The sequence below is a fragment of the Methylomonas rivi genome, assembly GCF_024505165.1.
Classification (GTDB): domain Bacteria; phylum Pseudomonadota; class Gammaproteobacteria; order Methylococcales; family Methylomonadaceae; genus Methylomonas; species Methylomonas rivi.
On record NZ_JANIBK010000014.1, the window covers coordinates 1 to 51,659 of the forward strand.

The following is a 51,659-nucleotide window of genomic DNA, read 5'->3' on the forward strand; positions in this document are numbered from 1 at the left end:
AGTCAAGGTCATCAAAAAATACCATGCACCGCAAACGCCTTACCAACGAGTTCTCGATCATCCTGATATTCCAGAAGCCACCAACAGGCTCTCCGCGAACACCACGCCAAGCTCAATCCATTTGCTCTCAAAGCCGCTATTGAGCAACAATTGAAACCGATCTTTTCACGCATCCAGGTTACCTCTAATGCGAGGCAACGACGCTGACGTTTCGGTTACCTTTCCTATGAGGCAATACGCATGTGGCGGTCGATTCAGCCGTCTTGCAGCGGCTTGAGATGGATATAAAGCGGTCGGTACAGCGCGCTTGCCCAGTGTTCGAAATCCGCGGTTTCGCTGTGATACAAACTGGCGAAGCTGGGGAAAAACCGTTCCAGATAAGCGTCGAAATCGACTTCGCCGGGGTTCCAGTCGTCGCCGTCGTATTGCGCTTGCGCGGTTTCCAGGGCTTTATCTTCCGGGGCATTCAGCCAGGCGAACGCCGTGCGGCAGGCTACCGGCAGCGGGGCCCGCATGCCTTGCCGCCAGGCTTCCAGCAGGGTTTGCAGATGGTCCAACGCTTCGGCTTGCGGCAGCGGTTGAAGGGTGATGATGCCGTCGGCGGCGGCGATAAAACTTTGCGCCGGCAGGCCGTCGGCACAGGCGGCCAGATGTTGCAGCCAGGGCAGGATCAGCTTGTGGTATTGAATCCGGTCTTTTTTAAGCAGAGTTTGCGCCGTCAGGCTCAATACCGCGCAGCTGTCGCCGGCGCCGGAATGGCGACAATGCGTCAAGTCGGCGCTGAGTTGCAGGCTAACGCCGTCGGCGCAGCCGAAGTTCAATTCGATATGCCGGGCTTGCATCTCCCGCGGCCATTGCTCGAGCAATATTTGATATTGGCGCCAGGCCTGGCCGGCCGGCACGGCGATGCCGGCGAAAGCGGTTTCGGCAAAGCCGCCCAAGGGCAGCGCGCCTTTGCCGCTTAAAGCGGTCATTTGCTGTTGAAAAAAACCGTCGAGATCGGCCGGTTGCCGGCTTTGCAAAGCTTCCAGCAGTTCCTTGCCATGGATGTGGGCCTGCAAGCGGTCGAAACCGAAGGGTTCGTTATCTTCGCTGCTGACGTCTTCGCCGTCGAAGCTGAATTTCAGGCTGTGCTGGCAATAGGTTTTCACCGGCGCCCCGAGGAAACGCGCTAGCGCTTCCAGATTCAGACTATAGGATTTTTCCTCGCTGTCGCCGGCATTGGCGGCGCTCATCGCGTCGCCGGGCGATGGCTGGAACCATTCCCGGGCATAGGTGAACAGGCGCGGGTCGCGGCCGGTTTTAATATAGTCCGGGCTGAAGGGCTGCAACGGGTGCTCCAGCGTCAGCGTTTCCAGCAAATTTTGCCCGTGCGGCAAACAAAAACTCTGTTGCAGAAAATCGCGTAATTGGGCGATCAACACCGACGGCGGCCGTTCGCTGTTGTCGCGGATGCTGCGGCCTATCCAGCCGAGGTAAAGCTGCTGTTTGGCGGATAGTAGCGCTTCCAGAAACAGGTATTGATCGTCCTGCCGCCGCGAGCGGTCGCCGGGCCGGTATTGGCCGCGCTGACTCATCAAGTCGAAGCCGTGCGGGTATTGGCCGCGCGGGTAGTCGCCGTCGTTCATGCCCAGCAAGCAAATCAAGCGAAACGGGATCGCCCGCATCGGCATCAGGGTGCAGAAATTCACCCGGCCGCCAAGGAAACGCTGCTGCAGGTTCGGTTCGTCCACCGCCGCCAGCCAGGCTTCCCGCACCACGTTTAACGGCAGCGGATCGTTCGCGCCGCAGCCGCCTTGCAAGCAGGCCTGGTGCCAATTGCTCAAGGCGAGATGCAGCGTATCCAGGGTTTTGCGGTCGCGCTCGTTGTCGGCGGCAAAAAAATCGGCCAGCAGTTCGGTCAGCGCTTGCAGCCAGGCATCGGCATTTTTTTCATGCTCGAGACTGCCGGCGTAACGTTCCAGCGTATCCGATATATGGCATAAATGGCCCAGCCATTGCGCGTCCAAGCCGCCGATTTCCGGATAGGGTTCGATGCCGTTGAAGGCTGCCCCGGCGCCCACCGCGTAACCCAGCAGCATGCGGCGCAAGCCGAATTGCCAGGTGTTGGCGGCCAAATCGGCCGGCATCTCCACCGCGCGGGCGCGTTGTTCGGCATTCAGGCCCCAGCGGATACCGGCTTGTTCCAGCCATTGGTGGATTTTGGGGATGGCGGTTTCGTCCAGGCCGAAGCGCAGCCGCAAGGCAGGCACTTCCAGCAGACCCAGAAATTCGCTGACGGTGAAGCGCGATTCCGGCAGATTCAGCAGCGTTTCCACGGCGACCAGCAGCGGATTTTCGCCGCGTTGCTGCTGATCGGCCAGACTGAACGGAATATGGCGCGGGTCGCCGGCTTGTACCTGGCCGAACACGGCGCGGATATGCGGCGCGTATAGATTGATGTCCGGCACCATGACGATGATGTCGCGCGGATAGAGTGTATCGCCGGCCTGCTCGGCCGCATTGAAACGGGCCAACAGTTGGTCGTGCAATATTTCCACTTCCCGCTGCGGACTATGGGCGATATGAAAGGCCAGTGACTCATCGGCTTGGTCCAGCAATTCGGGTTGTTGCGGCACCGGTTCCAGGTCCAGGATGCTTTGCTGCAGCCGTTGCAGCAGGCTGCGGCGGCCGTCGCAGCCGTAATCCCGGAACAAATCGATTTTGTGGTCCGGCCAGTGCCAATCGGCATAGGCCTGGGTTTCGTCGAAATGGTCCAGCAAGCGGATATAGTCGCGGCCCTGTTTGCCCCAGGCCGCCAACAGCGGGTTGGCATGCAGATGCAATTCCTCCGGGTTCAAGCCGGCGGCCATGCCGGCTTTGTAGGTTTGCCGCTTGCGCTGGGCTTTTAACAGTTCCTTGTCTTCGATGATGTCCGCCCAGTAATGCCGGCAGGGGTTATGTACGAACAACACAATCTGGCAAAACTTGCCCAGTTTGGCCAGCGCTTCCAAGGATTGTTGCGGCAGCGACGACAAACCGAATAACACCACGCGGCGCGGAATGCCGGGCGGACGTTGATCCAGATCGCCGATGCCGGCCATGAATTGGGCATGCACCGAGGCTCGGCTGGCAAATAGGCTATGATTTGTCCCGAGATCGTCCAATACGGCCCGCCAAAGTTGCGCCTGCCAGCTTTGCCGGTCGGGCAGGGGGCGGGCTTCGCCGTGCGCATCGCGCAGTATGTCCCGGCCGCCGGCCCAATCGGCTATCCAGTCCGAACGGTACACCTGGTATTGATCGAACAGGTCGGCCAGTTGCTCGGCCAGTTGGAAGCGCTTGCGAGCGTTGAGGTCGTGCCGGAGGAAATGCGCCAGGCTTTCGAAGCCGGGTTGCCGGATCAATGCCGGCAACAAGCGGTACAGGCGCCAGGTCAGCGGCGCTTTGGCCAGCGGTTGCTGCTGGGGAATTTGTGAACCCAACACTGCCCGGTAGACGCCCCAGATAAACAGCGACGGCAATTGAATTTGCATCGCGGCGGCAATGCCCAAGGCGCTGTTTTGCGCCAGGCTTTGCTTCAACCACTGGCCCATGCCGTTGCTTTGCACCAGCAATATTTCGTTTTCCAGCGGCGCCAGCGGGTGTTGGCGCAGCCAGTATTCCAGCACGTCCCGCAAGGCTTCCAGTTGGTTGGAGTGGATAACGGCGATGCCGCTGTCCAGGCTATGGCTCATGGCGGCGGTTTCCGGCATCGGTTTAAGGCAGGATTTCCGTTAGCAGGGTTTCCAGGTTTCGGATTTTATGATCGCAATCTTCGATGCTGGATTGCACTTCGCGTTTAAAAAACAAGCCCATGGACTCGCCGGACATTTCATGTTCGGCATATTCGTTTAACAGATGGCAGGCATCGTTCATGTCCTGCTCGGCGGTTTCCAGCTTCTCGTTGTCGTCCAGGGCGTCGCTGTCGTTGAGCATCATCAAACGGCTGATCAGCACATTCTGGTGCCGAAATACCGACTCCGCATAGTCGGAGAAGTTATCGTAGGCTTTTGCCGCGGGCGGTAGGGTGGTGCAGGCTGTCGATCCCAACAACGTTACTATCAGAAATTTTTTAAATCCGGATAAAGCCATCATTCATCTCTTTTATACCAGGAAGCCAAGCAGGGTTTCGGTTGTCCGCTTAATTTAAAGCGTGTTGGAAAATTAAGAATGGAGTTTATGTGTTAACAGCATTTCTAACATTAATTCGGCCCCTCGCGGGGAGGCATGCAAACAATACGGTTATTTTAACCGTTCGGCCGGTATTCGGCACATATAAGCGCGCCGAATTTCGGCCCATGGGCTCAGGAAGACGAGGGTATGCGCCAAGCGGTAAACCGGTTGGCTTTGATGGTCTTGGACCAATAGGTAAGCGGAAGTCCCGCCTTGCGTTTTAGATGCTGCAGAAACTGCATGGGGCTAGGCAGGTTTTGCCAATGGGACGGCAGGAAGGAGGCATGGTGGGAGCCGTCTTGCAACACCAATCCGTCGATATGCGGCCTTAATTGGCCGATGAGGTCAAGTTCCGAACTGAAACTCAGCGGTTCCAGCGCGGATAGCAGATCGATATGAATGTCCAGTTCGTCAAGTTCCGCGGCAGTGACGGCAGGAAAGTGCCGGTCGTAAAAGGCGGCGGCAAAGGCATTTTCCGAGACGTCTTCCGCCAACGGGCGAATCGGATCCAGATTGCCGACACAGCCGCGCGGTTGCCGACGATACTCCAATATCACAAAGGTTGCGCCGTTGCGCGCCAGATCAACCGGATATTTTGCGCAATCGATACTCAGCGGCTTGCCGGTTTTCAGGCCATGGGCGATGGATTGCCAAGCCAGGCTCAATAATACGCTCTGTTGGGGTTGGGTCAATGGCTGAGACACGGTATTTTCCTGGTACGAAAGGGCGATTAATGGGTTTTATCCCCATTGGGATCTATGCACATTATAGCGGCGGCCCTTGATTTTCCCGTTTCTTAAACAGGCCAGGGCCTTGTCGGCATTCGGCCGCGTTATGGCGACATAGGCGTGTTTGTCGAACACATCGATTTTGCCGACTTCGCCGGCGGCGATGCCGGCCGTACCCGTCAACGCGCCTAGAATATCGCCGGGGCGCACTTTTTGTTTACGGCCGCCGTCTATCCACAGCGTCACCATGGGCGGTTGAAAGCGTTGTTCGTAACTCAGTTTAAACGGCGCTATCTCGTCCCAAGCAGCCGAAATGCTCAGATAATCTTCGATGGCCTTGACTCTGTCCAGCTCGGTATCGGCGCACAAACTCAACGCCAAGCCTTTGTTACCGGCCCGGCCGGAGCGGCCGATGCGGTGTAGATACACTTCCGGATCCCGGGGCAATTCATAATTGATTACGGCTTGCATGTCCTTGATATCCAAACCCCTGGCGGCCACGTCGGTGGCCACCAATACCGAACAACTCTTGTTTGCGAATCTTACCAGTACCTGGTCGCGGTCCTTTTGTTCCAAATCGCCGTGCAGGGCCTGCACGGAAAAGCCGCAATCGGCCAGACTGCCGGCTACATCCTGGCATTCGCGTTTGGTGTTGCAAAATACCAGCGTGGATTCGGGCCGGTGGTAAGCCAACAAATAGCCCAGCGCATGCACTCTTTTGCCGGAATCGACCCGATGGAAATGTTGTTCCAGCTGGTTATGATGGTGGCTGGTGTCTATGCTGACCGAAACCGGTTTGAACTGAAAAGACTGGCTCAATTTACGGATCGGGTCGCTGTACGTGGCCGAAAACAGCAAGGTTTGCCGGTGGCTGGGGGCGTGGGAAACCACGTCGGTAATGACGTCCGCAAAGCCCATGTCCAGCATGCGGTCGGCCTCATCCAGCACCAAGACTTTTAAATGCTCCAGATGCAGGCTGTGTTTTTGCAGATGTTCCTGCAAGCGGCCCGGCGTACCCACCACTACATGCGCGCCGTGCAACAGCGAATCCCGCTGCGGTGCAACCGGCACGCCGCCGCACAAAGCCAATACTTTGATATTTTGGGTGAAACGGGCCAGTTGGCGAATTTCCTTGCAGACTTGATCGGCCAATTCGCGGCTGGGGCATATCACCATGGCTTGTACTTTAAAGCTGCCGATGTCCAGCCGGGATAGCAGGCCGATGCCGAATGCGGCGGTTTTGCCGCTGCCGGTTTTGGCTTGGGCGATCACATCCTTACCTTCCAGGATATGCGGCAGGCTTTCGGCTTGTATCGGGGTTAGATGGGTATAACCCAGCGATGCAATGTTTTCAAGCAGGGCGGGTTTTAACGCTAGGGAGGAAAATTCAGGGCTGTTCACAGAGACTCTGTTATTTAATGACGCGGCCGAGTGCCTGCATCCGGCCGAGCATGATAACAGGCTTGGCTTATAACGACGCCAGCGTGATCAATTTTTTCATCAGTTCGGCCTGGCTGTGCGCATTCATTTTTTGCATGGTGTGCTTGATATGGTTGCGCACCGTTTCTTGCGAGCGGTAGGTATGGTTTGCGATGTCGGCTATGGACGGGTTCCTCATGAAGTGCAGGGCGCAAATGGCTTCGCAGCGGGACAGACTGTGAAGGCGCATCAAACGCTCCAGGGCCGGATTTTTATCTTTTTCATGGGTAAACGACAGAATGAAGCCATCCATATAGCATTCCCATTGGTACAGATTTTTTAAAGCGGCGATGGGAATCAGGGAAATTTGGCAGGACTGGCATTGGTTATGGATGGAACTGCTTTCCTGGTTGTGCCGCATCAGGGACAGCAGTTTTTGTTCGATGGCCTGGTTTTTCATGCCGAAGCGGTTTTCCGAAATTTGCACGCAATCCAGCTGGCTGATGATGGCCGTATAGATCGGGTCGGAAAACAGAATATTCAGCTCATGATCGACGATGATATAGCCGTCGAAATGATCGCCCAGATGGTGAAGCAACTGGGTATTGATTTTATGGCGTTGCTCCTTATGGATGGCGTCTTGCAGCTTCGGCAGCGTATTTTCCAATAGCCGGCCGATATGCTGTTGCTCCGTGTCCGTGAATTCGGTTTTGCGATTGAGCAGCAGGCTGAGGGCATGGTTTTGCGCGCAGGCCAAGGCGACGCCGAAGCGAAAATGTTGTTGGCCGGGCGGGTAAAAAACGCTTTTATGCTCGCCGGGGAGTTCGTTGCGCAGATTTTGGTTGCAGACTACCCGCCGCGGATTTTGGCAGATGTAGCGGTTGAAGTGGTCTTGCCGGTTGAGTTTGTCTTCGTACTGTTCTTGGTACTGTTTCGGGATATGGGCGCTGAACAGAAAACGGGTCTTGCCGTAATCGTTCAGGTCGGTCACCAGTAAGGCGCTGGAGTCGCAGGACAGTTGCCGGGCCAGTTCGAGCAGAAAGCGGTTCCAGATTAAAGGATAGCCGGGGGCGTTGGCCAGTATGGTATGCAGATATAGGTCGTCGGATAATTGCCTCATTGAGTGCCACCCTTGTTTTTATTATTAGTGTTTTCATCAATCAATAAGCGTTAATTCTGAAAGCGGGGTGCAACCGTATTTTCGGCGCATTACCCCGCCTAAAATTTTGCCTCCTGCCGCCCGTTGTTCCGAATGGCGACCCGCCGCTATCGGCGCGCCATTCGGGGTGTGCAAAAAACTTCCGTATCGACGTTTTAAATCGAATTAAAAACGTAGCGGTTCCGCGACGAAACAGCTGCGCTTAGCATAACCCTTAAATGCTTGATTTGCCATTAAATTGACCCATTTGGGTCATGGCGGCGGCTGAACACTTAAGTTAAGCTGGCCTTGGGTCGCATAGCGGGCTGCCGCTATTCACGGGATATGGGAGGGCAAGACGATGAAAACAACTATAAGGGTGCCGGTTCTGTTTGTAACGTCATGGTTTATGGCGACCGTTTGTAACGGGGAAGCCATTTCAACCTTGGAAAGAATCAAGGCCGACAAGGCTTGCGCGGCAATGGCCGCCAAGGGTTTCCGGCCGCTTGCCCAGCAGCAAACCGAACGTTTTCTAGGCAAGGTCAGCGAGGACACCGCGGAATGCCGAGGCGGCAAAAAAGCCTTGGCGGGCCGCAGCGTGGTGTGGGTGGATTGGCCCAATTATTGGGGTACCGGAGACGCCAGCAGCAAGGCTGAAGGTTGGGAGTCCATCACCAAGCTGGGCAAGCATCTCAATCCCAACGGCAGGGGCGTGGACGGCGCGTTGATGGATCTGGAATATCAGCGCATGGAATTACTGCGCTTCAATCTCTACGACAACAAGACCTACGAAACCTATATCAAAGGCGTCGGCAGCACGCCCGGACCGGTGGTGAAAGTATGGGCGGAAATGCGTTTGCCGCACACTCACCCACTATATGAGCAAGTGACCGGCAAGGACGGCACCCAGCTCTGTAACGGCGATTTGATCCGCCATCGCACCATCGACGGGATCTGCAACGACATTTTCAATCCGGCCATGGGCTCGACCAACCAGTTGTTCGCCCGCAATGTCAGCTTCGATTCGACCTTTCCGGATTTGGGAGCCAACGAACTGGTCCGCAACCGCCACGGCGACCGCCTGAGTTTGTTAAAGCCCGACCCGCAAGTCATCTCCAGAAAATTGTTTACCCGCAATCAGTCGAAACCCGATGTCTGTAACCAGGGCCATGGCTTGCCCGGCGATGCCAAAACCGCCGAATGCGACTATAAAAAAGCCCCGTTTTTTAACGTATTGGCGGCCTATTGGATACAGTTCATGACCCACGATTGGTTCTACCATTTGCGGGAAGGCCAGAATACCGAAGCCAGAATGCCGGTCGGTTGTACCACGCAATTGGTCAATAACCAGGAACAGCCGTTGACCGCCGAACAGGCCGCCAAACTGGGTTGCCGGCCCAACGACAAGGTGGATGTGGCCTTGATCGCGCAAAAGGAACCTGCGCCGACTTTCGAATACGAGGGAAAAACCTATTTGTCCCGCGCCCACCGCACCACCGAAAACACCGTCACCGCCTGGTGGGATGCCTCGCAAATCTACGGCTTCGACGAACTTTCGCAAAAACGGGTGAAACGCGACCCCAAAGACCCGGCTAAATTATTGATGGTGCAGCGCGGCAATCATAGCGCGGCCGGCGAAAAGCAAGGTTATCTGCCGGTATTCAACAGTTGCGAAAACGCCGGCCCCGACTGTACCCCCGATCCCATCAATCCGGCCTGGAAAGGCCAGGAAGCCGCCGGTTTCGCGGATAACTGGACGGTGGGCATGAGTTTTTACCATAACCTGTTCGTGCGCGAACACAACGCCTTTGTCGATAAATTCCGCGCCAACGCCGAGGTCAACCCGGATTTAGACTCCGGTTTGCGCAATCCGGAACATCCCGAGCAGGTGATTACCTATAAAAAAGTCAGCGACGAAGAGTTGTACCAAGCGGCCCGTCTGGTGGTGGCCGCCGAGATCGCCAAAATTCACACCATCGAATGGACCACCCAGCTGTTATACGACGAACCGCTTTATTTAGGCATGAACGCCAACTGGAACGGGCTGTTGATGAAGGACGATCCTGTTTCCAAGGCCTTGAAAAAAGTATTGGATAAATTGGTGGTGAACAAACTCGCTAAATCCGAGCGGGAAACCAAAGCCAACCAGTTTTATTCGGTGTTCGCCTCTGGCGCCGGCATTTTCGGCTTAGGCAGCCACCGTTATAAAGACCACCCCACCTTTTTGGGCCGCTTGATCGACAAAAAGGATATTTGGGATATTCGTAATCCGGAACACGTAAACGGCGGTATCAACCATTTCGGCTCGCCGTTTAATTTTCCGGAAGAGTTTCCCACCGTTTACCGCCTGCATCCTTTATTGCCCGATTTGCTGGAATACCGGGATTTACAGGCGCCGAATACGATCGCCAAAAAAGTGCCGGTAGTCGGCACCTTTAGAGGCAAGGCTACCCAGGCCATGGCCGACGGCGGCTTGAGCAACTGGGCGTTGAGCATGGGCCGGCAACGTCTCGGCTTGTTGACCTTGCAGAACCACGCCCAATTTTTGCAAAATCTGGATTTGCCGCGCCTGAACACCGAAACCAACAAAATCGATATCGCGGCATTGGATTTGATCCGGGACCGGGAACGCGGCTTACCGCGCTTTAACGAATTCCGCCGCCAATACGGTTTGAAACAGCTGACCAGCTTCGACGATTTTATCGACTGGCGCTTGCCGACCAACAGCGCGGAATATCTGGAGCAGAAACGCCTGACCGGGTTGTTGCGCGAAGTCTACGGCCAGCATAAATGCGATGCCGGCAAGATCATCACGGCAGCGCAGTTGAATGAGGACGGTTCGCGCATCAACGATTGCCTGGGGCATCCGGACGGCAGCATGGTCGACAATATCGAGGATCTGGATACCGTGGTCGGTTGGCTGTCGGAGTTTACCCGTCCGCACGGTTACGCCATTTCCGAAACCCAGTTTCATGTGTTTATCCTGAATGCCTCGCGGCGTTTGTTTAGCGACCGTTTCTTTACTTCCAGCTTCCGTCCGGAATTTTATTCCTCGCTGGGCGTGGAGTGGGTCATGAACAACGGCCCCGACGGCAAGCAAATGGAACCCAAACCTTCCAACGGCCACGAGGTCGAAGTGTCGCCGTTGAAAAGGATCATGCTGCGCACCATGCCCGAGCTGAAAGATCAGTTGGCCGGCGTCGTCAATGTGTTCGACCCGTGGGCCAGGGACAGGGGCACGGACTACACCTTGCAGTGGAAACCGCAAAGCAGCGCGGCGGGCGATGAAAGCTTTAAGTAAGCAAAGGACATAACAGCAGCGGGGGGCGGCGATTATGAATCAAGAAATGCCGATTGACGATTTAGTTGCCGAAATGGACCGGGGGATTACGGCCGTCATCACCAACGAAGCCGAAGACGGCATCGTACCCCGCTTCAATCAGGCCAAAACCATAGGCTGTTTGCGGGGCGAGTTTCGCGTGCATGAGGATATTCCCGCCGAATTGAAGCACGGGGTTTTTTCCGAAGCGAAAACCTATCCAGCCATGCTGAGGTTTGCCAACGCCACCAGCCGGGACGATGCCGAAAAGGATGTGCGCGGCTTGTCGATACGGCTCTCCGGTGTGGAGGGGCCGGTACTTTGGGGAGAGCCTGATTGCCAGGATTTTATTCTAAATAGCTATCCTGCTCTATTCGTGGCCACGCCGGAAGATTTTCTGGGCTTTATCCAGGCCCGGCAGGCCAATCGGAAACTGTGGTTTTTTTTGAACCCGTTCGATCCGCATCTGAAAGCGTTGTGGATAGCCTTTAAATCCCGGCAAAAGCATTTGTGTCCGTTCGATGTGAGGTTCTGGAGTACCACGCCTTACAAGTTAGGTGAAGACAGCGGCCAAGCGGTGAAATATTCCGTGATCCCCTGTTCGGATTATCAAACTTTGCAAGCCGAAAAACCGGGCCGTAACCAGTTGCGCGCGGCGATGAAAGCGCATTTACAGCGTTTTCCGGCCAAGTTTCATTTCGCCGTGCAACTGCAAACCGATCCATTAATCATGCCGATCGAGGATGCCTCGGTGATTTGGGATGAAACGGTTTCGCCTTTTCAAATTGTCGCCACCATCACGATAGAAGACCAGGATTTCGACGACCCGGAGGCGTTGGCCGAGTGCGAACGCAGCAGTTTTAATCCTTGGCAATGTCTGGCGGCGCACGAACCCTTGGGGCGCATGAATCAGGTTCGCCGCCTGGTGTATGCCCATGCCGCCGCCGTTCGCAACCGCAATCAGGAGTAAGCAACATGAACGATACCGTCAACAGTTGGCTGAGCAAATCGCGCGAAGAGCTGGACGAAATTTATTGTAACGCCACGCCGGGTAGCATTCCCAACGGCGACACCCAAGGCACCGCTATTCTGGCCGGATCGGTGTTCGCCAAATTGGCGGCATTTTTGGCCGGCGTATATGCCTGGCAAGGCAAGCGTTTCGATTTGTTTTGCCCCGGCGGCCGGGCCGGGGTGCTGGTGAATAAAATCACCTATTTCAGTCTGACCTTTATCGTCGCCAAGGTGTACATGGACAAAAGCTGGCTGGACCAAAAAGACACCATCGTCATCGATTATTCGAAAACATCGTTTTTCGCCAAAGCGATACGGGATGAAATTCGCGAGATCGAGCCGGGCGTTTACCTGGGCAAGGTCTGGTGGGGTAAAAAGCGGATTCTGGACTTTGCCTTGACCCGCAAAGAGCCTGAAAAAACCACATAGCCGAGCCCGTCGCCATGATCCCGCAATCCACCTTCATGATAGTGGCTCCGGTTCGCGACGGCGAGCTGGAAAACCTGCGCGGTTTGCTGGCGGGTATGAATAAATCCGTGGGATTGGCCGATCCGGCCAACCCGCTGGTGCCTTTCGGCGCATTCGAACGCCTACACATGGCGCGCTTTGTCATCATAGAAGCGATTACCGGAGACGATATAAAGGCTTTCGGCAGAGAGCCGCGGCCGTGGCAGCCGGCCTTGGCGTTTCTGGGCGACTTCGACGGCGACAGACTGGATTTTTTAACCGAATTGGCGGAACGGGCCGAGGAGGGGTTGCAGCAAATATTCGCTCATTGCGAAGGTTTCTCCAAGGCATTCGATCTGCTCAGCTGGATGGTGACGCATAACATCGAGCCGGCGGCCAATTACGTCAATTGGCTTGGGCGCACGGTCAGGCAGGTGCATGAAGAAGCAGCGTTGCATCAATGTCTGTCGGAATATTTACCGCAAATCGTCGCTGAGATGGGGCGTGACAACCCCCGTGTTTTGCGGCAAAAACTGTTATCTCATGTCGAGATGCAAAAGCACGCTGGCCTCCTCAAACTGAGTCCGGAAGACCCCACGCCGCTGGCTTGGATGATCCGGAACGGGCTGCACAAGATCGGGGTACCGTTGGTTTTATTGTTGTTATCGCCGGTATTCCTGATCTTGGCGCCTTTTTTTGCATTGCGCTTGCGTATGTTGGAACGATCCGATCCGGAGCTGTTCATCCGCCCGAGCCGCGAACACATCGAAGCCTTGGCCTATTTGGAAGACCGGGATGTCAGCAATCAATTCAATGTGTTCGGCGATATCAAACCGGGGCTGTTCCGCTTGTTGCTGTTCAAATTTTTAATGCTGCTGACTGATTACGTGGCCAGACACGTTTATAACCGCGGCTTTCTGACCCGGATCAGGAGCATACATTTTGCCCGCTGGGTATTCATGGATAACAATCGCCGGGCATTTTTCGCCAGCAATTACGACGGCAGCCATGAAAGCTATATGGACGATTTCATCAACAAGGCCGGTTGGGGCTTGAACGCGGCCTTCAGTAACGCGATCGGCTATCCCACGACCCGTTGGATATTCAAACAGGGCGCGGAACGCGAGCAGCAATTCAAGTACACGCAAAGGCGGCACCAGTTGCCGTCCGAAGTCTGGTACAAGGCCTATCCGGATTTGACGGCCATCGATTTGGCGCGCAACAGCCGCATTCGTAAAGGCGTGGAAATACGCCAAGCGAACGATCAGGCCATACGCGACTGGCTCGGCGAAATTTAGGCAGGCAATCATGGCGACGACACCTACGAGCGATTTTCCATTCGACGACCTGCAAGGGCTGTTGCGTTTTGGTCATGGGCATTTAAAGGACAGCTGCTTCTTATTATTGCAGGTGGCCGACGTCAAAGCCGCCAAGCAGTGGCTGGCGGATGCCCCTGTTTCGCCGGCGACGCAGCACGGTTCTCGCCCGAAGACAGCCTTGCAGATTGCCTTCTCCGTGGCCGGGTTGCGCGCTTTAGGCTTGAAAGAGTCAGTCGTCCGGGATTTTTCCGATGAATTTATCGGCGGTATGGCCGGCCACGAAAGCCGCTCCCGCCGCCTCGGCGATGTGGGCGCCAATGCGCCGGCATACTGGGCGTGGGGCGGCGACAGCGAAAACGTGCCGCATGTGCTGCTGCTGTTATATGCCGAAGCCGGCAAAATCGGTGCCTGGCGTAAAAAAGTGGAAACCAAGTTGTTTGCCAAGGCCTTCAGCTTAGCGGCCGAATTACCGACCCTGGATATAGGCAATGTCGAACCCTTCGGCTTTGTCGATGGCATTAGCCAACCCGATATCGATTGGGCGGGCCGGCAGTCAGTCGACAGTCATAGCCGCGACGGTTTTTCCAATCGGTTGGCGGTCGGCGAAGTGGTGTTGGGCTACCGCAACGAATACGGCCAATACACGGTCAGACCGTTGATCGATCCCGCCGGCGATCCCCATGCGGCGGCATTGCCGCCGGCGGAAGACCGGCCCGAATTCAAGGATTTTGCCCGTAACGGCAGCTATTTGGTGTTGCGGCAGCTGGGGCAGGATGTGCCGGGCTTCTGGCAATTCCTCGATAAAGCCAGCGGCGGCGATGCCGCACAGCGCGAACAACTCGCCGCCAGCATGGTGGGCCGGCGGCGGGACGGTTCGCCATTAATGCCGCTCGCAAGCGAGGCCATACCCGGTATTCCCGCCGGCGACACGCTCAATCACTTCAATTATCTGCCTGATCCCAGCGGCACGCGTTGTCCTGTCGGCGCGCATGTGCGTCGGGCCAATCCGCGCAGCGGCGACATGCCTTCGGTTTCCGGGTGCTTTTTTAGCCGGTTGCTGAAAATTCTGGGTTTCGGGCTTAAACGCTACGACGAGGATTTAATCGCTTCGACGCGCTTTCACCGACTGCTGCGTCGGGGGCGAACCTATGGTCCGTTGCTGACGCCGGAGCAGGCCGTCAAAGCCGACGCGCCGGTTGTCGAGCGCGGCTTGCAGTTCATCTGCCTAGTGGCCAATATCTCCCGGCAGTTCGAATTCGTGCAGAACGCCTGGGTGGTGAACAGTAAATTCGCCGGTTTGCAACAGGAACGCGATCCGCTGCTGGCGCATCGGCAACCGTTGCATGACGGTACCCCTACCGATCAATTCCACCGCCCCGATCCGGCGGGGCCGGTGCAAACTCTTGCGCATTTGCCGCAATTTATCAGCGTGCGCGGCGGCGCCTATTTTTTCATGCCGGGACTCAGCGCCATTCGCTATCTCGCCGCCTTACCCACTCAGGGAGACCAGTCGCCATGACCGTCAAAAACTGCATATTAATGGCCATCCACCGGTTTTTGCTGCAACTGTTGTATCTTGAACGCCGGCTGGAACCTCCGTTTCGTCCGGCATGGAACGCGATGTTCCGGGAGCCGGGCGTCAGGCTGGTGCAGTTTCTGATCAATCTACGCCGCAAGAACGAAGGCTTGAAAATCGCCGAAGAACGCATAGACCCGGACGAAGAGCAAAGCCTGAGCGACATTATCGACCTGATGGCCGATCAAATGCGCGGCCGCTTCAAACCGGGCGGCTACGAACGCGGCGGCAATACCAAAACTCACGGGGTATTGAAGGCCACGGTCACCATTCGCGACGATATACCCGCACATTGTCGGATCGGTATTTTTGCCGAGCCGAAAACCTATAAGGCCTATGTGCGTTACGCCGGCCCCGGCCCGAACGTACCGTCCGACATTCAGGACGTCGGTTTTTTGAGCATGGCGGTCAAATTGCTGGGGGTGCCCGGCGAAAAGCTGATGGACGAGGAAAAATTTACCCAGGACATCATCACCACCAGCGGCGGGCCGACTTTTGTGACGCCGAATACCCGCGAAAACGCCAAGCTGCAGTATTGGAGTCTGCGGGATATGACCTTGTATTACTTTCTGAACCCGTTGGATACGCATTTGCTGGACATGTTTATGCAAAGCCTGTGGAACGAGACCCAAACCAACCCGCTGGGTAAACGTTACTGGAGTTGCACGCCGTATCTGCTGGGAGAAGGCCAAGCGGTGATGTATTCCTTCGTGCCGAAAGCCAACATCGTTTCCCCGATACCTGGCTTGCCGTTCGGCAAGGTACCATTTAATTATCTGCGCGACAACCTGACCAAAACCATCGCCGAAACCGATGTGGAATTCGACTTGATGATACAACTGCAAACCGACCCGCACTTGATGCCGATAGAAGACAGCTCGGTGCGTTGGCCGGAAAAGCTATCGCCGTTTATCCCGGTCGCCACGGTGCATATTCCAAAACAGGTACACAACTTTGACGCCATGGCCGACTTTACCAAACGCCTGAAAATGAACCCCTGGCATTGCCTGCCGGAACACCGGCCACTGGGCAACCTAAACCGGGCCCGCTTCAGACTATATCGGGAATTGTCAAACTTCCGGCAGGAAATGAATCAGGTCAGCCATCTGGAACCCGCCGGGGATGAGGTGTTTGAATAAGCTTGGCGGAATGTGCTTACCCTGGGTTTCGGCGGAAAAAGGAGAGCTGGCGGAGCATAATTAATTTAAAAATCTCATAATTAGTGATGTGATTGGCAAATAGCGTCCTACTGGCGACTTTCAACGCAAATCTGCAAACGGGGGACTGTTCAATTTTTCGGCGCCAGCTCTAATTATCTCCAGTAAGCCGCCGGTGATTTTTAGCGATGCGCAATGGCGAAAGTGTTATCGATCATAAAACAATGACCTTTATTTCCTGAATAGCTGCCAGCTTTTTATCGCCCGTCAGAAACTGATCCGAGCCGGATGTTATAGCGCAAGCTAATTGAATGGCGTCAGGTGTTCGTAAGGAACCGGGATGATTGGCGCGAAGTTCCGTAGCAATATCGATGACGGCAGTATCGAGTTCGACGATTTCCAGACCGGGCAACCTGAAAAACCGGTCATAGCAATCCAACAATTCCGCATTCTTGGTTTTCAGTGGTAAAACACGGCATTCCAGAAACGACAGTCGGGATATGCTCAGTTGCGCGTTCGATTTGCTAGCCTTATCGACCAGCAAGCGGGTTTTTCGGCCTTGATCCTGTTGCGACTCGATCAGATAAATGACGGCGCAAGCGTCCAGGAACAGTTTCACGGTTGATCCCACTCGTCGCGCATTGCCTGAAATTCGGTGTTGATGTCCGCGTCGTTACGTTGGCCAACCGGCAGACTGTGCAGAAAAGCAGCCAACGCCTTGTTAGCTTCGGGCTCCGTCGTTGAGTCGGGTTTGGTTTCCAGAAATTCGACGAAATGTAAAACCTCCAAGGCTTTGGCGGGCGGCAGGGCTTTGACGTGTTGGTAGATGGTGTCGGCAATGGTCATTTAAGTTGTTCTCCAGAAAACGTAGTTTGAAAACCGGTCTGTCGATTTTCGAGTTTAGATGTTTCAACGTTCTTCAATATCAATTTTTTGTTTAACGCAAACGATTTCATTTAGCTCATTTAATGAATAAACAAAAGAATGAACTCTGCGCCCAACGAAATCATCATGATGCTCACCATATGCGCCTTTTTCTCCTGCAATAATCCAGACCGGCGCCAAGTTTTCTTTATCCAGTAAATCTAAAAATGCCGTTCTGTCGATAAGCGCCGCACTCGGTCCTTCTTCGTGTACCGAAGGATCGTTGAACAAAATTTGGCCTTTAGCGTCTGCAAAGAACAATGTGCGTCCGTCAATTAGCCTTAAACCAAGTTTTTGTATTAGCCACGGTGCAGGCAAATAAGTATTTATCGTCCCTTCAATCGAGTAATCGTAACCACCACGTTCTGCGGTGTATTCGGCAAATGTGGGTAACACTTTATAAGGAAAGCCATAATCTCGGTCGACTGTTGTCCAGTCATCGTCCAACTTATATGACGGATGCCAAGGGTATTCGCCTATAAATGAATCATAAAATTCGCCGATTTTTGGAAATGCATCCGGATCGATCAAGTTATGTTTAGAAATCGCATTTATGAATCGGTTTTTATGCCGTTTTTTGACGACTACACACCAGCATCTACACCATGAATCGATACGCGAGTCCAAATCATAGGAGGTGCCGTATTGCTTAAAACTCTTCAAGACCAGCCAGCGCTCGCCTGTTTCCGGATCGGTTACATCTAGCAACGACGCACTATTCAATTGATCTGATTCGTTTTGTAACCAGAGTTTCTGCTCCTGTCTCTTCAACAAGCGCAATTTTAGCGTTTGCGGCGACCACCAGGCATGGGGATGATTTTCCCATTCATCGTCTTTGGTTTTGCAAATCAATAACGACGGATCGATATTTCGTTTGTGTATTTGCCAAGGCCCTTCATATCCGTCTGCATCATCGCTGTAACCGGAATCGTAAATTAGATTATCTGCCATTCGGGCCAACAACTCATATAAAGCCAGCCATTGGTATTTTTTTCCAATTCGTTCCATTTGTTTATGGCGTCTGCCTCGGCCGGAACCGATTTTGTCATCGAACTCGCCAAATAAATCATGGCTCCATCCGTAATCGTGAGCCCATTTGGTTACCCAGCGCTGGGCTAAAATAGCGTCAAAATGTTCCGGTCGATTGTTTGAATATCGGTTAAGAACTTGTCGCACTCCTTGCCGACATCCTGACCAGTATTCGTATTTATATTTTTCGTCGAGTAAATCGATAAATTTTTTCTCAAGTTCTTCGAATTTAGTTTCGTTCTGTTTATTTTGCTCCCACTTTTTATCGTCGTAAGCAACGATTTCGACTTTGATTTCTTTGTCAGAGGCGTGTTTTTGTGATTTTCGACTTTCTGTACTTGGTTCCGAACTATTGCAGTCGATACAGAATTCCAGCATTTCATTAAAAGCCAAAAATTGATCGGAATTCGCATGATCGGCCAGCATTGAACAGAAGACTTCAAAGTTTTTGTGCGGCGTTAATGCTTTATCTACGCCCAACGGTGTTACTGTCCAATGATGAACGGAGGGCTTAATAATATATTTGGCAAAATCGCCAAGCCACTCACTGCTTGCCGATCTAACGATATCATCCTTGTATTTGTCGCCATATTTCGCCAAGTCCTCCTCGGCCACAAACTCAATCGGCCAATCACTTTGGTACGGTGGCCGTACTTTTTCAATTTTAATTTCTTCAGGCAATAAGTCACAATGTAATGCGTATTCGATGATACCTCGGGCATAGTCGCGTAACAGCAAATGGGGTGACGGCTTACCATCGGCAAAAATCCATTGATAAACAAAAAGAGCAAGTTCGGGTAGATTTTTTTGGGTTTGAGCTTGTAATGCGGCACCATAGCAGGCCGCTAATAGCCGCTCCAAAATGTAAAGGTCATCGACCTGCTTGAAACGCTCCAGCAGAGTAACCGCTAACGGCAAACGTGGTGCCAGTAAAGCGGATAATCCCTTGGTAGCCCGATCTCGAAGGGTGCGATACGACGTCGAAAATAGCCATGTCAACATCGTTGCCGCCAATTCGGCGCGTATTGGATCTATTTCCTCAAAACCCGATTCCAGTGTCCAGGAAAGCAAGGTATCAAGTGGCGAACCATCCTCTAGGCTCAGATTGGCGATAGCAATAGACCATTTAGTATCGCGCTCAGGCATCGTCAAAGGAGCCAATTTTTCATGCAGGTAATTGGCATTGAAGCGATTATTTGGTTCCGTACTAACGGCAATAAGCGTTTCCAACCAGTAGTCTCGATAGTCTTGAGAAAAATCAATCACCAATTCTCGGGTTCTATCGGTAAAACGATCCTGACGGCGTAATAATAAACTTTTCAAAAATGCTTCATTGACTGTCCATTGGTATGATCCCTTATCGGATGGAAATATATCGAGCAATTCGTAATCTGTAGTTTCCGGTAGCAAAACCGCTAATGCTTCTATAATGCCGGCAACCCTATTTATATCTTTACGGGAAAGAAAAGTGTGTAGCGAAGTCCCTGCTTCCAATGGTTGAACGCTATTTTCCGAAGAAAGATGCTCATTTAACAATTGCCCAGCAATTTGAAAATCACTGAAACGTTCGAACGTAAATCGCACTTGTTCTTCCGAATGGTTACTTTCGATATAAACAGGTTCAATTGTTAATATTCCCTCATGTTCAAATTGGCTTAACAAGCTGCGGTCTTGTCGGCCTGTGGAAGAATAAATCGAATCAAAACAAGCAATAGTCGTTTCAATTGGTAGATATGAAGATTGGTTAAATAGCAATTTTTCGGTGAATGCCTTCAACGCACGCGCAATAATGTTCTGCCTTTTATCTAGCCCCATCCGCAATTCAATTTGGTTAGCTAAAGATTTTAGATAGAAATCAAAATATTCCGTTAAACCTTGAATTCCTCGTGGAAAACAGTTAAGCCCTTGCCGTTCCAAGCTGTCGCACAAGGTTTTAAGGAAAAGCGGGTTGTTAAATTCTGGCAATAAATGCGGAACACTAGGCCTGATAATTTTGCGCATGGTCAGATAAGCTCTGGCGGCGTACCCGCCTCCATCGGCAAAACCGTGGTGTTCGATTTGTTCCAAGCTATCTCGCAGTAGTGAATCGGCGGGCAATACAAATGGTAGGTACGTTGTGCGGCATGAAACAATAAGGGCAAGATGAGGGTAGTGTTTAACCTCCTCGATTAACGGTGCCAGATATTGAGGCCAAATTTCGACACCGAAACGTTCGTTTAATGCGTCGATTATCAGCAATGCTCTCACGCCTGCGGCTTGGCCCGCTGCATCCAAAGCTCCAAGAAAAGTTGAAAATAAAATATGCCTTAAATCCAACTGCTCAAGAATTTGCGTACGAGGGTCTTGTAAGAAAAACTGACTGTTGATCAAAAAAATAGCTGGGTAGCTTTTTTTGATTGAATCATTGGCAATATCAGCCAACAGGTGCGATTTGCCGGTTCCCGCTTCGCCGTAAAGAAGCACAGCCTGTTCATTTGCCAGTTTCCAAGTATCAGAATCTAGTTTTTCGTCTATTTCCTCAAGCGTTTGTCCGAACCTATAAAGTTCGTTTAATACGGCCCGAATATTATCTTTTTTCGATTTATCTTTTTCTTCTGAATCGAGGTGCCAGAAATGGGCCTGCCATTGATTCGCAACAGTTTGAACTTGTTGAATTTGGCTGCGCCATTCCGCGACAGGGTAAGACTTTGTTATCGAAAAACTTTGCTTGAGTGCGTCGATTAGTTTATCGATGTCGTTTAATAAAGCCTGTAAATCTGTTTCCGGGATATTGGCCTGTTGAAAGTCATATTTTAAGCTATTGAGTTGTTTTCTTAGCGGCGTAATGAAACTCTCGCGTTGTTCCTCAAGCCAAGGTGCTCGACTAATCCCTAAGAATGCCTGCCGTATTGGTAACGAGATATGAAATTGAGGCGTATATCGGGAACCTAACGAAATACAGGCAGCGTTGACGTGTCGAGCAAACCAAACTGGTGTAAAGCAAAGTTCATCGAAGAAGAAACTCATCCTCCCGGCGTAATACGGATCATTGCGATGCAAGCGTTCTCGAACATCGGTGGCTTGCCAAAGTATAATTTCTATATTGTGGTTTTCGCCTAATTCGGCGAGTCGAGTCGTTTTCCAATCTATCCAGCGTTGCCCTTCAGTTTTACGTTTTCCGGTTCGCCCATCTTTAAGATCAATTGGTAGACAGACGATATAACGATTCAGTTTGGGATGCTTTTCGATGGCTTGTTTCAAGGATTCCGTAAGCTGCGCCATCTGACCGGCATCAAACTTATCGAAAAATTTTGCTTGCCAACCTGTTTCTGTTCCGTCAGCGTGACTTACGTAGCATTCAACTCCGGCATCTGATCCAATACCTTTGCGGAGAAACTCATCCTCTATTACTCTTGGTTCAAGAGATGCAAGCTGACAACATAGTTCTTCGAAAGCAAAGTGTTGGCTACCGTTTAATGAGCATATTTTTAGCAGATCGGTTTTATTCATTTCTGAGCAAGGCGGCCAAATCCTGGCGTTCCAAGGCTTGCGGTGGTAGTGAGGCGGCAAAGCTATTTTGCTGGTAGGTTAATTTGCTCAGTAACAGCAAATTCCACCAGTGGAAAACCAGCGCCGGAAATGTGGCGGTTAATAGTTTGACCAGTTGTTGATTGAGCAGGCCGAGGATTTCCATATTTGATTGCCCAATTCCGGCTGAATGATAGTTGATCAGTTGGATGTTTTAGCTAATTTTCCAAGCAAAGTCACGTCGTAATCGGTTAATGAGCGGTCAAAGCTTGAATTTACTGAGCTATGCGACGTTACCGCTTCTGTTGTGTCGTATCATTTTTTCCACTTGAATGTCGGGTATGCATTTGATTTCAGTGCATTGGACTCGAAGGTTGCTAGTGGCCGACATGACCAGTTCGATAGCTTCTCCAAAATCCACCGGCAGATTTGCTTGCATCCGCGTTGCGAAATGCCTGTTATTGCCCAACGTGCGCCATTTTCTGACGCTTGTTGGCAATCGCGCGTTTATCGGCATCGGGCGGGCTAGCGGCGTTTAAAAAATCCGGCCGGCCTTTTTGCCCTCTGCGGGCAAAATCCTGTTCTAACAGTTGTTTGGCCGTTTCCGGCGGTATCTGCAAGGTTTCCGTCATGGCGGTGTAAGCCAGTTCGAACAGCCGTCTCAAGGCGATTTGCCAGGTGCTGTCGGTCATGGCGAACAGGGCGTCGCTGAATTGTAGAAACCGCGCGAAGGGTTGGTCGGCCAGAATCGCCGGCAGGGTTGCATTAAAGCGCCCGGAATTGCCGATCAAATCCCAAAAGCGGGCGAAGCGGTTCAAGCGTTGCAGGTCGGCGAAACTAATGTCGCGGCTGCTGAGAATCGCATACGGCGGGTTGGGGTCGTAGCGTAATTGATACTCGTCGTTGTGCCGGTTCAGCGGCGCGCCGCGCAGGCGTTTCAAGATGCCGACCTGGATTTCCTGCGGCTTTAACGCTACCAAATCATCGAAGCCGCGGCCGAATCCTTCAAGCGTGTCGCCGGGCAGGCCGGCAATCAAATCGGCATGGATATGGGCGTGAGAATGTTGCCGCAGCCAAGCCAGGTTGGCGCGGGTTTTGTCGTTGTCTTGCTTGCGGCTGATACGCTGTTGCACCACCGGGTCGAAGCTTTGCACGCCCACCTCGAATTGCAGGCTGCCGGGCGGAAATTTTTGAATGGCCTGTTTCAAGCGCTCGGGCAGATTGTCCGGAATCACTTCGAAATGCAGATACAGATCATGCGTGGGTTTGCCCAGAAAAAACTCCAGTATCGCCACACTGCTGTCGACCTTTAAGTTAAAGGTGCGGTCGATGAATTTGAAATGCCGGGCGCCGCGTAGATACAGCAATTCCATATCCTGCAAAAACGCCCCTAACTCAAACGGTTTGGCGGTAAGGTCCAGCGAGGACAGGCAAAACTCGCATTTGAACGGGCAGCCGCGCGAGGCTTCCACGTAAACGATGCGTTGTTTCAGGTCGGTATCGGTGTAATAGGGGTAGGGCGATGACAAGGCTGACAAAGGCGCCGTTTCTCCCGGGATGATTTTTTGTTGCGGCGCCTGGCCGTTCAAAAGCTTGTGGCACAAAGCCGGGAAACTGATTTCGCCCACGCCGGTAATGACGAAGTCCGCCAATTCGGTAACCGCCGGCAAATCCGGCGGATGGCTGACTTCCGGCCCGCCCAGCACAATCCGGATTTGCGGGGCCACCTGTTTCAATATCCCCACCACGGCGTTAATCTCGGCCACATTCCAGATATATACGCCCAGGCCGATAATCTCCGGCTGCTGTTTCAGCAATTGTTCGGCAATTTCGATGGGACGCTGGTTGATGGTGAATTCCAAAAGCCCGGTGTCGTTTTGCAGTTCGCCCAGGTTGGCATAAAGGTATCGTAAACCGAAAGCCGTGTGACTGTAGCGGGCGTTGAGGGTGGCGATAACGATGCGGGGCATGAGCGAAGGTTTGGAAGAAAAATAACCCGCGCAGAATAGCATTGTTTGACTGCCCAAGCTTGAAACGCTAAGCCTCCTCGGCAATTTGGGTTAGCCAAGGCCGGTCGTGCCGCGCATGGCTTATTTGCACGCGCTTTGCCGACGCCAGGTCGAGACGGCGTTGCTACGGCCGCAATGCCGTGCAATCAATCATCATCAGCGACACATCGTCTTGCGCCCTGTTTGGGTCTACGAAATCGATAAAAGTTTTATAGCGTTCTTCGGTTGGGTTCCGGTTTTCCAGTTGAGCGGTAAATAAGGCCAGCGCCCGTTGCATGCCGAAAGATTCTCCCCGACTGTTTTGTGCATCGGTCAGGCCATCCGAATACAAAAACAAATACCGCGATTGTTGATCATCCCACCGCCAATGAATTGCTCGGGCATCGAATTCGTTCGGCGCAATGACGCCTAAAGCAGGATGTTCGGCATGGATTTGCGTGACCAGTGCGCCCCCTTCGTTTAATGCGACGATAGGCGGCATCGCGCCGCACCAACATTCAATAATTCTGTGGTCCGGATTGATACGCAAAATAGATGCGGACACGAAGCAGCCGCGCGGGATTCGCTCGAACAACAAGCGGTTCAGACTGGCGGCGATGGCTTCGATCGTGTGGCCGGACCGGGCCAACGCGTAAAATGTGTCGCCTAAGGGCAATAGCGGCAGTGCGGCAACCAATCCATGCCCCATCGAATCGGCGTGCAATATGTAGGTTTGGCCGTGGCATGAAGCCTGCAGCAGCAAATCTCCGGAAAAATAGCGTTTACCGGGCAAGCCTTCTCCGCGCCAGAGGGTCAGGCCGGGTTGAACGATTTTTTCCGTTTCCCAAAGAATCTGCAGCAGCTCGCTGGCGAGCTGCTGCTCAAAATCGTGTTCGGCTTCACAACGCTTACGCAAAGTAATGTCGCGGATAACCCCGGCAAACATGCGTTCGCCATCGACATTCATTTCGCTGATGGTCAGCTCGACAGGAAAAATCGAGCCGTCCTTGCGTTTACAAACCGCTTCACGGCCAATCCCAATTAATTTTTTAACCCCGGTTTTCAGGTAATTGTTTAAATATGTATCGTGTTCATTGGTATGTGGTTCCGGTATCAGGATGCTGACATTTTGTCCTTGCACTTCTATCGGCTGATAGCCTAGCAGAGTGAACGCGGCGGGATTTAAAGCCTGGATAGTGCCTTTTGTGTTAATGATTACGACAGCGTCGACTATGGTTTCGAATAGCACCCGGAATCGGTTGTCTTTGCTCAGCAACTCCTCCACTTTGCGCTCAGTGACGTCACGAATGATTTTGGCGGCGCCGACAATCTTGCCCGCATTGTTTCTGATTGGGGAAAGGCTGATACAGGCAGGAAAATAAGCGCCATTTTTACGAATGCGAATCGTCTCGTAATGCTGGATATGGTCGCCTTGCAAAATTCTGCCAAGAATTATTTTTTCTTCGCCATGCCGCTCCTCAGGGATCAGCTTTGTGATCGGTTGACCGAGCATTTCAGCTTCCCGGTAGCCGAATATCCGTTCCGCCGCGGGATTCCAACTGGCCACCAAGCCGTCTAATCCCTTGCCGATAACGGCGTCATTCGACGATTCGATAATCGCTTGATACCACGCTTCGGGTTTTTGCACGGCGATATGCTTATGCCTGCTTTTGGGCGTGTTCTTTTCCATAAAATACCAATCCTATTACTCCATAATTAGAACGTTTTCCGCGATGAGAAATCCGGCGTGTCCCCGCATGGGTTTTTCATGCGTATTGTGGGTGGCCGGTGGATGGCATTTTAACACATGCGCCTCAATCTGGCCGCTATGCCGGTTGTTGGCTTATGGCAAGGCGTATTGAATTTAGGCGAACGGCGAACATCGCCACATCGAATTTTGCTGGTCTATTGCCACTATAATCAACGATTTAGCAGCCGGACAATCCTGTTAAAGCTAGCAGGTTTCTTAAACACTGAATTCCCCATCTTATAGCCGGGATACCGTTCGCCGAGTTTAGCCGGCCGACGCGCCGAATCATGTAAATTTCATCTCGTTGCTCGGGCTTAATGTGGAAAAATTTAACCTGGCATACAGGGCGCGTTCAATTTGCAAGGAAGCCAAGCCGGTTTCGCCGTCATGGCTACGAATAAGATCCGCTTCGGCCCGGCTGGTATTAGCAAGCTAAAACGCTTATCGCTTGGCATTTGACTGGAGAATCAAGCAAGACGTCTATAATTGTGCGAGATCGAATATCGCCGAGGTGAGTATGTGACATAAGGCTAGTACCGTATGTAGGCGCAATGGTTTGAGGATTCCGGCGTAAGCGGAATCTCTTGTTGGGCGGATAAAGGGGCTTAAAAGAATGATGGACGGCAGACCAGACAGTCATCCGCTGCTCAGAACCACGGTGTTTTTCGGCCTGTGCTGTCTGGCGTTTCTATTATTTGGCGGGCAGCTCGCGCAACTGCAGGCCGCCAGGGCCTCGCAGCGCTTTGAGGCGTTGACAACGCGGGTCATTCAGCATTTGCAAAGCCGCATGGAGATTTACGAATACGGATTGCACGGCGCGCGCGGCCCGTTTATCGTCACCGATATCGATGGCATGACGCGAACGCGGTTTCAAGCCTATATTGCTTCCCGCGACACCGAACGCGAATTTCCCGGCGCCCATGGGTTCGGCTTTATTAGAAAGGTAAGCTCCGGGCAGGAGGCGGCATTTATCGCCGCCGAGAAAGCGCGCGGGCGGGACGATTTTCAGATCAAACAGTTGGCGCCGCATAACGGCGATAAATTGGTGATTCAATATATCGAACCGGAGGCCGTGAATAGCCGGGCAATCGGTTTGGATATTGCATCGGAACGCCGCCGCCGCGAAGCCGCGCAGAGGGCGATCGGCGAAGGCGTGGCGACGTTGACCCGCCCCATCACGCTGGTGCAGGCCCAGGGAAAAGTCAAGCAGGGTTTTTTGTTTCTTCTCCCGGTCTATCGCGGGCACGGTTCGGTACCTCCGGCTGATCTTCGCCAACAGGCCGCGGCCGGTCTGGTGTATACACCGTTGGTCATCGATGAAGTCCTGGCTGATTTTGATTTTGGCGGCGGTGAATTTTCGCTGGCCTTGGCGGACGCTGAACGCGAAGAATTGCCTGAGCGCTTTTACGCCTCGCCGGGCGCGGACGGCGCGGAGGTAAGTAGTCTGGTCAACCACATTCGGCTGCCGATGTTCGGCCGCGTTTGGCTGGTCGAGGTGAAAGCGCGGCCGCTGTTTATCAATAATCTCAATCAAACCGATCCTTGGCGGATTGTCGGCGGCATGCTGGCGGTGGCCGCGCTATTGAGCGCGTTGTTGTACATGTCGCAAGTAAGCAAGATGCGAAGCCGGCAATTCCGCCTGGAGCAGGCGCGTCTGGCGGCCATCGTGGCCAATTCCAGCGATGCCATTATCGGTACTACTCTGGATGGCGCCGTAACCAGTTGGAATAAAGCCGCCGAATGGATATTCGGTTATCCCGCCGAACAGGCGATGGGGCGTCGGCTGGCGGATTTGATTGTGCCGGAAGCGCTGCGCGAGCATGAAGCCGGTTTGCTCGCCCGCATCATTCAAGGCGAGACCATTCCGCACTTCAATACCCAGAGATGCCGGCGCGGCGGTGAACCGATCGATGCCTCGGTGACCATCTCGCCGATCTACGACGCGTCCGGGCGGGTAATGGGCACGGCGGAAACCATCCGCGATATCTCTCAACAGCAGGCCGCGGAAGCACGCATTCGCGAACTGAACAATGCGCTGGAGAGGCAGGTGGTTCAGCGTACCGCCGAATTGGAAGCGGCCCGGCGCGATTTGCAGACGCTATTGGATGCGGTGCCTTCCATGATCGGTTATTGGGACAGCAATTTGATCAATCAGTTTGCCAATCGGGCTTATCTGGATTGGTTCGGCATCGAACCTCGGCGGGTCAAGGGGATGTTTATCGGCGATTTGATGGGCGCCGAATTGTACGGTTTGAACCGGCCCCACATCGAAGCGGCGTTAAACGGGGAAAAACAAATTTTCGAACGGGCTATTCCCCGGCCGGACGGTTCCGGATTGCGCTACTCCCAGACGCAGTACCTGCCGGATTGGGTGGACGGCTGCGTGAGAGGTTTTTATGTGATCGCATACGACGTGTCCGAGATTGTCGAAAGCCGCCGGAAACTTGCGGATGCATTACGCGAAAACGAATTGCTCTCGCGCACCATCAATGAACAGTTGCTGATTTCGATCACCGACCGGGCGGGCCGCATCCGCGAGGTGAACGATAATTTTTGCCGCTTGAGCGGCTACAGCCGCGAGGAGTTGCTGGGCCAAAATCACCGCATGGTGAATTCCGGGCTGCATCCACGGACGTTTTGGAAAAGCATGTGGCGTACCGTCAGCGCGGGTAAAGCCTGGCGGGCGGAAGTATGCAACCGGGCCAAGGACGGCAGTTTATATTGGGTCGACAACATGATTGCGCCGATAAGGGAAGCGGACGGCGGTATCGACCGTTATATTTCGGTGCGTACCGACATTACCGAGAAAAAACGCGCCGATGCGGAATTGGCCAGAGTCAATGCCTTGCTGGCCAGTGTCATGAGCGCTTCCACCCGGGTCTCGATTATTTCGACCGACAGGGACGGCGTGATTCGGCTGTTCAATTCCGGTGCCGAACATATGTTGGGTTATTGCGCCGACGAGGTGGTGGGCAAAATGACGCCGGCGCTGTTTCATTCCGCGGCGGAAGTTGAACGGCGCGGTGATGAATTGACCGGGGAGTACGGCGAACCCATTGCGGGTTTTCGGGTTTTTGTGCATAAAGCGGAACTCGAAGGCTTTGAAGCGAGAGAGTGGACGTATATTCACAAGGACGGTTCGCAGGTACCCGTGTCCTTGACGGTGACCGCCATGCGCGACCAGGCCGGGAGTATTCAAGGTTATCTGGGTATAGCCAAAGATATTTCGCTATTGAAGAAGCAACAGGCCACAATCCGCCGCATGCTGGAAACATCGCCGATCGCGGTGCGGGTGGCGTTGCGACGCGATAAACGCGTGGTGTTCGTCAACCAGCGCTTTGCCGAACTGGTGCAATGCGAACGGAATCGGGCGGTCGAACTGGATATCCGGCCTTACTACGCCGATGCCCGTGAATTGGAAGCCATAGATAAGCGTCTCGAGCAAGGCGAAACCGTAGTCGACCAGTTGGTGCAATTGCAAATACCGGGCTGGCCGGCCGACGGCATCATTTGGGTATTGGCGTCCTATATGCCGGTCGATTATGAAGGCCAGGATGCGGTTTTGGCATGGCTTTACGATGTGTCGGAACTGCGAAACGCCAAAACCGCCGCGGAGGCGGCGAATCTGGCCAAAAGTAATTTTTTGGCGGTGATGAGTCACGAGATTCGCACGCCGATGAATGCGATACTGGCGCTAAGCGGGCTTTTGGAAGAAGACGCCTTGGCGAAGGAACAGCTTGATTTGGTGAGGGGCATCGGTTCCGCCGGCCGTTCGCTGCTTACCATCATTAACGATATTCTGGATTTTTCGAAAATCGAGGCCGGCCAATTACGTATAGATCTCGCGCCTTTCAGTCTCAAGGCCAGATTGGAGCATCTCGACAAGCTGATGGGCGGGCTGGCCGCGCAAAAACGGCTTGGTTGGCGCATCGTGTTGCTCGCCGATATTCCCGACCGGCTTTGCGGCGATAGCTTGCGACTGGAACAGGTGTTGATCAATTTGATAGGGAATGCCATCAAATTCACCGCGCGGGGTGAAGTATGCTTGACGGTATCGAGTGTGGAACGCGGCGCCGAGCGGGCGCGGCTGCGTTTTGACATCAGCGACACCGGTATCGGGATTGGGCCGGACGTATTCGAGCAGTTGTTTACCCCGTTTACCCAGGCCGAAGCCTCCACCACGCGCCGATTCGGCGGTACCGGACTGGGATTGTCGATTTGCAAGCGTTTGGTCGAGTTAATGGGTGGGGTGATCGGCGTGGACAGCCAGCCGGGACAGGGCAGCGTGTTTTGGTTCGAGTTGCCGTTCGAGTATGCCGATCCGCTTGATCCCGCGGCGGTACCCACGTTCCGATCGACGCAGCGCGGCCGGCGTCTAACAGGCTTGCGCATTCTGGCCGTGGACGATAGCGACATTAATTTGGAAGTGGTCAAGCACTTGCTGCTCCGGGAAGCCGCTCAGCCGGTGCTGGTCGGCGATGGCGGCCGGGCGTTGTCGATTTTGCGCGACGAACCGCAAGGCTTCGACGCGGTACTGATGGATATGCATATGCCGGTGATGGACGGTTTTAGCGTCACGCGAGCGATTCGTAACGAATTGAACCTGCGCGATTTGCCCGTGATCGCCTTTAGCGCCGGCGTGTTGGATGAGGAACGTAAAGCCATGTATGATGCAGGCGTCAACGATTTTCTATCCAAGCCGGTGGAAAGAGATCAATTAGTCGATTGTTTGCAGCGCTGGACAGCAAATAAGCGTCCGGAAACGCCGCCGGAATCCGGACCGGAACTATCCGAGCCGGGCGCTTTTCCGACTATTGCGGGTATAGACCGTCACCAGGCCGAAGTGCAGCTGGACGGCGACAGGCAATTTTTTCTGGAATTGCTGGAACGCTTCGTGAACGGCAATGCAACGATGGTTGACCAACTGGTTGATAAATTGGCTCGCGGCGAGCGTCCCGCTGTCATAGCGGAGCTGCATAAATTAAAAAGCCAGGCCGGCTACATCGGCGCCGCCGCCGCGGGCGAGGCGATCGTAAACCTGGAAGCCGCGCTCATGGCGGGCCAGGCGAATGTCGATACATTGCTGAAGCGTTTTAAAGAGGTGTTCGAGGCATTGATCGGCGCGGCGCGCTGCTATCTGGAGGAAAAACCGCCGGGGGCGGGGCGGCCGACGCTTGATGGCGCCGGAGATGTGGATACGGCGCAACTCCGAATCTTGCTGGAGCGGTTGGCGCCGCTGTTGGCCGACAATATGTTCTCGGCCCGATCCGCAAGCCGGGAAATCGAAGAGATGCTGGCCGGTAGCGCATTGGCGGCGCCTTATCGGCCGGTGGCCGACAGTATTTCTCTGCTAAAATTTCAAGACGCCCAAACGGCTTTGGCAAGTTTTCGGGACGGTTTGTGCCCACACTCTTCAATTTAGCGCCCATGACTCAACCAGCCCGTATTTTAATTGTCGACGATGCGACGGATAACATCGAGTTTCTGGCCAGGATTCTGGACGACGCGTACGAAGTGCAAATCGCCACCAGCGGGCCTATGGCCTTGGAGTTGGCCGGTCGGGAGCCGCCGGCGTTAATTCTGCTGGATGTGGCGATGCCGGGCATGGATGGTTATCAGGTGCTCAACGCATTGCGGGAATTGAGCCAGTGTCGCGATATTCCGGTGATATTCATTACCGGCCATGGCGATACGGAAAACGAGACGCGCGGGCTGGAAGCGGGCGCGGTGGATTTTATTTCCAAACCGGTCAATCCGGCGGTGGTGAGGGCTCGCGTCAATACCCATTTGACGCTGAAGGCAAAATCCGACCAGTTGCGTTCGCTGGTCTCCATCGACAGTCTGACAGGCCTGACCAACCGCCGCCGGTTTGACGAATTTTTAGCGTTGGAATGGTTGCATTGCCAACGTTATGGTTGGCCGTTGACCCTGTTGTTCATCGATATCGATTACTTCAAACTGTATAACGACCATTACGGCCATCTCGCGGGAGATGCTTGTCTGGCAAGGGTGGCGGCGGCTATTGGCGGCCAGTTCGGCCGTTCCCACGACTTGGTGGCGCGGTATGGCGGCGAGGAATTCGTTTGCCTGCTGCCCCAATGCGACATGGCCAAGGTACGCAACAAGGGGTATGAATTGTGCGATGCCGTGGCCGGATTGCGGATACCGCACGAGACGTCCCCGACGGCGCCGGTGGTGACTATCAGTATTGGTATCGCCGCCATGATACCGGGTCAGGATGCCAACGATCCGGAAGCGTTGGTGGACTTGGCGGACCGGAACCTCTATATCGCCAAATCGCAAGGGCGGAACCGGCTATGCGACGGTTGAAATTGCCGGCCCTTAGCGCATGGAAGCCGCTACGAACAACATAAAGGATGCGGTTTTACACGCTGACTAAATCCGGCCGTCATGTGTTTCGTAGCGCTTTGGTCGGTTAAATCAACCCTTGCCCGGCAGCATGCCTACCGTGCCGGGTTTTATGCGTTTGCAGGTAACCACCACTTCTTCCTGAAAGCATTTTTGCTGGCCGCCATTATCGCCGCAAGGGCTGCAGACGGTATTGCCGGCGGTTTTGATTTCGTCCAAATGCCAGCCGTAACCTTGAGTTTGACAGAAGCGTTTGCTGAATCTATCTACCGTGTAGGGTTTTGAGGCGGCCTGTTTAGCCTTGCTTTCCACATCGCAATGCGCTGGCAAGGTGTTGGCCATCAAATCCCGGTAAATGTATTCGGTGGCGCCAGCCGAACCGCTTAACAACAAGGTGAATAATAATCCGCCGATAAACTGTTTTTTCATGGCTTAACCCCTAGTATTCTTTGATGATACGGATGTTCATCTGTTGGTTTTCTTGGTTGAGCTGTTGTTTGATGGGCTCGAACTTATCGTTCTCGTTGAGCTTGACCGCCAAAATGGCCCCCACCAACGCCACGGTCGCCAATACCATGTATAAAACAAAATGATCTTTTTCAGCTACTTCTACTTGTTCGTTCATCATCGTTACCTCTCAGGATTTTAAATCGGCCAGGGCCGCGCCAAAATTGATGTGAAATACTTGATTGTCCAGCACCAGGGCGGGGACGGAAACCACGCCGGCCGCTTCGGCCGCGCCGATACGGTCAGGCTGTGTACCTAGGTGGACGCTTTCCAGGGAATATTTGCCCTGATCCAGCGCGTTGATCAGCATCTGTTCGGCGCCCAGGCAAACCGGGCAACCGGCATGATAAAAAACCGCATTTGACATAGTCGACTCCTCGTTGTTATTGGTATCGAATCGAAACAATAAACCAGTGTCATGTATTTGTCAAACAAATATCGTTTCGATATTTTTTAGGCTTATGGGGCTCCGTCTGAAATGCCGGGGCCGGCCGTTTTAGACAGCGGAAATAAAACATCCCTTTAACCGTCCTGGTGCGCGGGATGGGCTGGACTTGGAAGGTGGTAAGCGGCCACCGCGCGGGCCGGCGTCTGTGGCCGGAATAATTCTCGACGAGTGAAACGGGTAAGTTAACCGCTTCCCGGGAAAAGTAGGCGGAAGGTTTTGGATTTACATCCTTCGTTGTGTAGATGGCAGCTACCATGCTGGGCATGCCGACAACCTTGGACAACGGATGGGGCAATGCCGGATCGGCAAATCAAAGGCTGGAATGGTAATTAAGATAGAAGCTATGATGCCGGGCGGCAGTATGCTGGCTTTTGGTTTCTTTTCAACCGTCACTCATCAAGAACATCAACCTTTATCCGGCTGCGTTGAATACACAAAGAATAAGCATCATCCTGATTACTCGCGCCGCGCGCTTCCTGCAAACAGGCTTTGGAAACGTTGATATATTCGGTAGGGTCGGCGCAGGCCACCGGTCGGCCGGCATGCGCCATGCAGGCAATAAAGGCATTTGCATCGCAACCGAGAGGAACCTCGACAACACTGAATGAACCGGCGGTCGGTACCTTAACGGATTGGTGCAACATAGAGGATTGGCTGCATTGCAAGGCATCAAAAAAATAGCCGTCATTGGTTTTTGTGCCAACAAATTTTACCGATTCGCGGTCGGAGCAACCGAGTAGCGTGATTATGCATAACAATATCGCCGATAATCTGATCATTGGTCTTCTCGGGAAATTGGAATAGCGGATATATTCGAAAGACATTTAACCCGTTTGAAAAAGTCTTGTCCATTCAATTCCAATCCTGGTCAACAAACATCCCCAATTTGCTTTTCTAAGCATAATTAACGAGAATCGATGACAAAGGAGCAAATATGAAACTAAGAACACTGTGCTTACTGGTTCTGACGGCTGCGTTAACCGCTTGCGGCCACGGCTTCGAAGGCGAATACAGCGAACAAGTCGGCTCGTCGGTCGAGTTCCTGGACGCCTTTGCCAAAGCGGCCGGGACTGACGGAAAAACCATCGTCATCGGCCCGGATTACATCGATACCGACGGTATCCGTACTCAATACAAGGATATATTCGTCCGCGAATCGGGCAGCGAGCGGTATTTGGTGCTTGAAAAGGACAACGGCGCCGAAGAGGCTTGGAAGATTGCCGATGACGATACCTTGGTTCAGGGCGGCGGTTTGGTTTCCATCACTTTGAAACGGATCAAGAAACAAGATTAGCTTTTGCATGTTATGTAACTGCGACGGCTGCAATATGGCCTACCTCAAATCTTGGCGGCGAAGTTATTTTTCGCCGTTTTCTTTGCTAATAAATTCCTTCATCAAACCGGTGAATTTGCGCAATTGGGCGTCGATTTTGCCGTTGAACGATTCGGCTGGGTATTGGCCGTCCGCATCCGCTGTTCCAGCATCGATACCGCTTAGCAGCGCCAGAGCGTCGTCGACGGTCTCGATCGCGTAAATATGGAATTGTCCGGATTGGGCGGCGTGTACCACGTCCCAGCGCAGCATCAAATGCGCGATGTTGCTGGCGGGGATGATGACGCCCTGGCTGCCGGACAGGCCGCGGGCATGGCAAATATCGAAAAAGCCTTCGATCTTTTCGTTGACGCCGCCGATGGGTTGCACCTGACCGAGTTGATTGACCGAGCCGGTCAGGGCCAGATCCTGGCGTAGCGGTATTTGCGCCAGCGAGGAGAGGATGGCGCACAGTTCCGCCAACGAGGCGCTGTCGCCTTCGACATGGCCGTAAGACTGTTCGAATACCAGACTGGCGATCATCGAGAACGGCGTGCTGCGGGCGTAGCGGGCGGCGATGAAGTGGGACAGGATCATCACGCCCTTGGAGTGAATGGCGCCGCCCAGTTCGGTTTCGCGTTCGATGTCCACTACTTTGCCGTTACCCATGCGGGTGGTGGCGGTAATTCGGGAGGCCTGGCCGAAGGCGAATTCGCCCAGTTGCAATACCGACAGGCCGTTGATTTGGCCGACTACGGCGCCGTCGGTGGCGATCATGATGATGCCGCGCTGGATGTTTTCGTACAGCCGGTCGCGCAGCCTGTCCAGACGGCGGGTTTTCCGGTCTATGGCTTGCTGAATATCGCTGTTGGCGATTTGGGTGTGGCCGTTTTCGCCGGCCCAATGGTCGGCTTCGGTGAGCAGGTCCTTGATGCTGCGCAGGTGGGTCAGCAGTTTTTCCGCATCGTCGGCCAGCCTGGCGCTGTGTTCGATGATGCGGGCAATGGCCGCTTTGCTGAGCGGGCGCAACTTTTCCCGTTTGGCGATGGTGGCCAGCAGGCGGGCGTATTCCAGGCTGTTGTGCTCGCGATTGACGCTGTTGGCGAAGTCGGCGGCGACTTTGAAAAAATCCTGAAACTCCGGATCGTAGTAGCTCAACAGGTAATACAGCAGCGGGTCGCCGAGCAGAATGATTTTGACATTCAACGGGATGGGTTCCGGTTCCAGCGAGGTGGTGCTGATCAGGCTCAAGGCTCTTTCCAGCGATTCGATGCGGATTTCGCCGGCTTTCAGGCTGCGTTTCAGGGTTTCCCAGGCATAGGGTTGCAGCAGCAGTTTGCGGGCGTCGATGATTAAATAGCCGCCGTTGGCTTTGTGCAGCGCGCCGGGTTTGATCATGGTGAAGTCGGTGATCAGCGAACCCATTTGCGCCTGATGGTCGATACGGCCGATCAGGTTGCCGTGGTTGGGCAGGTCCTCGCAAATCACCGGCGCCGAGCGTTTATGGTTCAAGTCCACCATTAAATTGACCTGGTAGCGCTTGAAGGGTTGCGGTTCTTGCGGCAGTTCCATAAACGACAAGACTTTTTCGCCGTGCGGAATAAAGTCGCGCACGTGTTCGATGATGTCCTTTTGCACGGCCACCAGATAATCCAGTATCGGCTGCCATTTGGCGTAGCGTTGTTTCAGTTCGTCGATGGGGTGGCTGACGGCCAGTTCGGCCACTTCCCGGTTCAAGGCCTGTAGTTTGCGTTTGGTTTCCTTACGCCACTGCGGAAATTTTTTGATCGCATCCCGCAACCGGTCCTGCAGGTCCAGCACCGTGTCGTGAAACTGGCGTTGGCGGTCTTTGTCCAGCTTATTGAATTGTTCCGGGGTAAGGGGTTCGCTATTGTCGTCGGCCGGTAAAAAGGCGTAGCCGGTGGCGGTTTCGGTGAAAATGATATGGGCTTTTTCGGCTTCGTCGCGCAGCTGGGTAATTTCATTGATTTCGCGCTGGCGAGAGTCGTTTTCCAATTCGCCGGCGCGGGAGCGGTATTCGTCGCCGTCAAACGCGGCCGGGATGGCCACGCTGAGTTCGTCGATCAACTCGGCCATGTCCGATTGAAAGCCGCGGCCCTGGCCCGGTTCCAGGTGGATGGCCTTGGGTTTGGCCGGCTGGGTAAAATTATGCACATAACACCAGTCGAACGGCACCGGCTGGCGGTGGGCTTCCTGCTCGGCCAGCTGCATCGCGGTGGTCAGCTTGCCGGTGCCGTCCGGGGCCATGGCGAAGATGTTGTAACCGGGTTTCGCCACCCGCAGGCCAAATTTGATCGCCTCCATGGCGCGTTCCTGGCCCAGGATGACGTCGACGTTGTCCAGTTCTTCGGTCGATTCAAAGTCGAGCTGGTCGAGATCGCAGGATTTGTAAAGTTGCTCGGGAGTCAGTGCCTTGATGGTCATAGATTCAGATATCCTGATTGGGAATGTTCCGTGTTTAAGCGGCGTATCGATAAGACTTCTGTTGCTATTGTGAAGGCTAGCGGGGATGCGAATCAAATTTTTAGGTCGATGGGGCTAAATTTAGGATAATCCGCCTGGCGGTTCCCATTTATTCAAGGCAAAGCGCACAATCCCTCTCTTGCGGTTGTAAAAGGTTGGGCCGGCGACTGCGGGGATGCGGGAGCTAGAACAATTGTCGGATATAATGAAGGCCAACGTTTTGATTTTGTTGGGTTAAGCTACCCTAACCTCAAGCTGCGTTTGGGATCGCCGAACCAATACGTTTTTTCTTCCCTTAACCACTTTTCTTATCATGCCCAGTCTAACCGATATTCCCACCGTATCTCTGGCGATTCAACAGGCGGTTGCGCCGGTCTTTTTGCTGACGGGTATCGGTTCGATACTCGGCGTGCTGACTAACCGCTTGGGGCGGGCGGTAGACCGGAGCCGGCGCTTGAGCGAGATAACCGCGGAACGCATGCGCAACAGCAGCCAATCCGAAATGTTGAATCTGGCCAAGCGCACGCGCTGGATTAGGCGGGCGATTACCTTGTGTACTTTATCCGCGTTATGTGTGTGTTTATCGATTGCGGCCTTGTTCGTGGCGGTGCAATTGAGGTTCGATCTTTCCGGGGCGGTTTCCTTGTTGTTCATCGCCGCCATGCTGGCCTTGATAGCTGGATTGTTGTGTTTTTTGCGGGAGATTGTTTTGGCGACGCGGGCGGCCTGATTTGCCGGGAATACAACTGTCGGAGCGGTAATTCGTAGGTCAGGGTGCGCGAAGCGTTCCCTGACAAATTTTGAAGGTCAAGGCTTCGAAATGTCGCGTAACCGCTCGGCAATTGCTCCTGCATTGTTCTACCTCCTGCAGCCATGCGGTCATAGCGCGGCAACGTGACCTACAGAGCTTAAAAATGGGGGATTACCCCGCCAGTGCGGCCTGGAAACAGGCATAAAAAAACCGTCTTTCCTGTTTTGGGAAAGACGGTTGGTATGCGACAGGCCGGTTAATTTAAGCGGCCAAGCAGTCTTCGGCTTTCAGCTCGGTTTTAGCGTAACGGTTTAAGCGCCAACCCAGGAAGCCGCCGGCGAGCAATAATACGCTGGAGGGTTCGGGAACGCCGTTGTTGCCGCCGCCGTTTCCGCCGCCGTTACATTTGCTGGTGGTATCGTCGACACAAGCGCCCAAGCCGGATATTTTGAAATAATCGTTGCCGTAATAAGAGTCGGAAGCATTGCAAGTACCGCTTGCGCAACTGGTATAGGCGCTGACCAGCCAGTAGCTGGAGGATACGTTGCCGGCGTTGATAGCAACCGTTGGGTTCGATGGCGAGTCCAGATTCAGGTAGTTACCTATAAATACCCAGCCGCTATTTAGCAGGTCCAGAAACGACTTGTTGGTAACGTCGCCTGGGGTAGCCATTGAGCCGTTAGCACCCGTGTATGCCATTACCGAAATATCGGCGGCGCCGTTATCCCAGCCGATAGAGATTGAATTTAATGTAGTGCTTTGGTTAAAGGCGAAAAGAGCGGCATCGACATCGCCGCCGGGGGCTTCGTAGGAATCGGAATATCCCCCGTTGTTATCGAAGGCGTGGTAGGGCGAAGATGTCGAATCTTCCTGGCCTGTTGCGCCCAAACCGCCCGAATAAAGTTTTAAGTTTGCGGTTTGGAATTGTTCTTTCGTTTCGGAGCTGTCTATGTCGCCGGTGGTGGAAAAAGCCTTGACGGTGACCTCTGAGATGTCGGTATTTGCATTGGAATCGAAGGTTTGCGCGTTTCCGTAGCTGTTGCTGCCGACGCCCGAGCAACTGCCGTTGTCGCAGGAAGACGATGTAAAGCTCCAGCTATAATTAACCGTTGCATGGGCGGGTAAGGGGGCTAGTGCAGCCGCTAGTAATAGCAAGTTGAACTTATTCATGATAATTCCTTAGTCTGATTTACTAATTTTTAAAATTTGTTCCATCTTCCGCTTTCCGGCGACTGCCTGCTATTGTCCGGAAGTGCAAGGATTAAGATTGTTTTTAATTAAGCATTTTATATGCCTAATTATATTTTTAGCCGTAATCCTTCATCTTGTTCTAAGAATGTCACGAAATTTAGGTGTCAAAACGGGCGGGTTGTAAAAAAATCCGACAGGTTGCCGGTCGCTTAATGACTCAATTTTTCCAATAACGCCTTGGCTTGCTCAAGGCCGTTAAAGGACGGATGGGTTTTCAGCGCCTCCTCAAGTTCCTGCTTCGCTTCATCCTTGCGCCCCAATTTATCCAGCGCTACCGCGATGTGATAGCGGATTTCCGGATTTTGCGACATGCGGGAATGCGCGCTACGTAAATAATGCAGGCCTTGTTCCGGTTTGCCGGTGTTGACCAGTATCCAGCCCAGGGTATCGTTGCCGGCGGCTTGTTCAGGGGCTAATTGTTGAGCTTTTTCGGCGTAGGACAGAGCCTTATTGTTGCCGGTGCTGAAATAAATGTAGGCCAGATTGTTCAAGAATTGCGGCTCGTTGGGATATAGGGATAGTAAAAATTCATAGTGCTTTTGCGCCTCCTTGAGCTTGCCTTGCTGTAATTGTTCCTCGGCCAGTGCCGCTATCGGCACCAGATCCTTGGGGTGCTTTTTTGTCCACTGCGACAACAAGCCGAAGGCTTTTTCGTTTTGTCCGGTTTGTTTATGGCTTTGATACAACTTCATCAATAAGGCGGTATCGGGTTCCAGGTCGAAGGCGGTTTGGTAACGCTCGGCCGCCAGACTGAAGTTTTTGTCCTGCATGGCGATGTCGCCCAGTAATCTGTGCGGAAAGCCGCGTTGCGGATATTCCTTGAGCAAATTATTGGCGCGGCTGATGGCAAAAACCGGTTTGCCGTGATAGAGCTCCATTTCCGTCAGCGCAATTTGAGAGGGAATGTGTTTTTCGTCCGCTACCAAGGCTTTTTTCAGGGTTTTGATGGCGTCAGGATAATCGCCGGCCTGTATTTGGTAACGGGCGACCGTGTAAAGTTTTTTGACATTCAAACGGGCTTGATCGGCCATGCGCCGATAGACGCTCAGGGCTTTTTCGCGGTTATCGGAGGCCAGATAGCTGCGCGCCAGGGCTTGCAAGAGTTGCGGGTTTTCCCGGTCTATCAATTCCGCCGCTTCGCCGATGGCGAGGGCTTCCAGGGCTCGCCCGGTTTTGAGTTTTAAGTCCATCTGCGCCAGCAACACCGGCATGGATTTCGGGTCGAGTATGCGGGCTTTGTCCAGCCATTGATTGGCGGAGTCGTTATTACCGGCGGCTTGATCGACCGTCGATAACTCAATCAACACCGCAATATTGTCCGGAAACTGTTGGTTAAGTTTTAGCAAGCGTTGCTTGGCCGGATCGATTTTTTTCTCGGCGACATCCAGTTTGCTTAGGTTGATGTGGGCGGTGATAAAGGCCGGATCGAGCTCGACCGCCTTTTCAAAACTGCGTCGGGCTTGTTTCAAATTTTGCGTGGCCGCTTGGGCGGTGCCCAGTAAATTCAAAAGTGTAAGATTTTTCGACATTTTGTCGTGCAGGCCTTGAGCTACCCGCAAGGCTTTTTGGCCTTCGCCATTCCTAATATAGATGGCAACCAACGGAATGCCGGCCTGGGTGTTGCCTGGATTTTTTTGGATGGCGGTCTCCAACTCCTGGATGGCGAGGGTTTCCTGGCCCATGGACAAGCGGTTGAGGCCGACTTCCGCGTGTATGCTTTCGCTGCCGCCTTCGCCGGCCGAGGCTTTTTCCAGCAAGTCATTGGCTTGGTCGTGTTTGCCGACGTTCATGTACGCGGTGCCGAGCAGAAACAGCAGGCGGTGGTCGTTGGGGTGGCTGGCGACGACGGGCCGGAGCAGGTCGATGACCGTTTCGGGTTCGTTTTTATTCAGCAGTATCGACGCCAACAATTTGTAGGGTCCGGGTTGTCCCGGATAATTCTTGACATATTGGCGCAGGTATTCGGCCGCCAAATCGAAGCGTTGCAGGCTGTAGTTGACCAAGCCGGACAGCATCAGAGTCTGGCTGTGTTGAGTCAGGTATTCCGGTTTGACCGCGACGATAATGTCGGCGGCCGCTTCCAGTTCCTTGATGGAGGCTTCTTTTTGGCCGTTGCGGGCCAGTAACACGGCATGCAGATAAGCGGCCTTGGGGTCGAAAGGGTAGTGTTCCCTTAAATAGGCCAAATCCTCGGTGGCGCGCTGGTCCTGGTGCAAGTCCATCAGGACGCCGGCCCTGGCGATACGGGCGTCCTGGTAATCCGGCATCAGTTCTATGGCTTTGTCATAGTCTTTAACCGCATTTTCCAGGTCGGCCTGCACATGTTTGATGGTGCCGTTGACATACCAGTTACCCGCATTGCCGGGCTGCATGGCCATGGCTTTATCGACGGCCTGCGTGGCGCCGGCCAGATCGTTGCGGCGAAGCAGTGCATTGGCCCGGCCGATGACGGCATCGACTCTACCGGGGTCGATTTGCGCCGCCATGTCGTATTCGTTCAAGGCTTCGCTAATCTGATTGAGCTGTAAATAGGCATGGCCGCGAAACACGTGCAAATCCGGTTGTAATTGGCGGTTGAATTGGCTGGGTTGGATTTCCTTCAATAAGGGATTGTATTTGAGCTGATACAAATACAATTGGGCCAAGGCTTTGACGGTTAACGATCTGTCCGCGCCCAATTGGTTGGCCAGATTGAGGTGGACTTCCGCTTCGGAAAGCGATTTTTTTTGTAAAAAAAGTTCGCCCAGCAGGATGTGTGCCGCCACATATTTCGGGTTTTGCTGCAGCGCGTTTCTCAATTCGATGATGGCGGCATCGATATCCGGTTTTCTGGCGGCAACCAAGGCATCTTCATAATATTTGCCGGCCAGATTTTCGTCGGCCATCCCGGTAACGGGGAGGTTGAGGGCGGAAGCCAGGAATAGGCCGGCTAATAAGGTTGAAGCGGTTTTGGATTTCGGTAGAGTGGGCATGTCGGCAACGGGCTGAAGTGACTATCGCTATAGCATAACGTCAAAGCGGATTGAAAAATAGCTTATGGATATAAACCGGTAATTGATCGGGGTTGCCAAGCTTTCCGCTCAAGCGCTTCCATCATGCGGTATCATTCCCGTCATTATCGACTATCTCTTAAGATTGGATTTTTGACACAGCATGGGCGCACAGGAAAACTTCGAACAACTGCCGTTAAAGGAATTCACCGAAAAAGCCTACCTGGATTATTCCATGTACGTGATTTTGGACCGGGCTTTGCCGCATATCGGCGACGGACTTAAACCGGTGCAACGGCGCATCGTGTACGCCATGTCGGAATTGGGCCTGACCGCGCTGGCCAAGTATAAAAAGTCGGCTCGCACCGTCGGCGACGTGCTGGGTAAATACCACCCGCACGGCGACTCGGCCTGCTACGAGGCCATGGTGTTGATGGCGCAGGACTTTTCCTACCGCTATCCCTTGATAGACGGCCAGGGCAACTGGGGTTCGCCCGACGATCCCAAGTCCTTCGCGGCGATGCGGTACACCGAATCGCGGTTGACCGCCTACGCGCAAACCTTGCTCAGCGAGTTGGGGCAGGGCACGGTGGACTGGACCGACAATTTCGACGGCACGCTGAAAGAACCCAGCCTGCTGCCGGCCCGGCTGCCGAATGTATTGCTTAACGGCACCATGGGCATCGCGGTGGGCATGGCCACCGACATTCCGCCGCATAATTTGCGGGAAGTGGCCAACGCCTGTCTGCAATTGTTGGACGATCCGCAAACGCCGCTGGAGGGTTTGCTTGAACACGTCAAAGGTCCGGATTATCCGACCGACGCCGAAATCGTCACCTCCAGCGCCGACATTCAAAAACTGTATCTTACCGGTAACGGTTCGGTGAAGATGCGCGCCAAATACGAGCTGGAAGAGGGCAATATCGTCATCACCGCGCTGCCGCATCAAGTGTCCGGCGCCAAGTTGCTGGAACAGATCGCCGCGCAGATGCTGGCGAAAAAGCTGCCGATGATCGAAGATTTGCGCGACGAATCCGATCACGAAAATCCCACCCGCTTGCTGATCATCCCCAAAACCAAGCGCATCGACGTCGACGCGGTGATGTCGCATTTGTTCGCCACTACCGATCTGGAGAAAAATTACCGGGTCAATATGAACATGATCGGCCTGAACGGTAAGCCGCAGGTGAAAAATCTGCGGATGATTCTGACCGAATGGATCAGTTTCCGTACCGAAACCGTGCGCCGCCGCTTGCAGCACCGCTTGGACAAAGTGCTGGCGCGCCTGCATATTCTGGAAGGTTTATTGATCGCCTATCTGAATATCGACGAAGTGATCGCCATCATCCGCACTGAAGACCATCCCAAGCCGGTACTGATGGCGCGTTTCGGTTTGACCGATATTCAGGCCGAAGCGATTCTGGAATTGAAATTGCGCCACTTGGCCAAGCTGGAGGAGATGAAAATCCGCGGCGAGCAGGACGAACTGGAACAGGAACGGCAGGCCTTGGAGAAAACCCTGGGCTCCGAGCGCTTGCTGAATCGGCTGATTCGTAAGGAAATCGAACGGGACGCGGAAAAATACGGCGACGCCCGCCGCTCGCCCATCGTCGCCCGCGAAGCCGCGCAAGCGCTGGACACCACCGAGCTGGTCGCCAACGAACCGGTCACCATTATCCTGTCGCAAAAAGGCTGGATCCGCGCTGCCAAGGGCTACGACATAGAAGTCGAAACCCTCAATTACCGGGCCGGCGACGGTTATTTATCCGCCGCCAAGGGCCGTACCACCCAGCCGGCTTATGTGCTGGATTCCACCGGCCGGGTGTACGCCATCGCCACCCACGATTTGCCGTCGGCGCGCAGCCAGGGCGAACCGTTGACCGGGCGCTTGAATCCGCCGCCCGGCAGTTTGTTTACCGATGTGTTCAGCGGCCAACCGGACGATTGGGTGTTGATGGCCAGCAATGCCGGTTACGGTTTTCGGGTACAACTGAAAGAGCTGTACAGCAAAAACAAGGCCGGCAAGGCGGTTTTGAGTTTGCCGGCCGGGGCAAAAGTCATGACCCCGACCGCCATACCGCATGCCGGCGATTTGCTGGCCGTGGCTACCCTGCAAGGCCGCTTGCTGATTTTTGCCGCCCAGGATTTACCGGAGCTGGCGAAGGGCAAGGGCAATAAATTGATTCAAATCCCGCCCGCCGACCTTGCCGCCGGCAAGGATGCGGTGGTTGCAGCCGCGGCATTGCCGGTGGGCGGCGAGTTGAAAATCGTCTCCGGCAAGCGGCATGTGACTTTAAAGGGCGTGGACATCGCACAATACAGCGGCAACCGCGCCAATCGCGGTGCCGCCTTGCCGCGCGGCTTTCAAAAGGTGGACGGTTTGGAGGCGGTGCAAGCCAAGGCTGAGTAGCCGCCCGGTACAAAACGAACGCTAAACGGCTGCCGGCAAGTACGCGTCCGGCCGATGAGCATCCGGCCGGACGAAGCCCATGAAAACGGTCATCGAATGAGCAAGGTCCATGATTAGGGTTCGACAAGTCGTTTCTCGGTTATTAAACTTCCCTATAAACATGGGGGAATAATGGCTGGCTGGTTAAATGCATTAATTGAAGTTTCAAGCAGTTTCATGCCTCACGGCGCCTGCTACTTATGGCAGCCGGCGGTTTTATGGCTGCATGTGGTCAGCGATACCCTCATCGTGCTGGCCTATTACTCCATTCCGTTTGCGTTGATGTATTTTGTCTATAAACGCGCGGATTTAATGTATCGCTGGATATTCGTGTTGTTCGGGGCGTTTATCCTGCTGTGCGGCACCACGCATTTATTAAGCATCTGGACAATTTGGCATCCCGATTATTGGTTGGAAGGCTTGGTTAAACTGGCGACGGCGCTGGTTTCCATTGTTACCGCCGGCTTGATATGGCCGTTGATTCCGCGGTTATTGCGGCTGCCGAGCCCGGCGGCCTTGAAAGCCAGCGACACCTATATGCGGGCTATTTTCGATGCCACCCCGGATGCCATGCTGATCAGCAACGAGCGGGGCATTATCACCATGGTCAATCATCAATGCGAAAGCTTGTTGGGCTATCGGGCCGACGAGTTGGTCGGCCAATCCATCGAAATGCTGGTGCCTGAATCCCTGCGGGCCAAACATGTTCTATTGCGGGAACAGTTTAAAACGATGCCGAGCGTTAAAGCCATGGGAGCGGGCCGGGTGGTTAAGGCGCTAAAAAAAGATAATTCGGAATTCGACGTCGAAATCAGTCTCAGCCCCATACGGACCGAACAAGGTTTGTTTTTTGCCAGCGCCTTGCGGGACATTACCCAGCGCAAGCTGATGGAAGACGGGCTACGGGCCAGCGAAGAACGCTTCAGGCTGATGGCCAATGCCTCGCCGGCCATGATCTGGATTACCGATGTCAACGGCAAACCGAGTTTCGTCAATCAAACCTGGCTGGACTTTGTCGGGATAGACTTCGAACAAGCCGTCAGTTACGAAAGTTGGATTCAATTTATTCATCCGGACGATAGAGATACCGTATTTGCCGAATACTACAAAAACGTATTCGATCAAAAACCCATCGTCACCGAGTACCGCATGCGCCGGGCCCGGGGCGATTGGCGCTGGATACTCGACCATGGCGTACCGATCCACGATGAAAAAGGCGCGTTTGCCGGCTACATCGGCTCGGCGTTCGATATTACCGAGCGGAAACAGGCGGAAGCCGACTTCCGTATCGCCGCCACCGCCTTCGAATCCCAAGAAGCGATGGTGATTACCGACCCTAGGGCAGTGATATTGCGGGTGAACAAAACCTTTACCGAGTCCACCGGATATTCCGCCGAGGAGGCGGTGGGGCAAAATATCAGCATCTTGAAATCGGGGAGGCATGATCGGGAATTTTATGCCGATATGTGGCGCAGCCTGATGAATAACGGCACCTGGCAAGGCGAAATTTGGGACAAGCGTAAAAATAACCAAGTTTATCCGAAATGGCTGACCATTACGGCCGTTAAGGACGAAACGGGCAAGGTTACGCATTACGTGGGCACGCATATCGATATCAGCGACCGTAAGGCCGCGGAAGACGAAATCAAGAATTTGGCCTTTTACGATCCGCTGACGCAATTGCCGAACCGGCGTTTGTTGCTGGACCGGTTACAACAAGCCTTGGCCACGCATGCCCGGAAACAAGTATTCGGGGCCTTGTTTTTTCTGGATCTGGACCATTTTAAAAATCTGAACGATACCCTGGGGCACGAAAAAGGCGATCAAATGCTGCGGCAGGTAGCGGACCGCCTATCATCCTGCATTCGCGAATGCGACACCGTGGCTCGCCTGGGAGGGGACGAATTTGTGGTGATGCTGAAGGAATTGGGTGCAAAAAGCGCGGAAGCGGCCGTGCAGGCGGAAATCATCGGGGAAAAAATTCTGCAGGCATTGAATAAGACTTACCGGATCGACGGTTACGAGCACCACAACACCTCCAGTATCGGGGCGACGCTGTTTAGCGACCAGTCCATCGGTACCGACGAGTTGCTTAAGCAGGCCGACATAGCCATGTACCAGGCCAAGGCGGCCGGGCGCAACAATCTGCGTTTTTTCGATCCGGCGATGCAGGCCTCCATTATTGCCCGCACCGCCATGGAACAAGCCTTGCACGAAGCCCTGGACGCCAAGCAGTTCAGGATTTTTTACCAGCCGCAAGTGGATGCCGAAGGCAGTATCGATGGGGCCGAGGCGCTTTTGCGCTGGGAGCATCCCAAGCAAGGCATGGTGCCTCCGGCGAATTTCATCCCGCTGGCCGAGGAAACCGGACTAATCTTGCCGCTGGGCCATTGCGTATTGGAACACACCTGCGAGCAGTTGGTGAAATGGTCCCGCCAGCCCAAGCTGGCCGAGTTGACTGTTGCCGTCAACGTCAGCATACGGCAGTTTCGGCAAGAGGATTTCGCCGACCAGGTGTTGGCGGTTTTGGCTAAAACCGGAGCCAACCCGGCCAGGCTCAAATTGGAGCTGACCGAAAGCATTCTGGCGTTGGATTTGCCGGACATCAAATCGAAAATGGGCCGCTTAAAAACCCAAGGGGTGACGTTTTCGCTGGACGATTTCGGTACCGGCTACTCTTCGCTGGCTTATTTGAAGCAATTGCCGCTGGACCAATTAAAAATCGACCGGAGTTTTGTCAGAGACATTTTGGACGATGCCAATGACGCGGCGATTGCCAAAATGATTATCGCGCTGGCCGCCAGCATGGGATTGCAAGTCATCGCCGAAGGGGTGGAAACCGCGCCGCAAAAAGATAAGCTGTTCGCTCTCGGTTGCTTCAATTACCAAGGCTATCTGTTCGGTAAGCCGCTGCCTATCGAGCAATTCGAAGCGTTGCTCACTGGCCGCTAAACCGCGGGTTTTCTTCGGGCCGCTGTATTAAAGGCGGGATAAACGGCTCAAGGTTGCAGCAATATCTTCCTGACCCCGGGTTGGGCCGCATGCCGCAAAGCGGCCAGACCGTCTTTCAGACTGTAGCGTCCGTCCACCATGCTCGCTAGCGGAATGCTTCCTTGCCGCAATAAGGCCAAAGCCTCGTCGAATGGGCCGCACCGCGAACCCAGGATATTCAACTCGCCGACCACCACTTTGCTTAAATCGACCGGCTCGCTGGCCGAAAAGGTGCTTTTCAAAACCACTGTACCGCGCGGCTTGGCAATTCGTAACGCTTGGCTAAAGCCATCGGCCCGGCCGCTGGCGTCCACCACGTAATCGTAACGATTTGCCGGCACATCCTGGACTAACGCCGTTTTGAGTTGCCACTGTTGCGGCAATGCCAAAGACGTTGCCGATCTGCCCAGCACCTCGACGTCGTAACCGGCCATTGCCAGGACTTTGGCGATCAACAATCCCAGCCGTCCGGGGCCGATTACAGCCGCCGGTTTAACCGGCAAAGGCGCCAACTGTTTGAGCACTCGAATTGCCGCCGCCAAGGGCTCGGTAAACACCGCCGCTTCGTCCGGCACCTCGTCGGGGACCGGGAAGAGATTAGCGACCGGCAAGCGCAAATAATCGGCAAACGCGCCGTCATGCCCGCGTATGCCCAGTACCCGGCGATTAAGGCAATGCTCGGGGCCAGCCCGCCGGCAAACATCGCAAACTCCGCAACCGATATTGATCGAACCTACCACCCGTTTATTCAGCCAGTGATGGTGTTTCTCCTGGCCGACGGCTTCGACCGTGCCGACGAATTCATGGCCGATAATGCCGCTAAAGCCCGCGTAACCCTTCACTAATTCCAGATCGGTCGCGCAAATCCCGGCCAGTTTCAGGCGGATCAACGCCTCGTCGCCGGCAATGGCCGGGATGGGTTTATCCTGGCGATAAGTCAGGCGGTTGTTTAATTCTAAGGCTTGCATGAAATTTAAAATGTCAATCAAAATACAAACCGAGCTTCCCTTGTGTTTCAACTCGTAGCTCAGATTAGCGTAGCGTAATCAGACGAATGGAAATCTAACATTCGAACGATTACGCTACGCTAATCGTACCTACGCGGGCTTATGCGAACCGCGTTGCCGAATTTCCGTAAACCCCAGCATTTCCAGTAAAGCCACAACTTCCCGAGGCTTAAGAACGGGAATGTTTCCCATACTTAAGCGACGACCACATTTTGCGTTCCGACAAACTCGGCTTGCAATACCGGCTCCCCATCCTCAAGCAGCATTTCAATGACTTCCCGAAGATTTTTATTCAGTTCATCCAATGACTCCGCCTGACTGTGCGCACCGGTAAATCCCGGAATGAAACCCACATACAAACCGGTGTCGTGACATCTTTCGATAATTGCCGTGTAAGTTTTCATATCGATCTGACCTCTATGAATATCGATTGGAATCCAAGCCAAATTTCCCTTGCTTTGATTTTATGAACAGCACGTCCGATTAGCAAAGCGTAATCGGAGGAATACAAATCTTAACATTCGTACGATTACGCAAAGCTAATCGTACCTACGCCGGCTAAATATACATCTACTTGGATGTCCAATCGATCAGTGCAGGTAACTTTACGATACCAGCCTGCACAACCGTTAGGGCGACAATTGCTGATGTTAGCCAAAACGTTCGCCACTGCATTTTTACATTCTCAGTGTGTTTTCGTTCTTGCTCTTCATAATCTTCGATTGCGCGGAGGGCAAATCCAGTGAGCACGTATGTGCAATTGATTTTTCGTAGTTCCCCAGTATCAACAAGTGCTTCGAGGTAGAACTCCAGTTTTCGTTGTTCCTCTGCCCCATGCGGGTGCAGAACCCACTTTATTGAATGAAGATCCGTCATTAAGTCCAGTGGCTCATGCTCGTTCTTGCCGTCCAAGGCTCTCTCTATTAGGTACTTTAAAAGATCAGTACGCTGTTTCGTGACCAACTTTTTCTTGTTGAAAAGGTACTGATCCAAGCTGTTGAGTCGCCGAATCACATGGATTTTTAAGTATGGGCAAGGCATTAGACGATTTCGGACAAAATCAAGTAGGCCGAAAAACTGGATCTCTGAATGACCATAGTAGTGAGTGATACGAAAATCAGAAAGTCTAAGGGAGTTTATAGAAATGGTACGCTCGATACTGTAACGAGTTCCGTCCCATTCGATGCAGTTGAGATCATCATCAATTAGGCCAAGGACAATCAGGTATGGTTCACCTGCCCGATCTATCGAAGTGACAAAACAATTAACCTTCGCGCCTTTCTCACCAGATCGCGGAATTATTGCTTCACACGCTCGACCGAGAACCTTTGGCAGAGTGAGTTTACAGAGTAATTGTGCTAATCGCTGCATAAGGCCTAACAAGTGATAAAGTAGTTCCCGTACATCATCCAGTATTACCCTAATCTAAGCAACAGACGCCGAACCCCGCAGCCCACCAGCCAACGTATCAAGCCAATCCAGCGATCGGTTACAATGCCACCTTTCAAATCCAAAACGGAATGACCCGATATGCAGACGATATTGCCGGCTAAACATTCGCAGTGGCTGTTGCCGGTGCTGTCCGGCTTGTTGATCGGTACCAGTTATATTCCGTTTCCGCCCTGGGCGTCGTTGTTCTGTTTCGTGCCGCTGTGGCTGTTCTGGCGGCAACAGGATAAATTGAAAAACGTGCTGGCCGGCGGCGTTTTGACCAGCTTTATTTACACGCTGATCGGCTTCAACTGGGTGACCTACACCTTGCATGAATTCGCCAAGGTCAACTGGTTTTTCGCCGGGGTTGGCATGGCTTTGTTTGCCTTGTTCGGACATTTATTCGTGCCGGTGGCCGGGGCTGCGTGGTTTTGGACGCGCAAGCGCTTGGCCTGCAACGCCGGTTTGTCGTTTGCCTTGATGGCGGTTCTGACGGCCTTGGCCGAGCTTTACGTGCCGATGCTGTTTAAATGGAATTTCGGCTATAGCTGGTACGGCGCGGGTTTGCCCGTGTATCAGTGGGCGGAAATCGTCGGTTTCACCGGCCTGAGCATGCTGACCATATTGACCAATCTACTGGTATTGCTGGCCTGGCGGAAACGGGCGACTATCCAAGGCAAACTCGGTTTTGCGGCCGTGCTGCTGGTATTTGCCGGGCTAAATGGCGGCGGCGTCTGGTTGAAAAACCGTTTGCCGACACCCGACGCGGCAACGGACGTTTTGCTGGTGCAAGCCAACATCGGCAACCTGGAGAAGCAATCGATGGAGCGCGGCAAGGGTTTCCAGGCGGAGATTTTGACCCGTTATTTCCAGGCTACAGATGCCGGCTTGGCGGAAAATCCGCAAGTGGATTTCGTGATGTGGTCGGAAACCGCCTTTCCGTCGTTGCTGGGCGGCGAATACAACCAATCGTTTTATGCCGAACTGCTGCAGGAGTTTCTGCGCAATCGGCAAGTGTCTCTGATCACCGGCGCTTACGCGAAACACCCGACATCCGGCTTGATCACCAATTCCCTGTTTGCCGTCGACCAGCACGGCACTATCGTCGAACCGCATTACAGCAAAACCATTTTATTGGCCTTGGGCGAATATATTCCCGGCGAAGAAATCTTTCCCTGGCTCAGAACCCTGCTGCCGATGGTGGGGCATTTCGGACGCGGCCCGGGGCCGACCATGCTGCTGAAGCTCAACGGTTATGCCATGGGCCCGCAAATCTGTTACGAAAGTTTGTTTCCGGAATTTTCGCAGGGGCTTGCCGACTTGGGCGCGCAATTTATCGTGAATGCCACCAACGACTCCTGGTACGGCAGCTGGCAGGAACCTTACCAGCATTTGTACATGACCCTGGCCCGTGGCGTGGAGTTCCGCCGGCCGGTGATGCGGGTCACCAATACCGGCATCTCGACCGTATCGCTGGCCAACGGCGACGTACTGGAACTGTCGCCGCAGGATACCGGCTGGGCAGGTGCTTACCATGTACCGTATTTAACGCAGCCGCCGGCTACCTTTTACCAGCGCCATCTCAATCTGCTGCCGGGGCTGTTGTGGGCCGGCCTGTTTGCGCTGCTCGGCGCGGGATTCATGCAAAAAAGCCGCCGCCAACCTGCCGGCTGACGGGCTTGCCGGCGATGAATGCCTGAGTTTGACTAGCGCATGGCGGCATAACGCATAGTCCGCTTTGTGCGATGGCCGCCGTCCGCTTCAATTGACCGATTCGCCGATATATTCGACGGACACTTCCGCCATGCCGCGCATGCCGATCCGTTCCGCCGCGCCTTGCGACAAATCGATCAGCCGGTTGCTTTTGAACGGGCCCCTATCGTTGACCAGTACGTTTACCGAGCGGCCGGTTTTAAGATGGGTTACCCGTACTATCGAGGGAATAGGCAGGGTTTTGTGGGCCGCGGTGAGCTCCCTCGGACGAAAGCGGGCGCCGCTGGCCGTGCGGTTGCCGGATTCGCCGCCGTACCAGGAGGCTATGCCGGTGGCTTTATAGCCGATTGCGCTGGCCAAGGGCGTATACGTTTTGCCCTTGACCTTGTAAGGCTTGTTGTAGGGTGCCAGGCGGCTAAATTCCGGCAGCCGCGGTTCGGGAACAAAGCCGGC

35 protein-coding genes are annotated in these 51,659 nt (G+C 53.7%); 13 read left to right on the top strand and 22 right to left on the bottom strand.

Features of this window, described 5'->3' with window-relative positions:
* Positions 1-254 precede the first annotated feature (254 nt).
* The 5 genes from recC to NP596_RS04455 all read right to left on the bottom strand — a co-directional run bounded on the left by recC (position 255) and on the right by NP596_RS04455 (position 7,458).
* A complete protein-coding gene (gene recC, locus NP596_RS04435) occupies positions 255-3,731 on the bottom strand; it encodes an exodeoxyribonuclease V subunit gamma (RefSeq protein ID WP_256614050.1) in 3,477 nt (1,158 codons plus the stop codon).
* A gap of 4 nt (positions 3,732-3,735) precedes the next feature.
* The gene (locus NP596_RS04440; RefSeq protein WP_256614051.1) at positions 3,736-4,110 is read right to left on the bottom strand and encodes a hypothetical protein; all 375 of its coding nucleotides are present in this window, start codon (positions 4,108-4,110) and stop codon (positions 3,736-3,738) included.
* Positions 4,111-4,322: 212 nt separating this feature from the next.
* The gene (amrA, locus tag NP596_RS04445) at positions 4,323-4,895 is read right to left on the bottom strand and encodes an AmmeMemoRadiSam system protein A (RefSeq protein WP_256614052.1); all 573 of its coding nucleotides are present in this window, start codon (positions 4,893-4,895) and stop codon (positions 4,323-4,325) included.
* A 36-nt stretch (positions 4,896-4,931) separates the two neighbouring features.
* Positions 4,932-6,320 carry an ATP-dependent RNA helicase DbpA gene (dbpA, locus tag NP596_RS04450; protein ID WP_256614053.1) on the bottom strand — a complete coding sequence of 463 codons (1,389 nt, stop codon included), beginning with the start codon at positions 6,318-6,320 and terminating at the stop codon, positions 4,932-4,934.
* Between the two features lie 67 nt (positions 6,321-6,387).
* Entirely contained in the window at positions 6,388-7,458 is a 1,071-nt protein-coding gene (locus tag NP596_RS04455; protein ID WP_256614055.1) for a helix-turn-helix transcriptional regulator, read from the bottom strand.
* A gap of 379 nt (positions 7,459-7,837) precedes the next feature.
* Between NP596_RS04455 and NP596_RS04460 the strand changes: the two genes are divergently transcribed.
* The 6 genes from NP596_RS04460 to NP596_RS04485 are packed head-to-tail and all read left to right on the top strand — an operon-like array spanning position 7,838 to position 16,287.
* Positions 7,838-10,777, top strand: a complete 2,940-nt coding sequence (locus tag NP596_RS04460; RefSeq protein ID WP_256614056.1) for a peroxidase family protein — start codon at positions 7,838-7,840, stop codon at positions 10,775-10,777.
* A 34-nt stretch (positions 10,778-10,811) separates the two neighbouring features.
* Positions 10,812-11,765, top strand: a complete 954-nt coding sequence (locus NP596_RS04465; RefSeq protein WP_256614057.1) for a catalase family protein — start codon at positions 10,812-10,814, stop codon at positions 11,763-11,765.
* Positions 11,766-11,770: 5 nt separating this feature from the next.
* A complete protein-coding gene (locus NP596_RS04470; protein WP_256614058.1) occupies positions 11,771-12,235 on the top strand; it encodes a hypothetical protein in 465 nt (154 codons plus the stop codon).
* Positions 12,236-12,249: 14 nt separating this feature from the next.
* Complete coding sequence (locus tag NP596_RS04475; RefSeq protein ID WP_256614059.1) at positions 12,250-13,551, top strand: hypothetical protein; 1,302 nt, start codon at positions 12,250-12,252, stop codon at positions 13,549-13,551.
* A 10-nt stretch (positions 13,552-13,561) separates the two neighbouring features.
* Positions 13,562-15,091: a Dyp-type peroxidase gene (locus NP596_RS04480; RefSeq protein ID WP_256614060.1), complete on the top strand. Its 1,530-nt coding sequence runs from the start codon at positions 13,562-13,564 to the stop codon at positions 15,089-15,091.
* A complete protein-coding gene (locus NP596_RS04485; RefSeq protein WP_256614061.1) occupies positions 15,088-16,287 on the top strand; it encodes a catalase family protein in 1,200 nt (399 codons plus the stop codon). Before NP596_RS04480 ends, NP596_RS04485 begins: the two co-directional genes overlap by 4 nt.
* Positions 16,288-16,519: 232 nt before the next feature.
* On the opposite strand, the gene NP596_RS04490 is transcribed toward NP596_RS04485, so the two are convergent.
* The 6 genes from NP596_RS04490 to NP596_RS04515 form a co-directional block, all read right to left on the bottom strand.
* A complete protein-coding gene (locus tag NP596_RS04490) occupies positions 16,520-16,924 on the bottom strand; it encodes a type II toxin-antitoxin system VapC family toxin (RefSeq protein WP_256614062.1) in 405 nt (134 codons plus the stop codon).
* Positions 16,921-17,151, bottom strand: coding sequence for a DUF2281 domain-containing protein (locus NP596_RS04495; RefSeq protein ID WP_256614063.1), 231 nt, complete (start codon positions 17,149-17,151; stop codon positions 16,921-16,923). Before NP596_RS04495 ends, NP596_RS04490 begins: the two co-directional genes overlap by 4 nt.
* Before the next feature lie 63 nt (positions 17,152-17,214).
* Entirely contained in the window at positions 17,215-21,747 is a 4,533-nt protein-coding gene (gene avs2 / locus NP596_RS04500) for an AVAST type 2 anti-phage system protein Avs2 (protein ID WP_256614064.1), read from the bottom strand.
* Positions 21,740-21,931 (bottom strand): hypothetical protein, encoded by a 192-nt coding sequence (locus NP596_RS04505; protein WP_256614065.1) that lies wholly within the window; start codon positions 21,929-21,931, stop codon positions 21,740-21,742. Before NP596_RS04505 ends, avs2 begins: the two co-directional genes overlap by 8 nt.
* Positions 21,932-22,223: 292 nt before the next feature.
* Positions 22,224-23,735, bottom strand: a complete 1,512-nt coding sequence (locus NP596_RS04510) for a B12-binding domain-containing radical SAM protein (RefSeq protein WP_256614066.1) — start codon at positions 23,733-23,735, stop codon at positions 22,224-22,226.
* A gap of 163 nt (positions 23,736-23,898) precedes the next feature.
* Positions 23,899-25,443 (bottom strand): PAS domain S-box protein, encoded by a 1,545-nt coding sequence (locus NP596_RS04515; RefSeq protein WP_256614067.1) that lies wholly within the window; start codon positions 25,441-25,443, stop codon positions 23,899-23,901.
* Positions 25,444-26,116: 673 nt separating this feature from the next.
* Between NP596_RS04515 and NP596_RS04520 the strand changes: the two genes are divergently transcribed.
* Together NP596_RS04520 and NP596_RS04525 are read left to right on the top strand one after the other, a co-directional pair.
* Positions 26,117-30,925 (top strand): PAS domain S-box protein, encoded by a 4,809-nt coding sequence (locus tag NP596_RS04520; RefSeq protein ID WP_256614068.1) that lies wholly within the window; start codon positions 26,117-26,119, stop codon positions 30,923-30,925.
* A 5-nt stretch (positions 30,926-30,930) separates the two neighbouring features.
* Positions 30,931-31,833 carry a diguanylate cyclase domain-containing protein gene (locus NP596_RS04525; protein WP_256614069.1) on the top strand — a complete coding sequence of 301 codons (903 nt, stop codon included), beginning with the start codon at positions 30,931-30,933 and terminating at the stop codon, positions 31,831-31,833.
* Between the two features lie 111 nt (positions 31,834-31,944).
* On the opposite strand, the gene NP596_RS04530 is transcribed toward NP596_RS04525, so the two are convergent.
* The 4 genes from NP596_RS04530 to NP596_RS04545 form a co-directional block, all read right to left on the bottom strand.
* On the bottom strand, positions 31,945-32,301 hold the full coding sequence (locus NP596_RS04530) for a hypothetical protein (protein ID WP_256614070.1): 357 nt from the start codon (positions 32,299-32,301) through the stop codon (positions 31,945-31,947).
* 10 nt (positions 32,302-32,311) lie between these two features.
* Positions 32,312-32,497: a hypothetical protein gene (locus NP596_RS04535; protein WP_256614071.1), complete on the bottom strand. Its 186-nt coding sequence runs from the start codon at positions 32,495-32,497 to the stop codon at positions 32,312-32,314.
* Positions 32,498-32,509: 12 nt separating this feature from the next.
* Complete coding sequence (locus tag NP596_RS04540; RefSeq protein WP_256614072.1) at positions 32,510-32,746, bottom strand: thioredoxin family protein; 237 nt, start codon at positions 32,744-32,746, stop codon at positions 32,510-32,512.
* Positions 32,747-33,216: 470 nt separating this feature from the next.
* Positions 33,217-33,471, bottom strand: a complete 255-nt coding sequence (locus NP596_RS04545; RefSeq protein ID WP_256614073.1) for a hypothetical protein — start codon at positions 33,469-33,471, stop codon at positions 33,217-33,219.
* Between the two features lie 290 nt (positions 33,472-33,761).
* Here NP596_RS04545 and NP596_RS04550 point away from each other — a divergent pair, with 290 nt between their 5' ends.
* The gene (locus NP596_RS04550) at positions 33,762-34,121 is read left to right on the top strand and encodes a hypothetical protein (protein ID WP_256614074.1); all 360 of its coding nucleotides are present in this window, start codon (positions 33,762-33,764) and stop codon (positions 34,119-34,121) included.
* 63 nt (positions 34,122-34,184) lie between these two features.
* On the opposite strand, the gene NP596_RS04555 is transcribed toward NP596_RS04550, so the two are convergent.
* Entirely contained in the window at positions 34,185-36,584 is a 2,400-nt protein-coding gene (locus tag NP596_RS04555) for a Lon protease family protein (RefSeq protein WP_256614076.1), read from the bottom strand.
* A 352-nt stretch (positions 36,585-36,936) separates the two neighbouring features.
* On the opposite strand from NP596_RS04555, the gene NP596_RS04560 reads away from it, so the two are divergent.
* Positions 36,937-37,353, top strand: coding sequence for a DUF2721 domain-containing protein (locus NP596_RS04560; RefSeq protein WP_256614077.1), 417 nt, complete (start codon positions 36,937-36,939; stop codon positions 37,351-37,353).
* A gap of 282 nt (positions 37,354-37,635) precedes the next feature.
* Here NP596_RS04560 and xdp1 read toward each other — a convergent pair whose 3' ends face one another.
* Both xdp1 and prsT read right to left on the bottom strand, forming a co-directional pair.
* The gene (gene xdp1 / locus NP596_RS04565) at positions 37,636-38,544 is read right to left on the bottom strand and encodes an exosortase-dependent surface protein XDP1 (RefSeq protein WP_256614078.1); all 909 of its coding nucleotides are present in this window, start codon (positions 38,542-38,544) and stop codon (positions 37,636-37,638) included.
* Positions 38,545-38,774: 230 nt separating this feature from the next.
* On the bottom strand, positions 38,775-41,597 hold the full coding sequence (prsT, locus tag NP596_RS04570; protein ID WP_256614079.1) for an XrtA/PEP-CTERM system TPR-repeat protein PrsT: 2,823 nt from the start codon (positions 41,595-41,597) through the stop codon (positions 38,775-38,777).
* Positions 41,598-41,778: 181 nt separating this feature from the next.
* On the opposite strand from prsT, the gene parC reads away from it, so the two are divergent.
* Together parC and NP596_RS04580 are read left to right on the top strand one after the other, a co-directional pair.
* Complete coding sequence (gene parC, locus NP596_RS04575; RefSeq protein ID WP_256614081.1) at positions 41,779-44,025, top strand: DNA topoisomerase IV subunit A; 2,247 nt, start codon at positions 41,779-41,781, stop codon at positions 44,023-44,025.
* Positions 44,026-44,241: 216 nt separating this feature from the next.
* Positions 44,242-47,016, top strand: a complete 2,775-nt coding sequence (locus NP596_RS04580) for a bifunctional diguanylate cyclase/phosphodiesterase (RefSeq protein ID WP_256614082.1) — start codon at positions 44,242-44,244, stop codon at positions 47,014-47,016.
* Between the two features lie 47 nt (positions 47,017-47,063).
* Here the strand turns inward: NP596_RS04580 and NP596_RS04585 are convergent, their stop codons facing one another.
* From NP596_RS04585 to NP596_RS04595, 3 genes are all read right to left on the bottom strand, one after another.
* Complete coding sequence (locus tag NP596_RS04585) at positions 47,064-48,023, bottom strand: MDR/zinc-dependent alcohol dehydrogenase-like family protein (RefSeq protein WP_256614083.1); 960 nt, start codon at positions 48,021-48,023, stop codon at positions 47,064-47,066.
* A 233-nt stretch (positions 48,024-48,256) separates the two neighbouring features.
* Positions 48,257-48,466 carry a type II toxin-antitoxin system HicB family antitoxin gene (locus NP596_RS04590; RefSeq protein ID WP_256614084.1) on the bottom strand — a complete coding sequence of 70 codons (210 nt, stop codon included), beginning with the start codon at positions 48,464-48,466 and terminating at the stop codon, positions 48,257-48,259.
* Between the two features lie 166 nt (positions 48,467-48,632).
* Positions 48,633-49,433: a hypothetical protein gene (locus NP596_RS04595; RefSeq protein ID WP_256614085.1), complete on the bottom strand. Its 801-nt coding sequence runs from the start codon at positions 49,431-49,433 to the stop codon at positions 48,633-48,635.
* 159 nt (positions 49,434-49,592) lie between these two features.
* On the opposite strand from NP596_RS04595, the gene lnt reads away from it, so the two are divergent.
* Complete coding sequence (gene lnt / locus NP596_RS04600) at positions 49,593-51,167, top strand: apolipoprotein N-acyltransferase (protein ID WP_256614086.1); 1,575 nt, start codon at positions 49,593-49,595, stop codon at positions 51,165-51,167.
* 87 nt (positions 51,168-51,254) lie between these two features.
* On the opposite strand, the gene NP596_RS04605 is transcribed toward lnt, so the two are convergent.
* A partial coding sequence (locus NP596_RS04605; protein ID WP_256614087.1) for a septal ring lytic transglycosylase RlpA family protein occupies positions 51,255-51,659 on the bottom strand: 405 nt, incomplete at its 5' end.

Excerpts from the sequence above, each read along its gene's own strand:
- NP596_RS04525 (WP_256614069.1), top strand. The coding sequence starts at position 30,931 with ATGACTCAACCAGCCCGTATTTTAATTGTCGACGATGCGACGGATAAC.
- NP596_RS04455 (WP_256614055.1), bottom strand. The coding sequence starts at position 7,458 with ATGAGGCAATTATCCGACGACCTATATCTGCATACCATACTGGCCAAC.
- recC (WP_256614050.1), bottom strand. The coding sequence starts at position 3,731 with ATGCCGGAAACCGCCGCCATGAGCCATAGCCTGGACAGCGGCATCGCC.
- NP596_RS04560 (WP_256614077.1), top strand. The coding sequence starts at position 36,937 with ATGCCCAGTCTAACCGATATTCCCACCGTATCTCTGGCGATTCAACAG.
- NP596_RS04510 (WP_256614066.1), bottom strand. The coding sequence starts at position 23,735 with ATGCCCCGCATCGTTATCGCCACCCTCAACGCCCGCTACAGTCACACG.
- NP596_RS04530 (WP_256614070.1), bottom strand. The coding sequence starts at position 32,301 with ATGAAAAAACAGTTTATCGGCGGATTATTATTCACCTTGTTGTTAAGC.
- NP596_RS04495 (WP_256614063.1), bottom strand. The coding sequence starts at position 17,151 with ATGACCATTGCCGACACCATCTACCAACACGTCAAAGCCCTGCCGCCC.
- NP596_RS04485 (WP_256614061.1), top strand. The coding sequence starts at position 15,088 with ATGACCGTCAAAAACTGCATATTAATGGCCATCCACCGGTTTTTGCTG.
- NP596_RS04460 (WP_256614056.1), top strand. The coding sequence starts at position 7,838 with ATGAAAACAACTATAAGGGTGCCGGTTCTGTTTGTAACGTCATGGTTT.
- NP596_RS04505 (WP_256614065.1), bottom strand. The coding sequence starts at position 21,931 with ATGGAAATCCTCGGCCTGCTCAATCAACAACTGGTCAAACTATTAACC.
- NP596_RS04555 (WP_256614076.1), bottom strand. The coding sequence starts at position 36,584 with ATGACCATCAAGGCACTGACTCCCGAGCAACTTTACAAATCCTGCGAT.
- NP596_RS04540 (WP_256614072.1), bottom strand. The coding sequence starts at position 32,746 with ATGTCAAATGCGGTTTTTTATCATGCCGGTTGCCCGGTTTGCCTGGGC.
- NP596_RS04475 (WP_256614059.1), top strand. The coding sequence starts at position 12,250 with ATGATCCCGCAATCCACCTTCATGATAGTGGCTCCGGTTCGCGACGGC.
- NP596_RS04440 (WP_256614051.1), bottom strand. The coding sequence starts at position 4,110 with ATGGCTTTATCCGGATTTAAAAAATTTCTGATAGTAACGTTGTTGGGA.
- NP596_RS04480 (WP_256614060.1), top strand. The coding sequence starts at position 13,562 with ATGGCGACGACACCTACGAGCGATTTTCCATTCGACGACCTGCAAGGG.
- NP596_RS04535 (WP_256614071.1), bottom strand. The coding sequence starts at position 32,497 with ATGAACGAACAAGTAGAAGTAGCTGAAAAAGATCATTTTGTTTTATAC.
- NP596_RS04580 (WP_256614082.1), top strand. The coding sequence starts at position 44,242 with ATGCCTCACGGCGCCTGCTACTTATGGCAGCCGGCGGTTTTATGGCTG.
- avs2 (WP_256614064.1), bottom strand. The coding sequence starts at position 21,747 with ATGAATAAAACCGATCTGCTAAAAATATGCTCATTAAACGGTAGCCAA.
- NP596_RS04470 (WP_256614058.1), top strand. The coding sequence starts at position 11,771 with ATGAACGATACCGTCAACAGTTGGCTGAGCAAATCGCGCGAAGAGCTG.
- xdp1 (WP_256614078.1), bottom strand. The coding sequence starts at position 38,544 with ATGAATAAGTTCAACTTGCTATTACTAGCGGCTGCACTAGCCCCCTTA.
- NP596_RS04515 (WP_256614067.1), bottom strand. The coding sequence starts at position 25,443 with ATGGAAAAGAACACGCCCAAAAGCAGGCATAAGCATATCGCCGTGCAA.
- NP596_RS04550 (WP_256614074.1), top strand. The coding sequence starts at position 33,762 with ATGAAACTAAGAACACTGTGCTTACTGGTTCTGACGGCTGCGTTAACC.
- parC (WP_256614081.1), top strand. The coding sequence starts at position 41,779 with ATGGGCGCACAGGAAAACTTCGAACAACTGCCGTTAAAGGAATTCACC.
- NP596_RS04465 (WP_256614057.1), top strand. The coding sequence starts at position 10,812 with ATGAATCAAGAAATGCCGATTGACGATTTAGTTGCCGAAATGGACCGG.
- NP596_RS04585 (WP_256614083.1), bottom strand. The coding sequence starts at position 48,023 with ATGCAAGCCTTAGAATTAAACAACCGCCTGACTTATCGCCAGGATAAA.
- prsT (WP_256614079.1), bottom strand. The coding sequence starts at position 41,597 with ATGCCCACTCTACCGAAATCCAAAACCGCTTCAACCTTATTAGCCGGC.
- NP596_RS04595 (WP_256614085.1), bottom strand. The coding sequence starts at position 49,433 with ATGCAGCGATTAGCACAATTACTCTGTAAACTCACTCTGCCAAAGGTT.
- NP596_RS04545 (WP_256614073.1), bottom strand. The coding sequence starts at position 33,471 with ATGTTGCACCAATCCGTTAAGGTACCGACCGCCGGTTCATTCAGTGTT.
- NP596_RS04590 (WP_256614084.1), bottom strand. The coding sequence starts at position 48,466 with ATGAAAACTTACACGGCAATTATCGAAAGATGTCACGACACCGGTTTG.
- NP596_RS04520 (WP_256614068.1), top strand. The coding sequence starts at position 26,117 with ATGATGGACGGCAGACCAGACAGTCATCCGCTGCTCAGAACCACGGTG.
- lnt (WP_256614086.1), top strand. The coding sequence starts at position 49,593 with ATGCAGACGATATTGCCGGCTAAACATTCGCAGTGGCTGTTGCCGGTG.